At 76.0% G+C, this 57,671-nt stretch carries 34 protein-coding genes and 2 pseudogenes (2 of these 36 running past the window's edge); 14 read left to right on the top strand and 22 right to left on the bottom strand.

The window, feature by feature from the left end; translation table 11 throughout:
* Both ACYP53_RS33130 and ACYP53_RS33125 read left to right on the top strand, forming a co-directional pair.
* A protein-coding gene (locus ACYP53_RS33130; protein WP_459650155.1) for an amino acid adenylation domain-containing protein crosses the window boundary here: on the top strand, window positions 1–1,773 show its 3' end. 3,057 nt of this gene lie to the left of the window's left edge; the window shows 1,773 of its 4,830 coding nt (coding positions 3,058–4,830); the start codon falls outside the window, past its left edge; it ends in the stop codon at window positions 1,771–1,773.
* Between the two features lie 251 nt (window positions 1,774–2,024).
* Window positions 2,025–3,839, top strand: a complete 1,815-nt coding sequence (locus ACYP53_RS33125) for a hypothetical protein (RefSeq protein ID WP_459650154.1) — start codon at window positions 2,025–2,027, stop codon at window positions 3,837–3,839.
* Window positions 3,840–3,884: 45 nt separating this feature from the next.
* On the opposite strand, the gene ACYP53_RS33120 is transcribed toward ACYP53_RS33125, so the two are convergent.
* From ACYP53_RS33120 to ACYP53_RS33105, 4 genes are all read right to left on the bottom strand, one after another.
* Window positions 3,885–4,268 (bottom strand): VOC family protein, encoded by a 384-nt coding sequence (locus tag ACYP53_RS33120; protein WP_189919560.1) that lies wholly within the window; start codon window positions 4,266–4,268, stop codon window positions 3,885–3,887.
* 73 nt (window positions 4,269–4,341) lie between these two features.
* Entirely contained in the window at window positions 4,342–4,728 is a 387-nt protein-coding gene (locus ACYP53_RS33115; RefSeq protein ID WP_189919562.1) for a hypothetical protein, read from the bottom strand.
* Window positions 4,725–5,324: a hypothetical protein gene (locus ACYP53_RS33110; protein ID WP_459650153.1), complete on the bottom strand. Its 600-nt coding sequence runs from the start codon at window positions 5,322–5,324 to the stop codon at window positions 4,725–4,727. Before ACYP53_RS33110 ends, ACYP53_RS33115 begins: the two co-directional genes overlap by 4 nt.
* Before the next feature lie 135 nt (window positions 5,325–5,459).
* Entirely contained in the window at window positions 5,460–6,383 is a 924-nt protein-coding gene (locus ACYP53_RS33105) for an NADP-dependent oxidoreductase (protein WP_459650152.1), read from the bottom strand.
* A 157-nt stretch (window positions 6,384–6,540) separates the two neighbouring features.
* Here ACYP53_RS33105 and ACYP53_RS33100 point away from each other — a divergent pair, with 157 nt between their 5' ends.
* Window positions 6,541–7,611, top strand: coding sequence for a GlxA family transcriptional regulator (locus ACYP53_RS33100; RefSeq protein WP_459650151.1), 1,071 nt, complete (start codon window positions 6,541–6,543; stop codon window positions 7,609–7,611).
* A gap of 7 nt (window positions 7,612–7,618) precedes the next feature.
* Here the strand turns inward: ACYP53_RS33100 and ACYP53_RS33095 are convergent, their stop codons facing one another.
* Entirely contained in the window at window positions 7,619–8,140 is a 522-nt protein-coding gene (locus ACYP53_RS33095; RefSeq protein ID WP_189919566.1) for a MarR family winged helix-turn-helix transcriptional regulator, read from the bottom strand.
* 200 nt (window positions 8,141–8,340) lie between these two features.
* Between ACYP53_RS33095 and ACYP53_RS33090 the strand changes: the two genes are divergently transcribed.
* The 4 genes and pseudogenes from ACYP53_RS33090 (at window position 8,341) to ACYP53_RS33075 (ending at window position 11,071) form a co-directional block, all read left to right on the top strand.
* Complete coding sequence (locus ACYP53_RS33090) at window positions 8,341–9,540, top strand: cytochrome P450 (RefSeq protein WP_459650150.1); 1,200 nt, start codon at window positions 8,341–8,343, stop codon at window positions 9,538–9,540.
* 111 nt (window positions 9,541–9,651) lie between these two features.
* Window positions 9,652–9,849 carry a ferredoxin gene (locus tag ACYP53_RS33085; RefSeq protein ID WP_189919570.1) on the top strand — a complete coding sequence of 66 codons (198 nt, stop codon included), beginning with the start codon at window positions 9,652–9,654 and terminating at the stop codon, window positions 9,847–9,849.
* Window positions 9,846–9,965: pseudogene (locus ACYP53_RS33080) on the top strand (NAD(P)-binding protein); the annotation flags it as partial. The gene ACYP53_RS33085 and the pseudogene ACYP53_RS33080, both read left to right, overlap by 4 nt.
* Window positions 9,966–10,012: 47 nt before the next feature.
* Entirely contained in the window at window positions 10,013–11,071 is a 1,059-nt protein-coding gene (locus tag ACYP53_RS33075; RefSeq protein ID WP_459650149.1) for an NAD(P)/FAD-dependent oxidoreductase, read from the top strand.
* Window positions 11,072–11,146: 75 nt separating this feature from the next.
* Here the strand turns inward: ACYP53_RS33075 and ACYP53_RS33070 are convergent, their stop codons facing one another.
* Window positions 11,147–12,706, bottom strand: a complete 1,560-nt coding sequence (locus ACYP53_RS33070) for a purple acid phosphatase family protein (protein WP_459650148.1) — start codon at window positions 12,704–12,706, stop codon at window positions 11,147–11,149.
* A 248-nt stretch (window positions 12,707–12,954) separates the two neighbouring features.
* Between ACYP53_RS33070 and ACYP53_RS33065 the strand changes: the two genes are divergently transcribed.
* From ACYP53_RS33065 to ACYP53_RS33050, 4 genes are all read left to right on the top strand, one after another.
* Window positions 12,955–13,779 carry a DUF4389 domain-containing protein gene (locus ACYP53_RS33065; protein WP_189919574.1) on the top strand — a complete coding sequence of 275 codons (825 nt, stop codon included), beginning with the start codon at window positions 12,955–12,957 and terminating at the stop codon, window positions 13,777–13,779.
* A 132-nt stretch (window positions 13,780–13,911) separates the two neighbouring features.
* Window positions 13,912–14,784 carry a heavy metal-binding domain-containing protein gene (locus ACYP53_RS33060; protein ID WP_459650147.1) on the top strand — a complete coding sequence of 291 codons (873 nt, stop codon included), beginning with the start codon at window positions 13,912–13,914 and terminating at the stop codon, window positions 14,782–14,784.
* Between the two features lies 1 nt (window position 14,785).
* Window positions 14,786–15,649, top strand: coding sequence for a heavy metal-binding domain-containing protein (locus ACYP53_RS33055; RefSeq protein ID WP_459650146.1), 864 nt, complete (start codon window positions 14,786–14,788; stop codon window positions 15,647–15,649).
* The gene (locus ACYP53_RS33050; protein WP_459650145.1) at window positions 15,642–16,034 is read left to right on the top strand and encodes a hypothetical protein; all 393 of its coding nucleotides are present in this window, start codon (window positions 15,642–15,644) and stop codon (window positions 16,032–16,034) included. The genes ACYP53_RS33055 and ACYP53_RS33050 overlap by 8 nt, the downstream gene beginning before the upstream one ends.
* A 105-nt stretch (window positions 16,035–16,139) precedes the next feature.
* On the opposite strand, the gene ACYP53_RS33045 is transcribed toward ACYP53_RS33050, so the two are convergent.
* The 3 genes from ACYP53_RS33045 to ACYP53_RS33035 all read right to left on the bottom strand — a co-directional run bounded on the left by ACYP53_RS33045 (window position 16,140) and on the right by ACYP53_RS33035 (window position 18,855).
* Window positions 16,140–17,234: an alanine racemase gene (locus tag ACYP53_RS33045; protein ID WP_459650144.1), complete on the bottom strand. Its 1,095-nt coding sequence runs from the start codon at window positions 17,232–17,234 to the stop codon at window positions 16,140–16,142.
* Window positions 17,235–17,380: 146 nt separating this feature from the next.
* Window positions 17,381–17,638, bottom strand: coding sequence for a ferredoxin (locus ACYP53_RS33040; protein ID WP_229928839.1), 258 nt, complete (start codon window positions 17,636–17,638; stop codon window positions 17,381–17,383).
* Window positions 17,635–18,855, bottom strand: a complete 1,221-nt coding sequence (locus ACYP53_RS33035) for a cytochrome P450 (RefSeq protein ID WP_459650143.1) — start codon at window positions 18,853–18,855, stop codon at window positions 17,635–17,637. Before ACYP53_RS33035 ends, ACYP53_RS33040 begins: the two co-directional genes overlap by 4 nt.
* Before the next feature lie 720 nt (window positions 18,856–19,575).
* Between ACYP53_RS33035 and ACYP53_RS33030 the strand changes: the two genes are divergently transcribed.
* The 3 genes from ACYP53_RS33030 (at window position 19,576) to ACYP53_RS33020 (ending at window position 21,810) form a co-directional block, all read left to right on the top strand.
* The gene (locus ACYP53_RS33030) at window positions 19,576–20,661 is read left to right on the top strand and encodes an S-(hydroxymethyl)mycothiol dehydrogenase (RefSeq protein WP_459650142.1); all 1,086 of its coding nucleotides are present in this window, start codon (window positions 19,576–19,578) and stop codon (window positions 20,659–20,661) included.
* Window positions 20,658–21,296 carry an MBL fold metallo-hydrolase gene (locus tag ACYP53_RS33025; RefSeq protein WP_189919582.1) on the top strand — a complete coding sequence of 213 codons (639 nt, stop codon included), beginning with the start codon at window positions 20,658–20,660 and terminating at the stop codon, window positions 21,294–21,296. The genes ACYP53_RS33030 and ACYP53_RS33025 overlap by 4 nt, the downstream gene beginning before the upstream one ends.
* A 112-nt stretch (window positions 21,297–21,408) precedes the next feature.
* Window positions 21,409–21,810, top strand: coding sequence for a pyridoxamine 5'-phosphate oxidase family protein (locus ACYP53_RS33020; RefSeq protein ID WP_189919584.1), 402 nt, complete (start codon window positions 21,409–21,411; stop codon window positions 21,808–21,810).
* A 95-nt stretch (window positions 21,811–21,905) separates the two neighbouring features.
* On the opposite strand, the gene ACYP53_RS33015 is transcribed toward ACYP53_RS33020, so the two are convergent.
* The 13 genes and pseudogenes from ACYP53_RS33015 to ACYP53_RS32955 all read right to left on the bottom strand — a co-directional run.
* The gene (locus tag ACYP53_RS33015) at window positions 21,906–22,376 is read right to left on the bottom strand and encodes a hypothetical protein (protein ID WP_459650141.1); all 471 of its coding nucleotides are present in this window, start codon (window positions 22,374–22,376) and stop codon (window positions 21,906–21,908) included.
* A gap of 5 nt (window positions 22,377–22,381) precedes the next feature.
* On the bottom strand, window positions 22,382–24,919 hold the full coding sequence (locus ACYP53_RS33010) for a penicillin acylase family protein (protein WP_459650140.1): 2,538 nt from the start codon (window positions 24,917–24,919) through the stop codon (window positions 22,382–22,384).
* A 143-nt stretch (window positions 24,920–25,062) separates the two neighbouring features.
* Window positions 25,063–26,370, bottom strand: a complete 1,308-nt coding sequence (locus ACYP53_RS33005) for an ATP-grasp domain-containing protein (RefSeq protein ID WP_459650139.1) — start codon at window positions 26,368–26,370, stop codon at window positions 25,063–25,065.
* 2 nt (window positions 26,371–26,372) lie between these two features.
* Window positions 26,373–27,575, bottom strand: a complete 1,203-nt coding sequence (locus ACYP53_RS33000) for an argininosuccinate synthase-related protein (protein ID WP_459650138.1) — start codon at window positions 27,573–27,575, stop codon at window positions 26,373–26,375.
* Window positions 27,572–28,039, bottom strand: coding sequence for a phosphopantetheine-binding protein (locus tag ACYP53_RS32995; RefSeq protein ID WP_459650137.1), 468 nt, complete (start codon window positions 28,037–28,039; stop codon window positions 27,572–27,574). Before ACYP53_RS32995 ends, ACYP53_RS33000 begins: the two co-directional genes overlap by 4 nt.
* A gap of 59 nt (window positions 28,040–28,098) precedes the next feature.
* Window positions 28,099–29,409: pseudogene (locus ACYP53_RS32990) on the bottom strand (amino acid adenylation domain-containing protein); the annotation flags it as partial.
* Window positions 29,410–29,481: 72 nt separating this feature from the next.
* Window positions 29,482–32,598 carry a non-ribosomal peptide synthetase gene (locus tag ACYP53_RS32985; protein WP_459650136.1) on the bottom strand — a complete coding sequence of 1,039 codons (3,117 nt, stop codon included), beginning with the start codon at window positions 32,596–32,598 and terminating at the stop codon, window positions 29,482–29,484.
* On the bottom strand, window positions 32,595–38,150 hold the full coding sequence (locus tag ACYP53_RS32980) for a type I polyketide synthase (RefSeq protein WP_459650135.1): 5,556 nt from the start codon (window positions 38,148–38,150) through the stop codon (window positions 32,595–32,597). The genes ACYP53_RS32985 and ACYP53_RS32980 overlap by 4 nt, the downstream gene beginning before the upstream one ends.
* Before the next feature lie 96 nt (window positions 38,151–38,246).
* Window positions 38,247–46,586 carry an amino acid adenylation domain-containing protein gene (locus tag ACYP53_RS32975; protein WP_459650943.1) on the bottom strand — a complete coding sequence of 2,780 codons (8,340 nt, stop codon included), beginning with the start codon at window positions 46,584–46,586 and terminating at the stop codon, window positions 38,247–38,249.
* A gap of 23 nt (window positions 46,587–46,609) precedes the next feature.
* Entirely contained in the window at window positions 46,610–46,894 is a 285-nt protein-coding gene (locus ACYP53_RS32970; protein WP_459650134.1) for a hypothetical protein, read from the bottom strand.
* Window positions 46,891–51,375, bottom strand: a complete 4,485-nt coding sequence (locus ACYP53_RS32965) for a type I polyketide synthase (RefSeq protein WP_459650133.1) — start codon at window positions 51,373–51,375, stop codon at window positions 46,891–46,893. The genes ACYP53_RS32970 and ACYP53_RS32965 overlap by 4 nt, the downstream gene beginning before the upstream one ends.
* 86 nt (window positions 51,376–51,461) lie before the next feature.
* A complete protein-coding gene (locus ACYP53_RS32960) occupies window positions 51,462–52,202 on the bottom strand; it encodes an aspartyl/asparaginyl beta-hydroxylase domain-containing protein (protein WP_189919605.1) in 741 nt (246 codons plus the stop codon).
* Between the two features lie 4 nt (window positions 52,203–52,206).
* Window positions 52,207–57,671 carry the 3' portion of an amino acid adenylation domain-containing protein gene (locus ACYP53_RS32955; RefSeq protein ID WP_459650132.1) on the bottom strand. It continues 1,147 nt past the right edge of the window, so the window shows 5,465 of its 6,612 coding nt (coding positions 1,148–6,612); the start codon falls outside the window, past its right edge; the stop codon is at window positions 52,207–52,209.

Below are 57,671 nucleotides of genomic sequence, written 5' to 3'. Positions count from 1 at the left end.
TCGATCGCCCCCGGGACGGTACTGATCGTGGCGGGCGAGGCCTGCCCGCCGAACCTGATGGCGCGCTGGGCGCAGGACCGTCCGATGTTCAACTCCTACGGGCCGACCGAGACCACGGTCGACGCGACGCTCTGGCGCTGGCGGCCCGAGGCCACGGAGGTGGCGATTGGCGCGCCGGTGCTGAACACCCGGGTATACGTTCTGGACGAACGCCTGCGACCGGTGCCCGAAGGAGTAGTGGGTGAGCTGTACGTGTCCGGCGCCGGCTTGGCGCGCGGCTACGTCGGGCGGGCGGGGCTGACCGCCGAGCGGTTCGTGGCCTGCCCGTTCGATGGGCCGGGCGAGCGGATGTACCGCACCGGTGACCGGGCCCGCTGGACGACGGATGGACAGTTGGTGTTCGCGGGCCGTGCGGACGACCAGGTGAAGATCCGCGGGTTCCGGATCGAGCCGGGCGAAGTACGGACGGTGCTCGCGGCCCACCCGGCTGTGCGGGAGACGGCGGTGGTGGTTCGTGAGGACCAGCCGGGCGAGAAGCGTCTCGTGGCCTATGTGGTGCCGGCCGATCGTGAGGCGGAACCAGGTGAGCTGTCCGACTCCGTTCGGCTGTTCGTGGAGGAACGGCTGCCCCGGTACCTGATGCCATCGGCGCTGGTGGTGCTGCCCGAGGGACTGCCGATCACCGTCAACGGCAAGCTGGACCGCGCGGCCCTTCCGCTGCCCGGTCACACCACTGGGGCGAGCGAGGCAGTCGAGGGGGAGTCCGCCACCGCGCTCCAGAGCCTCATGTGCGAGACCTTCGCCGAGGTGCTCTCACTGGAGAGTGTGGGCGTCGACGACGACTTCTTCCGGCTGGGCGGGCACTCGCTGCTCGCGCTCTCGCTGGTGGAGCGCCTGAGGGCCCGAGGAGTGTCGGTGTCGGTGCGGAGCGTACTCGCGGCACCGACGGTCCGCGGGCTGATGGAGCGGATGAGTCTCTCCTCGGTCGACGACGCGCTCGGCGTCGTGCTGCCGATCCGGACGACAGGTGATAGGCCGCCGTTCTTCTGCGCACACCCGGGTGGTGGGCTGAGTTGGCCGTACATGCCGCTGGCGCGTCACGTGCCCAAGGACGTCCCGCTGTACGGTCTTCAGGCTCGCGGCATCGACGGGACGGGTGAACTCGCGGGCTCCGTCTCCGAGATGGCGGCGGACTACCTGCAGCAGATCCGCGCTGTCCAGCCGTCGGGCCCGTATCACCTGCTCGGCTGGTCGTTCGGTGGCGTTGTCGTTCAGGAGATCGCCGTGCAACTGCAGGAAGCCGGCGAAAAGGTCGGTGCCCTGGTCATACTGGACGCGTACCCTGCGGCCCACGCCGCCGACGATGGCGGGGAGGAAACCGAGGAGAGCCCCGAGGCTGTCTCGTTCCAGACGGCGGAGGGCGACGGACGGGATGAAGGCCTCACACGCCTGACCGAGCGCATTCGCCGGGAGTCCGGACGCGTCCTCGGTGCCATCTCGGAGGATGAGCTCGGCCTGCTCGTCCGCGTGTTCCGGAACAACGCCAGGTTGCAGGACGAGCACCGGCCCGGACGTTTCGACGGCGACGCACTGTTGGTGGCCGCAATGGAGGGGCGTCCGCCGGAGACAGAGACCGTCCAGCGATGGACGCCGTACGTCTCGGGTGAGATCACCGAGACCCGACTCGCGTGTACGCACCTGGAGATGCTTCACACCGGGAATCTGGGGCAGGTATGGGCGTCGGTCGAGACGTGGTTGGACCCCTCGGTGTGACCCGTGGCCGCCGCGATCGTCGTCGGGACAAAGGGTGGATTCTTGCCGAAGGATTCCGGATGGGCTCCGCCCGGTTCCGCGCGGAGGAGGGGAGCGGGACGGCTCCTCGCGGCGCAAGAACCTTCGGAGAAGCCGGAGTTGTCGGTTCGGTTTCCCGGTGGGCGCGGCCGTGCGGCGCGTAGCATCGGAGGTTCGCGTCGGGCGAGCGGCCCGGGGGCGGGGGAGCGGGCGGGGTCCGGAGAGGGGGGCGTGTGGCCGATCGTGCGGTCCGTCGGGGTGCGCTGCGGCGCGGGGCGGTGGCGCTGGCCGTCTGGTGGCTGTGGATGCCGCTGGTCGCGGTGCTGGTGTGGCTGGTCAAGCACCTGGTGTTCGGCGGGTTCGGGCAGCAGGACCAGAGCTATGTGCTGCTGCTCCAGCAGGAGTTGTTCCCGCACGGCTCCGTGCTCGACGCGACGCCGCTGTTCTGGGTCTGGGTCGCGGTCGGGCTGTGCGGCACGGTCGGCGCGTTCGGGTACGTGGCGCAGGAGTCCGGCGCGGGGTTCGGCGGGTGGCGGGTGCGCCTGACGCTGACGCTGACGGTGCTGGCCGTGGTCGGCTCGCTGGTGCGGGTCGGCACCGGGCTGTGGGACGACGACAAGGACGCGGGCCGCTACTACGCGGCGGCGACCGTGCTCGACATCCCCGCCGGCGGGGCGGGCACACCGCGTTCGGTGCTGCCCGTGACCGAGCACACCCGTGCCGGCGACGGCCGCCGCTGCGACCTGGTGGGCACCGCGGACGTACCGGCCTGCGTCAAGACCGAACCGATGCCGGACTTCGACTTCGAGGCCCGCACCGCCTCCTACGCGGCGGCCACCAAGGCGCTCACCGACAGCGCGGGCCTCACCTCCGGGGTCCACCTGATGGGGCACAGCCTGCACTACCTGCCCGACGCCTCGCAGGGCGGCGGGGTGTGGACGGCCGTCCTGGACGGCTCCGGCGAGCAGCCGATGGAGGGCGTCGCGGTCTGGGACGGCCGCTCGAACTCCGTGGCCACCTGCGCGTTCCGCGGCGACCACGCGTTCGGCCGGGCCTTCTCCGGATCCGGGGCCGTCAGCCTGCGCAACCTGCTCTCCGAACGGTTCCCCGACCTCGTCTACAGCGACCAGGACATCTGGGGCTACTGCGACGGCGCCGACCCCCGCACCGCCCGGCCGGTGGTGGTGATCTCGGTGGCCCAGCAGACCGGCTGGCGCCAGCGCACCGTCCTGGAGCCGGCCGGGGTCCTGGTCCTGCGCGGCTCGCCGGACGGACGCCCGGACACCACCTACCGGGCGGAGGTGGAACCGGGCGCACTGCCCGGCGCGGTGTACCCGGCCTCGGTGGTCCGGGCGCAGATCCACGAGGTCCAGTGGCTCGGCGGCCGCGGCGCCAAGGACGACCGCGGCTTCGGCTACTCCCACACCTCGGCGGCCACCAACGCGGGCAACCCGGGCGAGTTCCTGCTGCGCTCCAAGGAGGACGGCCACCTGTACTACGTGACGCCGCTGGTGCCGCGGGAGAGCTCCTCGCAACTGGTGGTGGCGTTCGCCGTCCTCCAGGCCGACCGGACCGGCGGCGGCCTCAACGACCTGCACGTGTACGTGCGCGGCGACGACAGCCCGTCGGTGAACCTGGACGTGCTGGCCAGCCGGATGGTGTCGTACATGGCGCAGCGGACCGCGATCACCATCAGCGCCGGGCCGGGCGGCGCGCTGCAGGAGATCGTCCCGTTCGGCCGGGACATGTGGCGCGGCTTCGTCGACTTCAACGGGCAGACCCAGGACTACATCGACCTGTCGGGCGACGCCACGGTGACGCCCAACCTGGTGTCGCTGAACGGGGACATCACGGCGCCGGGCGGCGGACAGCCCGCCCCCGCGACACCTGCGCCGGCCACACCTGCGCCCGCCACACCGACCGCGCCGGCGGGCGGGTGCGGCGGCGACCCGGGGCAGCTGACGACCGGGCAGCTCGCGGCCTGCGTCGCGGACCTGTCCAAGGCGCTCCAGGGACGCGTCCAGGACCCGCCGCCCGCCAAGCCCTGACCGGCCGGGTCACCTCGGCCACCCCGGCCGCCCGCCGTCCCCGCGTCAGGACGGCGTGGCGGCCCGCTCGGACTCGCTGCGCAGGACGCAGAACTCGTTGCCCTCGGGGTCGGCGAGGACCGCCCAGCCCGAACCGTCGGGATTCCGCAGGTCGTTGAGCAGGGTGGCGCCCAGGGCGAGCAGCCGGTCGACCTCCTGGTCGCGGGAGTCCTCGGGGCGCAGGCAGAGGTGGATCCGGTTCTTGACCGTCTTGCCCTCCGGCACCTGGTTGAAGTACAGAACCGGGCCCTCCGTCAGCTGCACCTCCGTCGCCCGGGAGCCGGGCCGGTCCTCCGGGTGCAGCGGACGACCGGTCACCTTGCTCCAGAACAGGGCCAGCTCATAGGCGTCCGTACAGTCGATCGCCACGTTCTGCAATACCGAGACCATGGGCGTGAGTCTTCCCGATCTTCGTGCCGAACGCCAACGGCCTGCGGACGGCCCGGTCGGCCGTGCGGCCAGGTCAGGGGCGGAGTTGGAGGGCCAGCGCCATCGTGTAGCCGACCAGCAGGCCGAAGAGGCAGACCGCCGTCACGTACCGGGGGGTGAACGGCAGTCCGGCCAGGGCCGGGTAGAGCAGGACGGCTCCGCCCGCCGCGAGGTCGGCGGCGTACAGGCCGCCCGGTGGGGTGATGCCGGTGCTGCGGGCGGCCCAGCCGGTGGCGATCAGGAAGCCGGTGAGCAGGGTGAAGCCGGAGAGGAGCCCGGAACCGATGCTGGCGAGGGTGGCGTGCGGTTCGGGTGGGGGCTCGTCCTCGGGGGAGTGCGGGCGCAGCCGGTGGGCGACGGCGAGGGCCCCGGTGGCCAGGAGGGCGGCGGCGACGGCGGCGATCAGCGGTCCGGGGTTCAACGGCGGCTCCTGAGGGGCGCGCGGTGGTGGCCGACGACCGCGGCGAGCGCGGCCGGCAGCAGGACGGTGAGGACGACGACGGTGGCCCAGACGGAGGGCGCGATGGCCGGCACGGTGGGCCCGCCGGGTCCGTCGGGCGGCGGCGCGGCGACGGCCGAGGTCGTCGTGGTGGCCGTGGTGGTCGCACTGGCCGTCGGTGTGGGAGCCGGTTCGGCGGGGCGGGCGGCCTCCGGGGCGGGGCTCGCCGTGGTGGGCGCTGCGGCCGGGCGGGAGACGGTCGGCCGCGCCCCCTCGTGGGCCGACGTCGGGCTCGGTGTCGGAGGTGGCGCGGGGGCCGTCGCGGTCGGCTCCCGATGCGGCGGTGCGGAGTGCGAGGGCGAGGGGTGGACGGGAGACGGGGACGGGGGAGCCGGAGAGGTGGAGGCGCAGTCGGTCGGCGGCGGTTGCGGCCGGGGCGGCGGCGCCGGCGGATGGACGTGCGGCGGCCGGGGCGGCAGCGGGACCGGGATCGGCAGTACCGGGATCGGCAGTACCGGGATCAACGGGAACGGGAGCGGCGGGAACGGCGGCGGGTGCGGACCCGCGACATGGTCCATCCCCAGATGATCCGGCCGCGGGCGCCACCGCCGCCGCGTGCTGCGCCGCAAACCCCCGTCCCCGGTGAACACCCGCCCCCGGGAAGGGAACGCACGTGCCCAGACGGCCCGTGCGTTCGATGGCGAGCGGAGCGGTCAGGCGACCGCGAGAACGATCTTGCCGGTGGTGCGGCCCCGCTCGCCGAGCTCATGGGCCCTGGCGGCCTGGGACAGGGGCAGGACCGTCTCCACGACGGGCCGCAGGGCGCCGCGGTCGGCCAGGGCGGCGATCTCGCGCAGGCCGAGGTGGTCCGGCTCGACCAGGACCCAGAGGGCGCGCACCCCGGCGGGGGCGGCGGGGACGTCGTCCGGTCCGGGCAGGGTGATCAGGTGGCCGCCGGGCCGGAGGACCCGCAGGGAGCGTTCGGCCGTCTCGCCGCCGAGGCCGTCCAGGACCACGTCGACGTCGGCGACGGCGTCCTCGAACCGGACGCTCCGGTAGTCGATCACCTCGTCGGCGCCGAGTTCGCGCAGCAGGTCGTGCTTGCCGGCGCTGGCGGTGCCGATGACGTACGCGCCGCGGGCCTTGGCGATCTGCACCGCGAGGTGGCCGACGCCGCCGGCGGCCGCGTGCACCAGGACGCGCTCGCCGGGGCGCAGGTCCGCCGTGTCGACCAGGGCCTGCCAGGCGGTGAGCGCGGCCAGGGGCAGTGCCGCGGCCTCGACGTGGGTCAGGCCGGCGGGCTTGCGGGCGAGGTGGCGGGCCGGTGCCACCACGTACTCGGCGTAGCCGCCCGCCTGGCGCGGGAACAGCGGCATCCCGAAGACCTCGTCGCCGGGGCGGAACAGGCCGACGCCGGGTCCGACGGCCTCGACCGTGCCGGAGACGTCCCAGCCGACCGCCGGTACGTCGCCCCACTCGATGAGGGCGCCGCCGGCCCGGGTCTTCCAGTCGACCGGGTTCACACCGGCCGCGTGCACCCGCACCAGGACCTCGTTGAGCCCCGGCTCGGGGCGCTCGACCTCGCGCTCGACCAGGTTCTCCGGCCCGCCCCACTGCTCCACGACCACTGCTCGCATGCTGTCCTGCCTCGTTCTTCGTCGTTCTTCGCGGTTCTTCGTCGCGTTCCGTGCGCCGCCCGGGGTGGCCCGGGCGGCTCGGCGACGTGGTCAACGATCCGGGACCCCGGCCCTTCGCGGTGTTGGCCGTCCGGCCACTATGTGACAGGATCTGGCCATGGGAGCGGCAGGGACGAAGCAGGCGAAGCGGACCGGGCGGTCGCCGTGGACGGGGCGGACGGACGGGGCGCACCCCCGGCGCCACCGGATCGCGGTGCTCGCACTGCCCGGTGTGCCGCCCTTCGAGCTCGGCATCCCCTCCCGGGTCTTCGGCAGTGCGCTGGACGCCGGGGGCCGCCCGCTCTACGAGGTGGTGGTCTGCACCGCCGACGGCGCCCCCGTCCTCAGCGACGCCGGCTTCACCGTGCAGCCGGCGGCCGGTCCCGAGGCGCTGGCCACGGCGGACACCGTGATCGTCCCGCCCACGCACGCCATGCCCGAGCTGGCCGAGGGCGGGCCGCTGCCCGCCGAGGTCGAGGCGGCCATCGCCGGCATCCGGCCCGGCACCCGGCTGGTGTCCATCTGCTCCGGCTCCTACGTGCTCGCCGCGGCCGGGCTGCTCGACGGCCGGCCGGCCACCACGCACTGGAACCTGGCCCCGGAGTTCCGCCGGGCCTACCCCGCGGTCAAGCTCGACGAGGAGGTCCTGTTCGTCGACGACGGCGACGTGCTGACCTCCGCCGGGGTGGCCGCCGGCGTCGACCTCTGCCTGCACGTGATCCGCCGGGACCACGGCGCGGCGGTCGCCAACCGGACCGCCCGGATGTGCGTCGTGCCGCCCTGGCGGGACGGCGGGCAGGCCCAGTACATCGACCGTCCGGTCCCCGAGCCGACGGTCGCCAGCACCACGGCCACCCGCGCCTGGGCCCTGGAGCACCTCGGCGAGGAGCTGCCGCTCACCCGGCTCGCCGAGCACGCCCGGATGAGCCTGCGCTCGTTCACCCGGCGCTTCCGGGACGAGGCGGGGATGACCCCGGTGCAGTGGCTCACCGCGCAACGCCTCGAACTGGCCAAGCAGTTGCTGGAGACCACGGACCTGTCGATCGACCTGGTCGCCCACCGGGCCGGTTTCGGCTCCGCGAACTCGCTGCGCGCGCACATGAGGACGGCCTTCGGGGTCTCCCCGGCGGCCTACCGGCGCACCTTCAGCCCGCACGAGCCCGCCGCGGTCCCGGCCGCAGCGGGATGACGGACCGTCAGCACCCCTCGTCCGCCCCGGAGAGGTCCTCGGACAGCATCCCGGTGCGTACCCGCTGCACGTAGCGGTCCACCAGGTGGCGCAGCACGCTGACGGTGGCGGCGACGTCCGCGGCCGGGACGCTGTCCAGCGCGTCGGCCAGTCCGATGAGGTTGGCCTGTTTCAGTCGGTCGAGCACCGCCCGTCCCTCGCCGGTGAGTTCGACCTGGCGGGCCCGCCGGTCGGTGGCGTCCTGGGCGCGCTCCACCAGTTTCTGGCCCTGGAGGCGGTCGATCTGCCGGGTGACGTGGGAGGGCTTGACCATCAGCCGGTCGGCCAGGTCGCCGACCCGGCTGGCGCCCTCGGCCTCGGCGAGCGCGCGCAGCAGGTAGACGTCCGAGCGGGCGGCGGTGATGCCGGCCCGGGCCATCTGGCGCTCGTGGTGCTGTGAACGTGTCAGGAGATAGGCCAGTGTCGCCAGGACGTCTTCCAGGTCCGAGGCGGTGGTCCGCTCGTCGAGGGGGTCTTCGGGCTCCGGCATGGGGGGAACTGTAGCGAGCCGGTACGGGTGTCGGCGGTGGCGGTGACATCTGACCGGATTTCGGACAGATTCGTTCGCCCTCGGACGGGCCCTTTCGTCGCGACGGAACGCGAGTTAGCGTGACGGTGAGTTAGTTGCTTAGGGCACGTAATGGCCCCGGTCCCCCACCGGCAACCCCGCTCCTAGAAGGGAGCCCCCTGATGGCCACAGCCGCACAGACCCCGCGCTTCACCCACCCCGCCGCCCGCGGTGCCTGCCCGTTCGCCCCGCCGCCCGTCTACCGGCAGGCGCAGCAGGACGAACCGATCAGCCGCGTCTCCCTGTGGGACGGCGCCCCCAGCTGGCTGGTCACCCGCCACGAGGACGTCAAGGCCGTCCTGTCCGACCCCCGCTTCAGCTCCGACTCCGCCCGCCCCGGCTTCCCCTTCATCAGCGCCGGCGCCCGGCAGCTGAGCGCCGGCCGGCCCACCTTCATCCGGATGGACGACCCCGAGCACGCCCGGCTGCGCCGGATGCTCACCGGCGAGTTCATGATCAAGAAGGTCGAGGCGCTGCGCCCCGAGATCCAGCGCATCGCCGACGACCTGCTCGACCGGATGACCACCGGACGCACCGGCGCCGACCTGGTCCGCGAGTTCGCCCTGCCGCTGCCCTCCCTGGTCATCTGCCTGCTGCTCGGCGTCCCCTACCGGGACCACGACTTCTTCCAGGAGTGCAGCCGCGTCCTGCTGCACCGCGACTCCACGGCCGAGGAGGTCGCCGCCGCGCAGCAGCGGCTCGGCGACTACCTGTACGCGCTCACCGACTCCAAGCGCGCCGAACCCGACGACGGCATCCTCAGCCGCCTGGTGGCCCGCGGCGAGCTGGACACCGCGGAGATCGGCGTGATGGCCCGGCTGCTGCTGGTGGCCGGGCACGAGACCACCGCGAACATGACCGCGATGTCCGTGCTGGCCCTGCTGCGCAACCCCGACCAGCTCGACCACCTGCGCCGCCACCCGGAGTCCGTCACCGGCGCGGTCGAGGAACTGCTGCGCTACCTCACCATCGTGCACTCCGGCCTGACCCGGGTCGCCACCGAGGACGTCGAGCTCGGCGGCGTGCGGATCCGGGCCGGTGAGGGCGTCATCTGCATGATCAACACCGCCAACCGCGACGCCGCGGAGTTCCCGGACGGCGACGAACTCGACGTGACCCGCGACGCCCGCCGCCACCTGGCCTTCGGCTTCGGCGTCCACCAGTGCCTCGGCCAGCCGCTCGCCCGGCTGGAGCTCCAGATCGCCCTCGACACCGTGCTGCGCCGACTGCCCGGGCTGCGGCTGGCCGTCCCGTTCGAGGAGGTCCGCTTCCGTAACGAGATGCTCGTCTACGGCGTCCACGAGCTGCCGATCGCCTGGTGAGCCGGGGTGGGCGCCGACGCCGTCGACGCCCACCACCGGTCAGCCCCACCACCGTTCACCCCCACCGCCGTTCACCCGGGGCCCGACCGGCCCCGACCCGAAGGGAAGACCATGCTCGTCCACATCGACCAGGACAAGTGCTGCGGAGCCGGACACTGCGTCGTCGCCGCCCCCGAGGTCTTCGACCAGCGCGACGAGGACGGCATCGTCCTGCTGCTCGACGCCCGGCCGCCCGCCGACCTCCACCAGGCCGTCCAGGACGCCGCCGCCGTCTGCCCGGCCGCCGCGATCCGCCTGGATCTCGCGTGACCGCTCCCCGGCGGATCGCCGTCGTCGGGGCCGGCGCGGCCGGACTGCACACCGCCGAAGCGCTGCGCCGGGCCGGCTACGACGGCCGGCTCACCCTCGTCGGGGACGAGGAGGAGCCGCCGTACGACCGGCCGCCGCTGTCCAAGCACCTGCTCTCCGGGCAGTGGCAGCCCGACCGCCTCACCCTCCGGGACCCCGGGCGCTGGACGAGCTGCGGCTCGACCTGCGCCTGGGGGTGCGGGCCCGGCGCCTGGACCGCCGGGCCCGCACCGTGCACCTCGCCGACGGCCGCGAGGTGCCCTGCGACGCCGTCGTCATCGCCACCGGGGTCCGCCCCCGCCGGCTGCCCGGCGCCGGCACCCCGGGCGACGGCACCCCGCCGGCCGGCGCCCACGTGCTGCGCACCCTCGCCGACGCCCTCGCCCTGCGCGCGGACCTGTGCGAGGGCCCGCGCGCCGGCGGCCGGCTGCTGGTGGTCGGCGGCGGACTGCTCGGCGCCGAGGCGGCCGCCACCGCCGTCGGACTCGGCGCCGAGGTCATCTGGCTGGTCTCCACCGACACCCCGCTGGCCGCCGTCCTCGGCACCGAGACCGCCGCCCTGCTCACCGGCCTGCACCGCGAGCACGGCGTCCGGATCCACCGGGGCACGGCCACCGGGCTCCTCAGCCGCGGCGGCCGCGCCACCGGCGTCCGGCTCGCCGACGGCACCGACCTCGCGGCCGACACCGTCCTGACGGCCATCGGCTCCGAACCCGCCACCGAGTGGCTCGCCGACAGCGGCCTCGGCCTGGACGGCGGCGTGGTCTGCGACGCCCGCTGCGCCGCCGGCCCCGGTGTCTGGGCGGCGGGCGACGCCGCCTGCTGGTTCGATCCGCGCACCGGCCGCCACCGGCGCCTCGAACAGCGCACCAATGCCACCGAACAGGCCCTGCACGTCGCCCGGAACCTGCTGGCCGGCCCGGACGGGACCACGGAGGCCTACACGCCGGTCCCGTACCTGTGGACCGACCAGTACGGGCTGCGGGTCCAGGCCTTCGGCTCCCCGGGCGCCGCCGACCGGTTCGAGCCGGTCGACGGCAGCCCGGAGGAGCACCGCTTCGCGGCCGCCTGCGTGCGCGACGGACGGGTCGTCGGAGCGGTGGGCATCGCCTCGGCCCGGGCCCTGCGCGGGCTGCGCGCCCAGGTCGCGGCGCACGCGCCCTGGCCGCCCGAGCCGGCCTGAGCCGCCGGGCCCGCCTTGCCGCCCGGCCCGGCCTGAGCCGCCCGACCCGCCTTGCCGCCCGGGTGGTGAGGCGGGTCAGCCGCGCTGCACGGTGAGCCGGTCCACCGCCGTGCCGTCCTCGGTGAGGGAGCGCACCTCCATCCGGGCCGGCTTGCCCGCGGCGGCGGGCGTCACGTCGACCGCCACCAGGCAGTACCCGGTGTAACGGACCCTGGACCAGGTGACCTTGACGGTCTGCTCGTGGCCGCTCCGGTCGGAGACCACCATGGGCACGGGCTTGTCGTTCCCGGTTTCGTGCCCGAGGTAGGTGTCGGAGGCCGGGAACTTGTAGAGCCCGCCGCCACCGCCGCCCGCGACGACGTACGTGGTGCCGTCCTTCGCGGGGTCGACGGTGTCGCCGGAGCCGGCCTTGCGGGTGGCCTTGCCGGCCCGGATCGGGTCGGTCCGCTCGTAGACGTGGTTGTGGCCGCTGAGCACCAGGTCCACCTGGTACTTGTCGAACAGCGGGGCCCAGTCCTGCTGGGCGCCGAGCTCGGCGCCGTTGTCGTGACAGGTGGAGTACGTGCACTGGTGCAGGTAGACGACGATGAAGTCGATGCCGGTGTCGGCCCGGAGCGCGGCGAGCCGGCTCTCCAGCCACTTCCGCTGCTTGCCCTTGGTGTGGTCGAGGTTGGCCGGGGTGTTGAAGCAGACGTCGTTGCCGTCCAGGCTGATCAGGCCGACGTTCTGGTAGCGCCAGGAGTAGATGCCGGTGGACTGGGCCCAGGCGTTGTCGGGCATCGTGAACCGGGCGCGGACGCCGCCGTAGCCGTCCGCGCCGTACCAGGGCTCCATCTCGTGGTTGCCGACCGCCACCATCCACGGGGTCCGGGCGGCGACGGGTTCGTTCTGCACGAAGAAGGAGTCCCACAGGCGGGCGTCGTACGCGTCGTCGGTCTTGCCGCTGCCGCCGGCGTTGGCGTACGACAGGTCGCCCATGTGGAGGTGGAAGGCCGGGTCGAGGCCGGCGATCAGGGTGCCGGTGGCGGCCGCGTTGTAGCCGATGCCCTGGTCGCCGAAGGCCGTGAAGGTGAAGCCGGCGCCGCGCCCGGGGGCGGGTGCGGTGCGGAAGCTCGCCACGTCGCCGAGCCGGGCGCCCTGGCCGGCGGGGTCGTGGCCCTGGTGGCCGACGACGTAGTAGTAGGTGGTGTCCGGGATCAGCTGGTCCACCTGCGCGTGCAGGTAGTACTGGGTGACGGTGGTCGGCCTGACCAGGGGCTGGTCCTCGACCGGGTGCTGCCAGGACAGCTTGCTGACCAGGGTGCGCACCTCGGCGGCGATCGGCTCGCCGAACTCGCCGGGCCGCGGGCCGATCCGGACGAAGGGGGCGGTCACCGCGTCCGGCACCTGCCAGGAGACGACGACCTGCCGGGACGGGTCGGCCCCGTAGGCGAGGTGCCGGCCGAAGGGGCGCAGCGCGGACCCGGCGGTCCGCTCGCTCCGGGGCGAGGGGACGGTCGGGGGGAGGGGTGAGGGGGTGGCCGGGGCGGCGAGGGCGGCGCCGGGCAGCAGGAGGCCGCCGGCGGCGAGGGCGGCGCCGCCCGTCGCGCCGGCTCGGAGGAGGTCGCGTCGGGAGTGCCGTGGTGTCTCGGACATGACAGTAAGTTAGGAAACTTCCCTAACTTTTGGCAAGGGGCGGGAGCCGTCGAATTCGGTTGCCGGGCGCGCCAGTTGGGAGGAGGCCGGATCCCGCGGGCGGTGAGCCCGGTGCGGGCGGCCGGAACCCCGGTCGCCCGTCCGGCGCAGCAGGGCGCGCGGGCCGGGCGGCGGGCTGCGATCTTCGGAGGACGCCCGGCCGCGCCGCCCGACCGCCGGGCCCCCGACCCGAGACCGTGGAGGCCAGCATGTGGCAGGCTCCCCCCGCCCCTGCCGACGGCCGCGAGTGGCTCCCGGTGCTGGACATGCCGGCGCCCGGCCCGCAGAACCGCTGGACGGTCCTGCTGCGCGCCCTGCTGCTGATCCCCCAGTTCGTGGTGGTGTGGGTGCTGTCGGTGGTGGCGTTCCTCGTCACCGTGATCGGCTGGTTCGGCGCGCTGGTCCTCGGCCGGCTGCCCGGCTTCGTGGCGGACTACCTCACCGCGTTCCTCCCCTACGACACCCGCGTCACCGCGTACCTGATGCTCACCGTCGACCGCTACCCGCCGTTCCGGTTCCGGGCGCCGGAACACCCCGTGCAGGTCGGGCTGCGGCCGGGCGAACTGAACCGGCTCGCCGTGCTGTTCCGCATCGTCCTGGTCATCCCGGCCTCGATCGTGCAGGGCGTGGTGTACGCGGGGTGGTGGACGGTGTCGTTCATCAGCTGGCTCGTGGTGCTGGTCCTCGGCCGGATGCCGCAGCCGCTGTACGAGACGACGACCGCGATCCTGCGCTACCGGATGCGCTACACCGCCTACCTGGTGATGCTCTCCTCCGCGTACCCCAAGCGGCTGTTCGGCGACGATCCGGGCAGCGAGCCGGACGGCCCGGCGTCGGCCACCCGCCCGCTCGTCCTCAGCGGCGGCGGGCGCCTGCTGCTCGTGGTGTTCATCCTCCTCGGGCTGATCTCCTCGGTGACGAGCTCGGTCACCACCACGGTGGACTCCGACGACGACAACGACGACGTCACCAACCCGACCCAGCACGTCCTCGCGCCCCTCGTCCCGGGCCCCGCCGACCACGGTCGCCGGTAGGGCGTCGCCACCGCCCGGGCCCGCGGCGGCCGTGATCACCGTTTCGTTTCGCCCGGCTGTGCGATCACCTAAGCTGCTTGAAAGGCGACGCGATGCGCGCGGTGCGCCGAGGGGTCGATGGCGCGGGGGCCGATGACACAGCGAGGGGAAGCCGCTCTCCCGGGGGCCGGCGCCGGCGGGACGGCGCGGTCCCGGGCCGATGGCAGCTGGGACTCGGCGCTGGCACCGAGGGAGTTCGCGGCGGTCAAGGGCGCCGGGTTCGATCCGGTCGGCCAGGTCCTCGGCACGGCCGTCTTCCAGCTCGGGTACACCGGCCTCTGGGGCTGCCCCGGCGCGTGGTCGGCCCCCGGCGGCGTGAAGGCGCCGGCCTCCAGGTGGGAGTCCTCCTACGCGCAGCTGGTGAACACGCTCTACACGGCGCGCAGGCTGGCGCTCGCCCGGGCGGTCGACGAATGCCGCGCGCTCGGCGGCGACGGGATCGTCGGGGTGACGCTGCGGGCCGAGGAGTTCCCCGCGGGGGGAGTGGAGTTCACCGCGCGGGGCACCGCCGTCCGGGCCCGCTCCCGGACCCGGCCGCGGGTGCCCTTCACCTCGCACCTGGGCGGTCAGGACTTCGCCAAGCTCCTCCACGGCGGCTGGGTGCCCACCGGGCTCGCCTTCGGCATCTCCATCGCCACCCGGCACGACGACTGGCGCACCGTCCGCCGGGTCCGCTGGACCGCCCCGAACCAGGAGGTCGACGGCTACACCCAGCTGATCGGCCACGCCCGCCACGACGCCCGGAACCGGCTGGCCCTCGACGCGGCGAAGAACGGCGGCGACGGGGTGGTCGTGGACGAGGCGGAGCTGACGGTGACCGAGACCGAGTGCCCCTCGTTCGGGTCCTCCCGCGACCTCGCCGCCGAAGCCGTCCTCGTCGGCACCTCCATCGCCCGGTACGCCCGCTCCGGGCGGCCCGCCGGGCCCGCACCACTGACCATCATGAGACTGGAGCGCGAGCACTGACATGACCGATCGAACCGGGCAGGGACCGGACGGGGGAGCCGCGCGGCCCGCGGCGGAGGGCGTGCCCGAGGACGCGATGCGACGGCTCGCGCAGCTGCGGCCGGGGGAGAAGGGCTCGCTCTTCACCTCGGACCTGACGGTGAACGAGTTCCTGCTGGTGCGCGAGGCCGGCTTCCGCCCGCTCGGCCTGGTCCTCGGCTCCTCCGTCTACCACGTCGGCATCCAGCTCGGCCGGTGGTCGAAGAACCAGGAGCTGACCAAACTGTCCCAGGCCATGTACCACGCCCGCGAGCTGGCGATGGGCCGGATGGAGGCGGAGGCGAGCGCCCTCGGCGCGGACGGCGTCGTCGGGGTGCGGCTGGACATCGAGTTCAAGGAATTCGGTTCGGACATCGCCGAGTTCATCGCCGTCGGCACCGCGGTGAAGGCCGACGGCGCGGACCCCGGGCCGACCGGGACCTGGCTCAACAACAAGGGCAAGCCGTTCACCTCGGACCTGTCCGGCCAGGACTTCTGGACCCTCATCCGGGCCGGGTACGCCCCGCTGGACCTGGTCATGGGCTCCTGCGTCTACCACGTGGCGCACCAGCGCATCGCCCAGGCACTGGGCAACACCGGCCGCAACGTCGAGATCGAGCAGTTCACCCAGGCGCTCTACGACGCCCGCGAGCTGGCGATGAGCCGCATGCAGGCGGAGGCGCAGGCCCTGGAGGCCGAGGGGATCGTGGCGGTCCAGCTGCGGCAGCACTCGCACACCTGGGGGTCGCACACCACCGAGTTCCTCGCGATCGGCACGGCGGTGCGCCCGCTCCGCGACGACCACGTCATCGACCGGCCGACCATGGTGCTGAGCCTCGATGCCTGAGCCGGACGTGAACCTGCTGGCCGCCGCGCTGCGCCGGGACAGCGCGGACCTGAACCTCTACGCGGAGGTGCTGTCGGCGGGCCTGGCGGACTCGCTGCCGGCCGGCGCCGTCAGCGTCAAGCGCAGGCGTACGGTCGCGTACCGGCTCGCCGGGCGCGGGGGCCCGGTCGCCGAACTGGACATCGTGCTCGGGGAGCAGCGGCTCTCGCTGCGGATGGACGGGGGCCGGGTGGCCGGGGAGGTCCGCCACGAGGTGCGGGGCATCGTGCTCTCCCGGCGCCCGGTGGGACTGGACGAGTGGATCGACACCCTGGCCCGCGCCCTGGCGGAGGCCGCGGCCTCGAATGCCCGGGCCCGCGAGGCGGTGGAGCGCTTCCTGGCCTGAGACGGCCTGGCGCGGTTTGACGCGGCCTGATGGAGGGCGGCGCCGACGGGCTCGCCGGCACCGAGGCCGACCACGGGCGTGACCCGGGGCCGGCCTCGGCGGGGATCAGGAGTTGGCGCCGCGGGCGGCGACCGGCCAGTGGTCGACGACCGTGCCGTTCCGCGTGACGACGAGCTCGTTCGCCAGGTTGACCGCGGTGCAGATGTGGTTGGGGACGACCGAGACGCGGGTCCCCGGGCGCGGGGCGAGTGCGCCCTCGGGGAGGACGACGGTGGCGTGGTGCTCGGACAATGCGGTGATGACCGCGTCCGGGTGCTCGAGGACCAGGCCGTGGCCCTGGACCCAGGGCGAGAGGTCGGACCCGAGCACCTTGCTGCCCGCGTCGAGGACGAAACGGTCCGGGGCGGGGGTGCTCACGACGGTGGCGACCGCGTGGAGGGCCAGGTCCTCGGCCGTGCAGCTGCCCATGGCGAGCTGGGCGGCGTCGTTGAACACGTAGACGCCCGGGCGCAGTTCGTTGACGGCGCCCGGCCGCCACCGCCCGGCGGTCGGGGTCGATCCACCGCTCAGCACCGGTACGGCGACGCCCGCCTCGCGCAGGGCGGCCGCGGCCGCGCCGAGGGCCTGCTCCTCGTCGCGGGCCGCTCGCTCGCGGGCCAGCGGGTCGTGGCCGTACCCGTGCCCGGGGAAGGTGAAGACGCCCGCCACCTCCAGGCCGGCGTCGACGGCCGCCCGGCCGACGTCCACCGCCTTCGCGGCGGCGACGCCCGTACGGTGGTGGCCGCTGTCGATCTCGACCATGACCCGCACCGGTCCGGCCGCACCGCGCACCGCTTCGGCCAGCCGCTGGACGCCCTCCACGGAGTCCGCGCCCACCCGCAGGGCGGCGGACTCCGTGAGGTGCCGGAGCCGTCGGGCCTTGGCGTCGTCGACCCACAGGGGGTAGGCGATGAACAGGTCGGTCACGCCGTCCCGGGCGAAGACCTCGGCCTCGCCGACGGTGGCCACGGTCAGCCCGGCCGCGCCGGCGGCCAGCTGGCGCCGGGCGATCTCCAGGCACTTGTGGGTCTTGGCGTGGGGGCGCACGGTGAAGCCCCCGGCGGCGGCCGCCGCGCCCATGCGCGTGATGTTGCGGTCCAGGACGTCGACGTCCACGACCAGGGCGGGGGTCGTCAGCTCTTCGGTAAGACGTGGGCTCATACCCCATGATCACACCGGGCGGCCCGGTTCGGTTCCCCCGGTGCCCTGGGTGTCCAGGTGCCCAGGGAGCCCTGGGCGCCCCGGTGGCGCCCGCGTGCGACGGGCGCCACCGGGCAGGGTCACCCGGCGGGGTCACCGGGCGGGCGTCAGTCCGCCGGGTCGATCCGGTAGCCCCCGCGGGCCGAGTGGAGGGTGAGCGCCTCGACCGGGCAGTAGTCCACGGCCTCGGTCAGCTCCGCCGTCAACTCCGCGCCGCCGTCGGCGTACTCGGCCAGCGGTGCGGCCAGGCCGTCGGCGCCGAGGGCGAGGGAGTCCGGGGCGGTGAGGGCGCACATCCCGGAGCCGATGCAGCGGTCCCGGTCGACCCGGACGATCACCGGCTCGGTGTCCGCCCGGCCCGTCACCAGGACACCCGCAGGGAGTTGGGGCTGCGGGTGAGCAGGCCGCGCCGCCAGTCGATCCGCTCCACCGCGTCGGCCATCCGCAGGGCGGGCAGCCGGCGGGCCAGCCGGTGCAGGGCCAGCTCCAGCTCCATCCGGGCCAGCCAGGCGCCCAGGCAGTGGTGCGGGCCGGCCCCGAAGGTCAGCATCGGCGCGGCCAGCGGGGAGAACAGCTCGGTGCGCAGGTCCCCGGTGAAGACCTCCGGGTCCTGGTTGGCGGCGGCGGTGTCGGCGGCGACCACGCTGCCGGCCGGGATGACCACCCCGCCGATCTCGACGTCCTCGACGGTGCGGCGCATCAGCCCGGGCATGTGCTCGTGGGCGTCGCCGAGCGGGACGGCGCGCAGCAGCTGCTCGGTCGCGGCGGCGGCGCTGGTCTCGTCGGAGGCGAGCTGCTGCCAGGCCTCGCGCCCGTCGTGGAGCAGGTAGACCAGGGCGTTGCCGAGGCTGGTCATGGTGGTCTCGTGCCCGGCCACGACCAGGCCGATGACCAGTGCGACCAGCTGCCCCTCGGTGATCGAGCCGTCCTCGTCGGCGGCCGCGAGCAGGCTGCTGACCAGGTCGTCGCCGGGCTCGGCGCGGCGCTCGGCGATCACCCCGGCGCCGAAGGCGGAGAACTCGGTCATCGCGGTGACGATCGCCTCGGCGGAGTAGGCGGTGGTGGACAGCGCGTGGTCGCTCCAGTGGGCGAGCCGCTTGCCGTCCAGGTTGTCCAGGCCCATCAGCCGGCTGATCACCGCGACCGGCAGCGGCCGGGTGTAGCCGGCGACGATGTCGGTGGGGGAGCCGTGGTCCATCAGTTCGTCGATGAGGCCTTCGACGACCGAGGCCACCCAGGGCTTCCAGCGGGCTATCGCGCGCGGGGTGAAGGCCCGCTGCACGGTGCGGCGCAGCCGCTGGTGCTCGGTGCCGTCGATGTTGAGCATGCTCTGCGGGTCGTCGAGGATGTTGGGCGTGACCGTGATCGGCGGCGCGTCCGGCGCGTAGAGCGGGGCGCGGCCCAGGCGCGGGTCCGTCAGCACCTGGCGGACGTCCGCGTGCCGGCTGACCAGCCAGACCGGCGTGCCGGTGGGCAGCGCGGCCAGCCGGGGCGGGCCGGGTTCCAGGTGGCGCAGGCAGTGCAGCGGGGGGAGCGGGGCGGTGCCGGTTCCGGCACCGGTCGCACTGTTCTCGGTGGACATCCGTACTCCAGACTCCAGGGCGATGGGCCGCGCGGGCGGCCCGACGGGGGTGGATCCGAGGATGGTGCGGGGGACGGGTGGTGCGGCCGGCTGGCGGCTCGACACGGGCCGGGACTGGGTCGGGCATCTGCTGCGGGGTGGCGCGAAACGTGCGGGGGCGTACGGTCGGTACGGGCCGGGCACGGGCGGCGCGCGGTGGCGCGCCGTCGGGTGGGGCGGGTGTGCTGAGCGTGGTCGCGTGGACCGTCTCTGCTACGACCGTACGTGGGCCGCGGGGCGCCCGTCTGCGGCACTTCCAGCCAACACCGGTGCTTTCCGGGCAGTTCGGGGCGCGCCGACGAGCGCCCGGCGCCACCCGTGCGCCCCTGCTCGCAGGGGTTGCGCCGGACCGTCGTCGGGCCGCCGTAGGGCCACCGGCGGGTGGCCGCCGGATAGTCGCCCGGCATGTGCCAGCTGACCTGCCGTGAGCCGCCGCGGCGTCAGGTCGGCCTCGGCGCGGCGTCGGCGTGGCGTCGGCGGGCGGGCGGCTTGGGCCGGCCGCCGGCGCCGGTGGTGAGCCGGATCGTCGAGGAACCTCCGACCCGCCCCGCCGGTGCCCGGCGGGGCGGACGCTACGCTTCGTGGGCAGTGCGTCCGCGGTTCCCCCGCGGTGCGTCCGCAGTCGTTTCGTCGCAGGTCACACCGGTGCAGAGCCGCACCGGCCGTCGGAGGTGTAATCGGATGCCCCAGCAGGTCAAGGCAGTGATCGCGCGCGCCAAGGGCGCGCCCGTGGAGGTGGCCACGATCGTGGTGCCGGATCCCGGCCCGGGCGAGGCGGTGGTCCGGATCCAGGCTTGCGGCGTCTGCCACACCGACCTCCACTACCGCGAGGGCGGGATCAACGACGAGTTCCCGTTCCTGCTCGGCCACGAGGCCGCGGGCATCGTGGAGTCCGTCGGCGAGGGCGTCACCGAGGTCGAGCCCGGCGACTTCGTGGTCCTCAACTGGCGTGCGGTGTGCGGTCAGTGCCGTGCCTGTCGGCGCGGGCGCCCGCAGTACTGCTTCGCCACCCACAATGCCAAGCAGAAGATGACGCTGCTGGACGGCACCGAGCTGTCCCCGGCGCTGGGCATCGGCGCGTTCGCCGAGAAGACCCTGGTCGCGGCCGGCCAGTGCACCAAGGTCGACCCGGCCGCCGAGCCGGCCGTCGCCGGGCTGCTGGGCTGCGGTGTGATGGCGGGTCTCGGCGCCGCGATCAACACCGGCAACGTCGGCCGCGGTGACACCGTCGCCGTGATCGGCTGCGGCGGCGTCGGCGGCGCGGCCGTGATGGGCTCCCGGCTGGCGGGCGCGGCGAAGATCATCGCCGTCGACATCGACGACCGCAAGCTGGAGACGGCCCGTACCCTCGGCGCCACCCACACCGTCAACTCCCGCACCACCGACCCGGTCGAGGCGATCCGCGAACTGACCGGCGGCAACGGCGCGGACGTGGTCGTCGAGGCGGTCGGCCGCCCCGAGACCTACCGGCAGGCCTTCTACGCCCGCGACCTGGCCGGCACCGTCGTCCTGGTCGGCGTGCCGACCCCGGAGATGAAGCTGGAACTCCCGCTGCTCGACGTCTTCGGCCGCGGCGGCGCCCTGAAGTCCTCCTGGTACGGCGACTGCCTGCCCTCGCGGGACTTCCCGATGCTCATCGACCTCTACCTCCAGGGGCGCCTGGACCTGCGCGCCTTCGTCACCGAGACGATCGAACTCGACGCGGTGGAGCAGGCCTTCGAGCGCATGCACCAGGGCGACGTCCTCCGCTCGGTCGTGGTCCTGTGACCGCGGGCGGGGCCCGGGTCGACCGGCTGGTGACCGCCGGGACCTTCGACCTCGACGGCGGCAGCTGGGAGGTGGAGAACAACGTCTGGATCGTCGGCGACGACCACGAGGCGCTGGTGATCGACGCCGCGCACGACGCCGAGGCCATCGAGGCGGCGCTCGGCGGCCGCCGGCTGCTGGCGATCGTCTCCACCCACGCGCACAACGACCACATCGACGCGGCCCCGGCCCTCGCGGCCCGGACCGGGGCGCCGGTCCTGCTGCACCCGGACGACCTGCCGCTCTGGAAGCAGACCCACCCGGACCGCCTCCCCGACGGCGAACTGGCCGACGGTCAGCGGATCGAGGTGGCCGGCATCGAGCTGACCGTCCTGCACACCCCTGGGCACGCCCCGGGCGCGGTCTGCCTGTACGCCCCCGCGCTGGGCACCGTCTTCACCGGCGACACCCTCTTCCACGGCGGCCCGGGCGCGACCGGCCGGTCGTTCTCGCACTTCCCGACCATCATCGACTCGATCCGCGAGCGCCTGCTGACGCTCCCGGCCGAGACGGTGGTGCGCACCGGCCACGGCGACCCGACCACCGTCGGCGCCGAGGCCCCGGCCCTGCCGGACTGGATCGCCCGCGGGCACTGACGCCCCACGGGCACTGACGCCCCACGGGCACCGGCGCCCGGCGGGCACCGGGCGCGGTGCCCGTACGGCCCCGGAGGACGGCGGGATCCTCCGGGGCCGTACGATCCCGCTCATGGCACAGGACCCGCGCGACCTCGACGACGCCATGCTCGCCTTCTGGCGCGAGCGGCACATCTCCACCCTCACCACCACCCGCCCGGACGGTTCGCCGCACGTGGTGCCGGTCGGTGTGACCTTCGAGCCGGGGACGGCGACCGCCCGGGTGATCACCAGCCGCACCAGCCGCAAGGCGCGCAACGTCGCCGAGGCCGGCCCGGAGGGCCTGCGGGTCGCGGTCTGCCAGGTCGACCGGGCGCGCTGGGCGACCCTGGAGGGCGTGGCCGTCGTCCGCGACGAGCCCGAGCGGGTCGCCGACGCGGAGCGCCGCTACACCGAGCGCTACCGCCAGCCGAGGGTGAACCCGGACCGGGTGGTCATCGAGATCACCGTGGACCGGGTCCTCGGCCGCGGCTGAGCGCCCCGCACCGAGTGCCCCGCACCGACGGAACGGCCGTTCTCGATATCGAGAACGGCCGTTCCGCTTGGCCGGCGCAGACCGGCCGGAGGGTGCTACCGGGTGGGGCGCAGGGCCGCGGTGGCGGTGCGGCCGAGCCAGACGCCGAGCAGCGCCTGGACAAGGCCGATCAGCAGGGTGATCGCGATCACCAGGGAGGCCCAGGCCGGGAGGCCGGCCAGGGCGGCGACGGTGCGGGCGGTGCCGGCCACCGCCTCGCCGGTGGCGGCGCGCCACAGCAGCGGGACGCCCCAGCCGGCGAGGGCGGCCGCGGTGCCGGTCAGCACGGCGGTGCGGGCGCGCAGGCCGCGCGCCGCGGTGACCGCGCCGATCAGCAGGCCGCACGGGAAGGGCAGGTACCAGAGGCCCAGCAGCGAGCCGGCCGCCACCAGGGCGACGGTGACGCCGCCCAGGGCGGCCAGCAGGGGGAGCGCGGCCGGTGCGGGGGCCGGGGCCGCCGACTCCTGCCGCTCCTGCGACTCCTGCGGCTCATGCTGCGAGGCGGGTTGGTTCCGAAGGTCCGTCACGGTGCTCACGCTCCCGGTCGCAGGGTCCACACCTTGGTGGAGGCGGGTTGGTCCGCGGCCATCAGCAGCGGCAGGTTGCGGCCCTCCCACCAGTACGGGATGAAGGTCCGGTACCAGGGGGAGGCCGGGTTCTCGCTCTGGCCGCCGGGGTAGACGGCCTGCGCGGTGGCGGTGCGCGGGGCCTTCCAGTCGACGACCATCCGCCAGCTCGGGCCGAAGGTGGAGTTCATGCCGCCGTCGGCGGCGTTGACGGTCCAGCGGGAGCCCTCGGCGGGCTTCGGGCCGTAGCCGAGCGCGTCGGCCTCGGTCAGGGACGGGATCTGCCGGGTGTGGACGCGGTCCCAGGTCCAGGTGGCGGGGTCGTTCCCGAGGTCCTGGGTGAGTTCGCCGACGGCCTGGGCGAAGGCGGTGCGCATGGCGTCGGTCGCCGTCCGGGGCGGGCCGCCGGGGGAGGTGAACGCCGGGTTGGCCGGGTCGCGCAGGGTCCAGGCCTCCAGGTTCTCGTCGAGGCTGGGCAGCGCGCTGGAGACCTTGAGGAAGCGGCGGTCGCGTTCGACCGGCACCTTGGCCTGGTCCCACCAGGGCTGGAAGGTGGTCTCCAGATAGTCGTTCCAGAAGGTCCACCAGATCGGCCCGCCGGCCACGCCGGGGCGCATGGTGTGGTCCCAGCGGTTGAGGACGTCGAGCGCGGCCTGCTGGCGGGCGTCGAGCTTCGTGCCGGCCAGGGCCTCCTTGAGGTGCGGCAGGATGACGGTGGCCAGGTAGTCGGTGGTGTCGTTCTGCAGCGTGGTGAAGTCGGCGGCGGTCATCGCCGGGTGGTTCTCCAGGAACTGGTAGATCCGGTTGGCCCGGTAGCCGTTGTCGAAGGCGTTGAGGCTGGTGCCGATGTAGTACGGGTAGTCGGGCGAGACCGGGCGCTGGTTGGCCGTCGCGACCACATGGTTCGGCGGGTTGTAGGACTGCGGGGTGGCGTCGAAGGGGATGGCGCCGACCACGTCGTACTCGCCGGTGCCGGGCAGCGGGAACCACGGGTCGCCGCCCTTGGTGAGCGGGAAGTACCCGGCCGCGACCACGCCGATGTTGCCGCCGCCGTCGGCGTAGGCGAAGTTGAGCGTGGGGGCGTGCCAGTCGGCCAGCGCGGTGCGGAACTCCCGGTAGTCGCGGGCCTTGTTGACGGAGAGCAGCACCGCCAGGTCGGGGGAGGGGATGTTGCCCATCCAGTTGACCGAGGTGGTCTGCCCGGCCCGGGTCAGCACCGGCCCGTGCACGGTGAGCTCGACCGCGAGGTGCTCGGTGTCCCCGCCGCGGACCGGGATGGCGTACTCCACCCGCTCCATCGGCCGCCAGGCGTCGTTCCAGTAGTACTGGCCGGGGTGGTCGGGGCTGGTCCGCTCGCTGTAGAAGACCGTCGACTGGTTCTGCGCGTCCGTCAGGGACCAGGAGATGTCGGCGTTGCGGCCGATCAGCACGCCGGGCAGGCCGGCCATGCTGGCGCCGGTGACCTCGGTCTCCGGCGAGGAGAGCGCGATCTGGTACCAGTACGAGGGCAGGGTCGTCGGCAGGTGCGGGTCGCCCGCGAGCATCGCGTTGCCGCCGGCGACGGCCGGGCCGTTCGCGGCCCAGGCGTTGCTGTCCGGGAAGGTGTGCATCTGGGTGGCCGGGAGCGCCCGGACGGTGTCCAGCACGGTCCGGGCCGCGACGGCCTCGCCGGCCGGGTCGGGCGTACCGGTGGGCGCGACGGGGGCGGGGCGCGGCTGCGACCGGTTGGCGGCGGCGTGGCCGTCCGGCCCGGCGGTGTTGACGTTGGCGGGCAGCGGCGCGATGCCGAGGTCGCGGTACGGGCCGGGGTCGTACGGCCGCTGCTCGTTGGGCGCGTGGACCGGGAACCAGTCCATGGTGCGCTGTTCGCCGAAGGAGTCCCGGAAGATCGCGTAGTCCAGCGGGGTGCTGGTGAAGTCCATGCTCTGGGTGAGCACCCCCTGGACGACCAGGCTGTCCACCGGGGTCCAGTCGGCCGGGTAGACGCCGGTCAGGGAGAAGATGGCCGGCCACTGCCCGGTGTGGCGCAGCTCGGAGATCCAGGCGTTGACGCCCCGGGAGTAGGCGGTGAGGGCGCGGCCCGCCGGGCTGTCGGGCGCGGTGGCGGCCCACTCGGCCTCGGCGGTGCGCAGCAGCCCCATCCGCAGCTCGAAGCGGTCGGATTCGAGGCTCGCCGGCCCGTTGAGCTCGGCCAGCCGGCCGCGGCCGGCGCGTCGTTCCAGGTCGAGCTGGGTGAGCCTGAACCGGGCGTGCAGATAGCCCTGGGCCTGGAACAGGTCGTCGTCGGACCCGGCCTTGACGGCGGGGACCCCGTTGTCGTCGAAGGCCACCGTCACCGGCGCGCTCAGGCCGGCCAGGGCGAGGGTCTCGGTGTGCGGGAGTTCGGCGCCGGCGGCGGAGTCCCACACCCCGGCCCCGGGGACGAGGGCGGTTCCGAGGGCGGGGACCGGCCCGATGCCCAGCGCGAGCAGCGCGAGGACCAGGCCGGAGACGATGGCTGCCACCGCCGCGTGGGTGGCTGTGCGTATTCGCCGCGGCACGTTGACTCCAGGGGTACGAGGGTTGGGCGGGGTGCGGGGTGCGAGGTGCGGGGTGCGGGGTGCGGGGTGCGAGGGAGGTGGGGGCGGGGGCCGGAGCGCCCGGGGTGTCAGGCCCAGAAGCCGGCCATCCGGCGGTGGATGTCCGTCATGGTGGTGCGGAGTTCGGCGTGCCCGGCCGTGGAGCCGTAGACGGTGCCGATCAGCCACTCGGTGCCGGCCCGCCAGTCGGCCCGCCAGGACGGGTCTATCCGGGCGTCCACCAGGTCCACCCCGGGGACGGCCAGGAGGCCGTCGAGCAGCTCGCCGTCGCCGGGGGCGAGCCCGTCGGCGGGCGGGGAGAGGAAGTACTGGAACGCCACGGCGGGGCAGTGCGCGCCGGGGCCGAGCACCGGCTCGGGCGGGTCGAACGCGCCGAGGACGGGCCGGAGGGCGGTCCGGAGGGCGAGGGCGAGCAGGTCCGTCCCGGCGGAGCGCTTGAGGACGTCCGAGACGTGCCCGCCGAGGCGGCCGTTGACCTCGATCAGCCGGGGGCCGTCGGGGGTGAACTTGATCTCGGTGTGGGTGACGCCCTCGCGGACGCCGAGGGCCCGCAGCGCGCTCTGCTCCAGGGCCACGACCTGCTCGGCCAGGCCGTCCGGGAGCAGGGCGGGGGTGAAGTAGCCGGTCTCCCGGAAGGGGTGGGTCAGCGGCAGCTTGCCGGTGACCGCGACGGTGTGGATCTCGCCGTCCCTGACCGCGGACTCGACCGAGACGTAGTCGCCCCAGAACTCCCCCACCACGGTGGGGTCGCCGACCAGGTACTCCTCCAGCACGAACACCGCGGGATCCGCCGCGCCCCGGGTGAACTCGGCGTAGCGGTCGGCCAGTTCACCGGCGCTGCGGACCAGGCAGGTGTCCACGCTGCCGGCCCCCGAGCGGGGCTTGAGGACGGCCGGCAGGCCGGTGGCGGCGAGCGCCGGGGCGAGGTCGGCGGCGGAGCGGACCGTCCGGCAGGCGGTGGACTGCACCCCGGCCGCCGCCAGTGCCTCGCGCTGGCGGAACTTGTCGACCAGTACCTCCACGGTGGCGCGGTCGTGGAACGGCACGCCGCACCGCTCGGCCACCGCCGCGGCCGTACGGAGCAGCTGGTCGCTGAAGGTGATCACCCCCGCGATGCCGAACTCGGCCGCGCGGTCGCACAGTTGCCGCTCGGTGAGGCCGGCCGTGTCCACCACGGTGGCCGACTTCGGCAGCCGGGCCAGGTCCTCGGCCGCCTTCGGGTCGCCGAGGTCGGCGAAGAACACCACCGTGCACAACCGCCGGGCGGCGGTGAGGATCCCGCGCGGGGTCGCCGAGCCCCGGCCGTAGACGACCAGGAGGACGGGCGGTGCCTCGGCGGCGGAGGTGGGGTGGTCCAGCGGATCGGAAGGGGCCATGGTCAGCGCTCCTGCGGCCGGATCGGGGTGAACGCCGCCCGCTCGGCGGCGACGGACCGGTGCTCCCAGGCCTCGCGGTCGCGCAGGTAGCGGGGCCGGTCGGCGACGATCGCCCGGGTCTGGGCGGAGCCGGCCGACAGCCGCCAGCGCACCGAACCGGTCACCCGCGCCGAGCAGACCTCGATGAACGCCTGGGCGGCCTCGCGCAGTTCACCGAACCAGCGGCCCTCCAGGGCCTCGCGCACCCACAGCTGCTCCTGGTGCATCTTCTCCCGCAGCAGTTCGGCCGAGAGGGTGGCCGTCTCCAGGTGGCGGCAGGAGCGCAGCAGCAGCCAGGCGGCGGGCATCTCGCGGATCTCCAGCACCTTCGGCCCGTGGCCGAGGTGTTCGAGCCCGCTGTAGCGGCCCAGTCCGTGGGCGCCGACCAGGTGGTTCAGGGTGCCGATCAGCTCGGTGAGCGGCAGCGCCCGGCCGTCCACCGCGACCGGGCGGCCGGCCTCGAAGGTGACCTCGACGGCCTCCGGGGCCTCGGCGGGGCGCAGCGAGCTCCACCGGTAGAGCTCCTCGGGCACGGCGTGGTCCTCGGGGTCGTCGAGGATCCCCGACTCGAACTCCCGGCACCACAGGTTGGAGTCGCCGCTGACCAGCCGTTCGCTCAGCTGCTCCAGCCCGGCCTCCTTGAGCTCGCGCATCTTCTGGTCCCGGTCCACCGGGTCCAGGTCGTACGGGCTGCCGTAGCGCCCGGCGAAGCCGAGCAGCTCCAGCGCGCCGTTGAGCCGGCGCAGGGTGTTCTGGGAGCGGTTGGCGGTGTGCAGGACCGTGGTGGCGCCGAGCTCGCGGGCGGTGCGGACGGCGACCTCGGCGATCAGCGGGCGGCTGAGCGTGGAGCTGACGGGGTGGGTGTCGAGGTAGACGGCGTGCGCGGCGATGGCCGGGCGGACGAAGTCCTCGGCGAACTCCCGTCTGGCGTCGACCAGGTGGAGCCGGATGCCGAGCCGGTCGGCGATCCGCTGCTTGTGCTCGCTGCTCTCGTCCTCGCCGAGGTCGACGCTGACCGCGTGGACCTCGCGGGCGCCGGAGCGGACCAGCCGGTGCAGCAGGTAGCTGCTGTCCAGCCCGCCGCTGAACAGGGTGACGATCGGGGCGGACGGGTCGCGGGCGATGGCGTCGAGCTCGCCGAAGGAACGCAGGACCTGGGCGGTCATCGCGCCGCCACCTCCACCCCGTGCCCGGCCAGGGCGGCGGTGAAGCCCGCCACCGTGGGCTCGTCGAAGGCGAGGTCCATCGGGACCTCGGCGCCGAGCAGCGCCTCCAGCTTCCGGACGGCGCGCACCACCTTGAAGGAGTCGCCGCCGATGTCGAAGAAGTCGTCGTCGGGGTCGATCGCGGGCAGTCCGAGGACCTCGCACCACACCCCGGTGACCACCTCGGCCAGGCTGTCGCCGCTGGTGCTCGCGGTGTCGCTGCTCGCGGCGGAGGTGCCGGCGGTGGGCAGCACCTCCCCGGCCCGCTCGGTCAGCAGGGCGCGGTCCAGCTTGCCGTTGGCGGTCAGCGGCATGGCCGCCAGGGTGGTGAAGGCCGCCGGGACCATGTACGAGGGCAGCGCGGCGCGCAGCGTCTCGCGCACGGCGGCGGTGACGGCGGCCGGCTCGGCGCCCTCGTCGAGCACCAGGAAGCCGACCAGCCGGGCGTCGCTGCCCGGCCGTGGGCGACCGCGGCCGCCTGCCGGACCCCGGGGACGCGCAGGGCGGCCGACTCGATCTCGCCGAGTTCGATCCGGTAGCCGCGGATCTTCACCTGGAGGTCGACCCGGCCGAGGAACTCCAGGCCGCCGACCGGGTGGGTGCGCACCAGGTCGCCCGAGCGGTAGAGCGGGCCGGAGCCGTCGCCGAGGTGGTCCGGGACGAAGCGTTCGGCGGTGAGCTCGGGGCGGTTGAGGTAGCCGAGGGCCAGGCCCGCGCCGCCGATGTAGAGCTCGCCGGGCTCGCCGTCCGGGACGGGCCTGCCGTCCTCGTCCAGGATCCACAGCGTGGTGTCCTCGATCGCCGGGCCGATGTAGACGGTGTCGAGGTCCGGGTCGCGCGGGGGCACCCAGGCGGTGCAGTAGATGGTGCACTCGCTCGGCCCGTACAGGTTGGTGAGCGGCGCGGTGGACTGCGCGTGGAAGCGGCGGACCAGCTCGGGGGCGAGCGGCTCGCCGCCGGTGAGGACGCGCCGCAGGCCGTCGAAGCGCTCCTCGGGGCCGCGGGCCAGCAGGAACAGCTCCAGCAGCGAGACCACGCAGTAGAAGACGCTGATCCGCTCCGAGCGGATGGTCTCGGCGAGGTAGTCGGCGTCGCGCTGGCGGCCCGGGGTGGCGACGACCACGGTGGTGCCGGTGATCAGCGGCCAGTACACCTCGATCAGGAACATGTCGAAGCTGCAGGCGGTGTGGTGCAGCATCCGGTCGTCCGGGCCGAGCCCGTGGCCGCGCTGCAGGGCCCGCAGCCGGGTGGTCACCGCGCGGTGCGGGATCAGCGAGGCCTTGGGGCGGCCGGTGGAGCCGGAGGTGTAGATGACCACGGCGGGCTGCTCGGCGAGGTCGGCCGCGGGCTCGAAGGGGACGGCCGGTTCGGCGGCCGCGCACTCGGCGACGGTGACCACCTCGGTGGCGAGGTCCTCGGGGAAGCGGGCGCGCAGTTCGGGGGTGGTGATCAGCAGCCGGGGCTCGCAGTCGGCCAGCATGTCGAGGGTGCGGGCCACCGGGTCGTTGACGTCGAAGGCGACCTGGGCGGCGCCGGCCAGGACGACGCCGGTCACGCCGATCACGAAGTCGGCCGAGCGCTCCAGGTAGACCGCGACCCGCTCGCCCGGGCGCACGCCCCGCTCCCGCAGCAGCGAGGCGACCCGTACGGTCCGGTCCCTGAGCTCGCCCGCGAGCAGCACCCGGTCGCCGTCGACCAGGGCGGGGTGCGCCGGGTCGGCGTCCCACCGGGACAGCAGCAGGGTGTCGAGGCGGCGTGCGCCGTCGTCGAGGAGGGTGGCCGTTGTGCTAGCCATGGCGGTTCATGTCCAATCGGTGTGGTTGGTGCGGGGGCGTCCCGGCCGGGGCCGGCCGGGACGCCGGTCGGGTCACTGGCCGGTGGCGCCGAGGGCCTCGCCGAGGGCCGCGGTCAGCTCGCGGACGGTGGCGGCGTCGAAGAGCAGCTCGATGTCGAGCTCGCACGCGAGTTCCGCCTCCAGCCGGGAGACCAGCCGCAGGGCGCGCAGCGAGTCGCCGCCCAGCTCGAAGAAGTCGTCGTCCGGACCGACCTCCGGCAGGGCCAGGACCTCGCGGAACAGCCGGGTCACCAGCGCCTCGTGGTCCGCGGCGCCGGCGGGTCGGGCGGCCGGCGCGGCCTCGGCGGCGAACTGCGCCGGGGTGGGCAGGGCGAGCAGGTCGGTCTTGCCGGCCGGGGTGAGCGGCAGCTCGGCGAGGACGGCGACCGCCTCCGGGACCATGTACGAGGGCAGCGTGCGGCGCAGCTCGGCCTGGAGCCCGGGGGCGTCCGGCGCGGCGTCCCGGTCGGCGGGCACCACCCAGGCGACCAGCCGGCCCTCCCGGACGGCGACCGCGGCGCCGGCCACCGCGGGCAGGGCGAGCAGCACCTGCTCGATCTCGCCGGGCTCGATCCGGTAGCCGCGCAGCTTGAGCTGACGGTCCATCCGGCCGAGCAGTTCGATCCTGCCGTCGGGCAGGCGGCGGGCGTGGTCGCCGGTGCGGTACATCCGGCCGCCGGTGAACGGGTCGGTGACGAACCGCTCCGCCGTCAGTCCGGGGCGGCGCCAGTAGCCCTGGGCCACGCCGTCGCCGCCGATGCACAGCTCGCCGACGCAGCCGACCGGCAGCAGGGCGCCGTCGACGGTGTCCAGCACGTGCAGCACGGTGTTGGAGATCGGCCGGCCGACGGTGACCCGGGTGGTGCCGGCGGTGATCGGCTCGACGCTGGAGTACACCGTGGTCTCGGTCGGGCCGTACATGTTCCACACCGAGGAGCCGCGCTCGGCCAGCGGAGCGGCCAGGTCCGCCGGGAAGGCCTCGCCGCAGCTGTAGAGCCGGGGCCGGCCGGCGCCCTGCCAGCCGGAGTCCAGCAGCGCCCGGTAGCGGGAGGGGGTGGCCTGGAGCGCGGTGATGCCGTGTTCGACGGTGTAGCGGTCCAGCTCGCGGCCGCTCAGCCCGAGGGCCTGGCCGCCGACGTGGACGGTGCCGCCGACCGCGAGCGGCACCAGCAGCTCGGCCAGCGAGGTGTCGAAGCCGAGCGTGGTGAGGGCGAGGAAGCGGGTGCCGGCGTCCAGGCCCGGGTGGCGGCGGGCCAGGCTGTCCACCAGGTTCGCCAGCGCCCGGTGGCCGACGGCGACGCCCTTGGGGCGGCCGGTGGAGCCGGAGGTGAACATCAGGTAGGCGAGGCCGTCCGGCTGGGCGCCGGGGAGTTCGGTGCCGGTGTCGACGGTGCTGAGGTCGAGGACGGTGAGGTCGAGGACGGTGCCCGCCCAGCCGGCCGTCGCGGGCGCGCCGGTGGCGTCGACCAGTACCACGGCCGGTTCGGCGTCCGCCAGGACCAGGGCGATCCGCTCCGCCGGGTGGGCCGGGTCGAGTGGGACGAACGCGGCCCCGGCCCGGGCGACCGCCAGCATCGCGGTGACCAGGTCGGCGCCCCGGCCCAGGCAGATGCCCACCCGGTCGCCCGGGCGCACCCCGTGCCCGGCCAGCCGCCGGGCCAGCGCGTCGGCGCGCAGGTCCAACTCCCGGTAGCCGTACCGGTTCTGCTGGTCGACCACGGCCGGGTGATCGGGCCGGGTACGGACCGCCCCGTCGATCAGAGCGGCCAGCAGCGCGGCCGGCTCGGTGCGGTCGATCTCGCTGCCGTTCCAGGTGTCGAGCTGTCGGGCGCGGACCGCCTCGGGCACGGCCAGCAGCTCCCCGACCGGGCGGCCCGGCTCGGCGGCGAAGCGGGTGAGCACCGCGACGACGTGGTCGAGCAGCGCCCGGGCCTCCTCCGGGGTGATCCGGCCGGTGTCCACCACGGCCTGCAGCTGCATCTCGGCGGCGGCCCGGACGACCAGGGTGACCGGGTAGTTGGTCCGGGTCTCGTAGCGGACGTCGTCCACCGTGACCGCGCCGTGGGAGAGCACCGCCTCGGTCCGGTCCGGGTAGTTCTCGACCACCACGACGGTGTCGAAGAGCGGTACGCCGGGGGCCGTCTCGGCCCAGCGCTGGATGTCGGTCAGCGCGGTGTGCTGGTGGTCCAGCACCGGGTGGCGGGTGGCGGCGTGCCGGGCCAGCCAGGCGTCGCCGGGCAGCTCCCGGTCGATCCGCACCCGCACCGGGACCGTGTTGATGAACATCCCGAGCATCTGCTCGACCCGGTCCAGGCCGACCGGACGCCCGGAGACGGTCACCCCGACCACCACGTCGTCGCGGCCGGAGTGGCGGGCGACCGTGCCCGCCCAGGCGGCCTCGACCAGGCCGCTGAGCGTGGTGGCGCCGGCGGCCGCCAGCCGCCGGAGCGCGCCGAGGGCCGCGGCGGGCAGCTCGGCCCGTACGGTGTGGAACCCGCCGGACGGCTTGGCACCCGGACGCGTCCCGGGCAGGCTCAGCGCCGCCGGCTCGCGGTAGCCGGCCAGGTAGCCCGTCCAGAACGCCCGGTCGCGCTCCGGCTCCTGACGGCCCAGCCAGGCGATGTAGTCGCGGAAGGCGGGCGGCGCGGGCAGCTCGGCGGTGCCGGCCGAGAGCCCGGCGGTCACCTCGGCCAGCAGCAGCGCGGCGGACCAGCCGTCCAGCAGCAGGTGGTGGTACGTCCACACCACCAGGTGCTCCCCGGGCAGGCGCAGCACCAGCAGCCGCATCAGCGGCGGCCGGGTCAGGTCGAAGCGCTCGCGGGCGCGCCGCTCCAGCTCCTCGGCGACGGCCGCCTCGCGGGCCGCCTCGTCCAGGCCGGTCAGGTCGCGGAACTCGATCGGCAGCTCGGCCTTCGGCAGCACCACCTGGTGCGGGGTGCGGATCCGCTCCCGGACGAAGGCCGTGCGCAGCACCGGGTGCCGGGCGATCGCCCGCTGCCAGGCCGCGCCCAGCAGGGCCCGGTCCAGCTCGCCGCGCACCCGGAAGGTGGTCAGCTCGACGTACAGGCCGTGCTCGGGGGAGGTGGTGCTGTGGTAGAGCATCCCCTCCTGGGTGGGCGAGAGGGGGTAGATGTCCTCGATGTCGTTCAATTGCTGTCCTCTCCTGACCGGAACAGGGCGAGTACCCGGGCCAGGTCGTCTGCGCCGAGGTCGGCGTCCGCGAAGGCCTCGCGCGGCTCCTGCGGCGGGGCCGGGTCGGGGCCGGCGGGTGCGGTGGGCGGGGCGGTGGTGTCGGGCGCGGGCCCGGCGGCCGGTTCGCGGTCCGCGCGGAGCCGGGCGGCGAGCTGCCCGACGGTGGGGTGGGCGAAGAGGTCGCCGGGAGAGACGGCCAGGCCGAGCCGCTGGAGCTCGCCGGTGATCTGGACGATCAGCAGCGAGTCGCCGCCGAGCTCGAAGAGGCTGTCCTCGGGGCCGATGTCCGGGACGCCCAGCAGGCGGGACCAGACCGCGGCGATCCGCTCCTCCAGCTCCTCGGGGCCGGCCGGTCCGGCCTCCGGCGGCGCGGCCACGGTGGCGGAGGTTGGCGGGGTGTGCCCGGCCGCGCGGGGGCTGACCAGGACGTGCGGGAGGTGACGGTTGGCCAGGATCCGGTCGAACGCCAGCAGGCCCTCGCGGGTCGGGATCCCGCCCTGCTCGGCCCCGCCGGCCGGTGCCCCCGCGCTGTCCGGGCCGTGCGCCGGGGCCGGGCGCAGGACGAAGCCTTCGACGAGCACGCTCGGCGTGCCGTCCGGACCGGCGACGACCACGTCGACGACCAGCGTGCCGCCGGCCGCACCGGGGCGGCGCCGGACCCGGACGGTGGCGTCGGGCCCGAGCGGGCCGAGCACCACCAGGCGGCGGTAGGCCACCGGCAGGTGGCTGCCGGTACGGGCGGTGACGGCGCCGGTGGCGGTGTCCAGCAGCGCGGGGTGCAGCGGGTGCGCGGCCAGGTCGCCGTGGAACGGCTCGGGCAGGCGCAGCCGCAGCATCGCCTCGCCGTCGGCCTCGTTCTCGCGGACCTCGGTGACGCTCTCCCAGCGCGGCCCGGTGCGCAGCCCGCTGGCTCCGCCGGGCTGGTCCCCGGTGGCCGGGGCGACCGGCGCGCAGCGGGCCGCCAGCCCGTCCGCGTCGAGGAGCTCGGGGGCGTCGCCGCGGTGGGGCGCGATCCGGCCCTGGGCGTGCGGCCGGGCGGGCGCGGCGCTGGAGCGGACCTCCCACAGGTGCCCGCCGTCGGGCGCCGGACGCAGCCGCAGGGTGACCAGCGGCGGCCGGTCGGCGGGCATCCGCAGCGGGTGGGTGAAGACCGCGTCCAGCTCGACCGGACCGTCCCCGACGGCCAACCGGTGCCCGGCGACGGCGAGGTCGAGCAGCGCGGTGCCGGGCAGGACCGGGACGTCGCCGATCCGGTGCTCCTCGGCCGGCCAGCGGGTCTGCTCCGTGCCGCGCAGCCGCAGCTCCACCGTGCCGTCCGGCTCGGTGCGGCGGGCGTCGAACAGCGGGTGGTCGAGCACCTCGCCGCCGTCGAGCCAGTCGTGCAGGCCGGAGCGGACGGCCATGCCGGTCTGCGACCAGCGGTCCCAGCCGATCGACACCGCCGCCCGGGTGCCGGTGGCGAAGCTGTCCAGGAAGGCGTTGGCCCCGGTGTAGTCGGCCTGGCCGACCGCGCCGGTGACCGCCAGCGCCGAGGAGCAGAGCACCAGCACCGGCCGGTCGACGGCGGTCAGCCGCTCCAGCAGGACGGTGCCCAGCACCTTGGGGTCGAGCACCCGGGCCATCTCGGCGGCGTCCCGCAGGGCGGTGACCCCGCCACCGGGCACCCCGGCGGCGTGCACCACCCCGGCGACCGGACCGTACGCGGCCCGGACCTCCCCGAGCGCGGCGGCCAGCGCCGCCTCGTCGGTGACGTCGGCCTGGACGAGGCAGAGCCGGGCGCCGTGCGCGGTCAGCCCGGCGAGGGCCTCGGCCAGCTCCGGCGGGCAGCTCGCGGCGGGCGCGGCGCCGGAGGGGCGCAGGCTCCGCCAGCCGTCCCCGTCCGGGACCGGGCGCCGGGTGAGCAGGACCAGGGTCCGCTCCGGGTCCTCGGCGAGCCGGCCGGCCACGGCCAGGCCGATCCCGCCGAGGCCGCCGGTGACCAGCCACACGCCGGACGGCGGGGCGGACGGCGGCGCGGACGGGTCGGTGAGCACCGGCCGGTCCGGGGCGGGCACCAGGTGCGCCCGGCCGCGGACCGCCGTCAGCGGCGCCGGGGCGTACTCGGAGCACAGCTGCGCCACCACGGCCTCGGCGGCGAGCGCCAGTTCGGCGGGCTCCCGGGACGGGCAGTCGAGGTCGAGCGCCTGCGCGGTGAGACCGGGCACCTCCTGCGGCAGCACCCGGACCGCGCCGAGCCCGACAGCGGCCTGCGGGGTACGGGCGGGCTGCCCGTGCACCCCGTGCGCGGCGTCGGTGACCAGCAGCATCCGCGGCGGTCGGCCGGGGAACGCCTCGCCCAGGGCCCGGGCCAGCCGGACCGGGACGGTCAGCGAGCGCAGGGCGCCGTCGGCCGCCTCGGCCGGGGTGGCCCGCTCCAGCGGCGGGTCGTCCAGGGCCCAGCAGGAGACCACGGCGTCCGGCGGGGTGCCGCGACCGGCCAGGGCGGCGGCCAGCGCGGGGAAGGCGTCGGGGTGGTCGGGGTCGTCGGGGTCGAGGGTGAACCCGGTGCCGTCCGGACGGCCCGCATGGACCAGCGTGACCTCGGCACCGGCGGCGGTGAGCCGCTCGGCGACCGGCGCGGCGAGCCCGGCGCGGTCGGCGAGCAGCAGCACCGAGCGGGGGACGGGCCCGGTGCCGGCCGGCGGGAGGGCGGCGGTCCAGTTCAGCACGTGCAGCCAGGGGTCCACGTCGTCGGCCCCGGCCGGGGCCGGGACGGCGGAGGCGACCGGCGCGACGGGCGGGGTGGAGACGGCGGGCTCGGCGGGCTCGGTGGGCTCGAACCAGTGCCGGACCGGCTCGAACGGGTAGCCCGGCAGCGAGACGTGCCGGCGCCCGGCCCGCTCGCCGAGGGCGGACCAGTCGACCTCGGTGCCCCGCTCCCACAGCCGGGCCAGCGCGGTGAGCCGGGCCGGCGGCTGGCCGGCCTCGGCGCCGTCCGCCGAGAGCAGGCCGGGCGAGGGCAGGCCGGGCGACGGCAGGGCCAACGACGGCAGGGCCAACGATGGCAGGGCCAACGACGGCAGGGCCGCCCGGCCGGTGCCCAGGGTCCGGACCGCGAACCCGGTCAGGCCCCGGCCGGGGCCGAGCTCCAGCAGCGGGCCGTCCCCCGGCAGCGCGGCCAGCGCGTCGGCGAACCGGACGGTGTGCCGCAGCTGGCGCGCCCAGTACTCCGGCGACCTTGCCTCCTCGGCGGTCAGTTCACGCCCGGTCAGGCCGGAGACGACCGGCAGCGCGGGCGCCTGGACCGGCACGGTGGCCATCAGTCGGGCGAACTCCGCCAGCAGCGGCTCGGCGTCCCGGGAGTGGAAGGCGTGCCGGACCGCCAGCGGCCGGGCCGCGACGCCGCGCGCGGTCAGCCGCTCGGCCAGCCGCGCCACCGCCTCGGGGGCGCCGGCCACGACGCAGCGGTCGGGCGCGTTCACGGCCGCCAGCTCCGGGCCGTCCGGGTCGTCCAGCAGTGCGCGCAGCTCCTGCTCGGGCAGCGGGACGGCGAGCATCGCGCCGGGCGCCATGGTGCCCATCAGCCGGCCGCGTTCGGCCACCAGCCGGGCGGCGCCGTCCAGTTCGAAGACCCCGGCGGCGCAGGCGGCCGCGAACTCGCCGACGCTGTGCCCGGCCAGCGCGAGCGGCCGGACGCCGAGCGCCGTCCACCACGCGGTGAGCGCGTGCTCCACGGCGAACAGGGCGGGCTGGGCGACCTCGGTCCGGTCGAACAGGTCCGGGTGGGCCGGGTCGAGCAGCAGCGCGCGCAGCGGCGCGGCCGTCCACCGGGACAGGGCGTCCAGGCAGCGGTCCAGCGCGGCCCGGAAGACCGGCTCGGCGCGGTACGGCTCGGCGGCCATGCCCGGGCGGCCGGCGCCCTGCCCGGGGTAGAGGAAGGCGACCCCGTGGCCGGTGGCGGCGGCCCGGACGGGCCGGGAGCGCACGTCCTGCCGCCCGGGCCCGGCCAGGACGGTGCGCCGCCAGGGGTGGGGCCGGCGGCCGGTCTGCAGGGTGAACGCGGCGTCGGCCGCCGCGGGCGCCCCGGGTGCGGCCAGCGCCGCGCCGAGCCGTTCGGTGGCCCGGTCGAGGGCCGGCTCGGTGCGGGCGGACACCGGCAGCAGCTCCCAGCCGTCCGCCGGTCCGGCGGGCGCGGCCGGCAGCGGCGGGGCGTCCTGGAGGACCAGGTGGGCGTTGGTGCCGCCGATGCCGAAGGAGCTGACCCCGGCGATCCGGGCGCCGTCGTGGCCGGGCCACGGCTCGGCCGCGGTCAGCACCCGGAACAGGCCCGGGTCCAGCTCGGGGCTGGGGGTCTCGAAGTGGACGGTCGGCAGCAGCGTGCGGTGCTGCAGTGCGAGGACCGTCTTGATCAGTCCGGCCATCCCGGCGCAGGTGTCCAGGTGGCCGACGTTCGACTTGACCGCGCCGAGCACCCGGCGGGAGTCCGGCGCCTCGCCGAACACCCGGGCCAGCGCGGCGAGTTCGATCCGGTCGCCGAGCGCGGTGCCGGTGCCGTGCGCCTCCAGGCAGGACACCTCGCCGGGGGTGACCCCGGCCACCGACTGGGCCGCCGCGATGACCCGGACCTGGCCGTCCAGGCTCGGCGCGGTGAAGCCGACCTTGCGGTTCCCGTCGTTGTTGACCGCCGAACCGAGCAGCACGGCCCGGACGGTGTCGCCGTCGGCGACCGCGTCGGCCAGCCGCTTCAGCACCACCACGCCGACACCGCTGCCGAAGACCGTGCCGGTCGCCGAGGCGTCGAACGGACGGCAGTGCCCGTCGGCGGAGAGGATCCCGCCCTCGGCGTGCAGGTAGCCCAGCCCCTGGCCGACCCCGGCGGAGACGGCGCCGGCCAGCGCCACGTCGCACTCGCCGCTCAGCAGCGCCTCGGCGGCCAGGTGGACCGCGACCAGGGCGGAGGAGCAGGCGCTCTGCACGCTCAGGCTCGGGCCGGTCAGGCCGAGCCGGTACGAGGTCTGGGTGGCGAGGTAGTCCTTGTCGCCCGCGGCCAGCCACTGGACCTCGGCCCGGTCGGCCAGGTGCGCCGCGCGGGGCAGCAGGTGGTGCGACAGGTAGGAGTTGAAGCCGGCCGAGGCGTAGACGCCCACCCCGCCCTCGACCCGGTCGGTGGCCTGCCCGGCGTCCTCGAGCGCGGTCACCGCGCACTGCAGGAACAGCCGGTGCTGGGGGTCCATCAGTTCGGCGTCCCGGGGCGGGATGCCGAAGTACTCGGCGTCGAACTCGGCCAGGCCCTCCAGCACGCCGCCCGCCCCGACGAACCGGGGGTCGGCCAGCCGCTCGGCCGGCACGCCCAGGGCGGCCAGCTCCTCGGGACCGCGGAAGGTGATGCTCTCCCGGCCCGCGACCAGGTTGGCCCAGAACGTCCCGGCGTCGGGGGCGCCGGGGAACCGGCAGGCGAGGCCGGTGACGGCGATCGCGTCCGGCAGGTCCGGCGGCGCGGCGGCCGGGGCCCCGGGGGCGTGGGTGGACATCGGGCTTTCTCCTTACGGGGTGGTGAGACGACGCGGCGCGGGGGCCGGTGGCCGGGCCGGGCACGGGGTGCCGGGCCCGGCCACCGGCCGTCCGGGTCAGCCGGTCGGGCCGGTGCCGGTGCCACCGCGGCGGGCGGCGCGGCGCCGCTCGTGGTGCCGGCCGCGGTCGCCGCCGACGGGCGGTGCGACGGGCGCTGCGGCCGCCGGGGCTTCCGTGGCTTCCGGAACGGGCGCGGGGGCCGGCCGGTCCAGCAGCTCGGCGAGGTGACGGATGGTCGGCCGGTCGAACATCTCGACCACCGACAGCTCCCGTCCGAACTCCTCGGTGATCCGCCGCTGGACCCGGACCAGGTGGATGGAGTTGGCGCCGGCCTCGAAGAAGTTGGTGTCGAGGTCGACCTCCGCGCCGTCCATCACCTCCCGCCACAGCGCGGTGAGCCGCTCCACCGTGCCGAGCCCGGCGGGCAGCGCCACCGGTCGCGGTGCGGCCGGCGCGGGTGCCGGAGTCGGAGCCGGGACGACCCGCGGAGCCGACGGAGCCGAAGCGGCCCGTGCCCCGGCGGAGCCGCCCAGCCGGGCCAGCGCCCCCCGGTCGACCTTGCCGTTGGCGGACAGCGGCAGCGCGTCGACCACCCCCACCCGCTGCGGCACCATGTAGCCGGGCAGCCGCGCGGCGAGCGCCTCGCGCAGCCCGAGCGTCCAGTCGGCACCGGCCTCCGGCTCCTCGGCCGCCGCGCCCGCCGGCCGGCCGCCGACCAGGGTGTGCAGCACGCTCTGGCCGTCCTCCAGCAGCAGCGCCCCGCGCAGCGGCTCGGCGAACACGTCGCCGATCGGGCAGAGCGCGACCGCGCAGTCGGCGGCCCGGTGGCGCAGCAGCTGCGCCATCGCCCCGGCCTCCAGAAGGCAGAAGCGGTCGGCGAGTTCGCCGTAGACCGGGGTGATCGCGGTGTTCCGGGCGACCAGGTGGATCGCGAAGCCGGCCCGGTCGATCAGCGGCCGGTTGGCCTCGCTGTAGAGCGCCGGGTCGAGTGCCAGCGCCGCGCCCGGCGCACCGTCCAGGGCGACCAGCGCCGGTCCGGCCGGGTCGACGTAGTAGGTGCCGGCGGCCAGGCCCTCGACCCCGCCCGGGGCGACGGCCAGGTAGGTCTGCACCGGGTACAGGCCGCCGGCCGAGCCGTAGGCGTACCGGGGCACGCCGTCCTCGTCCTGGCGGGCGAGCACGGTCAGCAGGGCGTGCAGGTCGGTCAGCCGGACCGGGCCGTCGGCGAAGCCGCTAGCGGCGCCGCGCAGGGCGGCGGCCCGGCGCAGGTCGAGGGTGTCGGCCGGCAGGGCGAAGGGCAGCACCTCACGGCCAGCCAGGTCGGCGCGGCGGCCGGGCTGGCGCAGTCGCGCCTCCAGCCGGCGGACCCGCTCGGCGTCCAGGCCCGGGGCCGCCGGGGCTGTCCCCGGCGCCGGGGAGGCCGGCTGCGGACGGGCGGCCTCGCGGACCACGTAGGCCGCGAGCCGGGCGCCGAGCCCGTCGCCCTCGACCAGCGCGGCCGCCTCCCGCACGCCGTCCATCCGGACCAGCGCCGACTCGATCTCGCCCAGCTCGATCCGCATGCCGCGCACCTTGACCTGGGAGTCCTCGCGGCCGAGGAACTCCAGGTCGCCGTCGGGCAGCAGCCGGGCCAGGTCGCCGGTGCGGTAGAGCCGTTCGCCGGTGACCGGGTGGCGGGGGAAGGCCCGGGCGGTGGTCTCCGGGGCGTTGCGGTAGCCGACGGCCAGGCCCGCGCCGGTGATGAACAGGGCGCCGGCCACCCCGACCGGACGCGGCCGGAAGGCCTCGTCCAGGACGACCATGCCCTGGTTCCGCATCGGACGGCCGTACGGGATGCTCGGGCGGCCCGGCTCGACCGCGCCGACCGGGTGCAGCACCGACCAGATCGACGCCTCGGTGGCGCCGCCCAGGCTGATCACCTCGGCCTTGGGGGCGAGCGCGCGGACGTTGTCGGGCATGCCGACCGGGATCCAGTCCCCGCTGAGCATGACCAGGCGCAGCGACTCCAGGTCGGCGGCCGGGTTGCCGTCGGCGTACGCCAGCAGCATCTCCATCAGCGCGGGGACGGAGTTCCAGACGGTGACCCGCTGCTCGGCGACCAGCCGGGACCAGCGCGCGGGGTCGCGCTCCTCGCCGGAGCCGACCAGCACCAGGGCGGCCCCGGCGGCGAGGGTGCCGAAGAGGTCGTACACCGAGAGGTCGAAGCCGAGCGAGGAGATCCCGAGCACCCGGTCGGACGGGCCGACCCGGAAGCGGTCGTTGACGTCCACCACGGTGTTCAGCGCACCCCGGTGGTCGATCATCACGCCCTTGGGGTCGCCGGTGGAGCCCGAGGTGTAGATGACGTACGCGAGGTCCGCCGGGGTGGTCGGCACCGCGGGCGGCGGGGTGTCGGCCGGGGTGGCCAGGGCCTGTTCGAAGGTCAGCAGGGTGACCCCGGCGGGTACGGCGTCCTCCGGGGTCCAGGACTCCCGGGCGAGCAGCGCGGTGGCCCCGGCGTGCTCCAGCGAGCGGGCGACCCGGGCGGCCGGGAGGCCAGCGTCCAGCGGCAGGTAGGCGCCGCCGGCCCGGATCACGCCGATCGCGGCGGCGACCTGCTCCCAGCCCCGGTCGGCGCGCACGCCGACCAGCTCGCCGGGGGCGACGCCGGCCGCGCGGAGCGCGTGGGCGACGGCCGCGGAGGCCCGCTCCAGCTCGCCGTAGGTCACCGTGCCGGTGGCCGAGACCACGGCGGTGCGCTCGGGCGCGGTCCGGGCCCGGTCGAGGAACGGCTCGTGCAGCAGCCCCTCGGGCAGCGGGCCGGTGGTGGCGTTGAGCGCGCGGTAGGCCTCGGCGTGGTCGGCGGGCAGCACGGGCAGGTGCGGGTCCGTCCAGGCCTCGGGCCGCTCGGCGAGCGTGGTGAGCAGCCCGGTGTAGGCCGCGAACATGGCGTCGAGCATGCCCTCGGGGAAGAGGTCCTCGACGGCGTCCCAGGTCAGCCGCAGCCGGCCCTCGTCCTCGGAGATCTGGTGGTCCAGCCAGACCTGCGGGGTCTGGGTGATGGTGTGGGCGACCTCGGCGCCCAGCTCCCGCAGCACCTCGCTGCCGCCGACGCCGTCGGCGCCGAGCTCGCTGGTGAAGACGACCGGCATGGCGGCCTCGGCCACCCCGCGCCGGCGGGCGAGTTCGCCGCCGACCCGGACGCCGCTGACCAGCTGGTGGTCCAGGTCCTCCCAGAGCCGGTCCTGCAGCCGGCGGGCCCGGTCGGCGAAGGGGCCGGCGGTCGCGCCGTCCACCTCGAACAGGCTGAGCGCGGTGAAGTCGCCGACCATGGCGGCCAGGTCGGGGTGGTCGCCGACCCGGTTGAACAGGGTGAGGTTGAGGGTGAAGCGGTCGGCCGCCGCCCAGGTGCCGATCACGGTGGCGTAGGCGGCCAGGGCGAGCGCCGAGGGGGTGACCCGGCCGGTCGCGGACCGGCTCTTCAGCCGCTCCCACAGCTCGGCGGGCAGGTGCGCCTCGCGGCGGCGGAACCGGGTCCGCGTCAGCTCCTCGGCGCGCCGCGCCAGCGGCAGCGCGGGGGCGGGCGCCAGGGTCTCCAGGCGGCCGTGCCAGTAGTCCAGGTCGCGCTGCAGGGCGGGGCCCTCGCGGCGGGCCTGTTCGGCCAGCACGTAGTCGCGGAAGGAGAGTTCGAGCGGGCGGGGGTCGAGCGAGCCCTGGTAGACGGCGAGCAGTTCGCGCAGCAGGATCTGCACGCTGCCGCCGTCGGCGATCAGGGTGTCGATGCTCAGGTGCAGCCGGACGTCCGAGCCCTCGGTCCGGCTGGCGCGCAGCTCGAACAGCGGCCAGGTGTCGGCGGGCAGCACCTGGTGCGACATCCGGGCGCGGGTGCCGGTGAGCCGCTCGGCCCGCTCCGGCTCCGGCAGTTCGCGCAGGTCGTCGACGGCCAGCGGGTACGCCGGCACCTCGGGCAGGACGCGCTGGGTGCCGTCCTCGGCGAAGACCAGGCGCAGCGCGTCGTGCCGGCGGACCATGGCCCGCCAGGCGTCCTGCAGCCGCAGCGGGTCGACGTCGGCGACGTCCACCTCCAGGTAGAGGTGGCAGGCGACGTCGCCGCCGACGGCGCCGCTGCGGCCGATCCAGTAGGCGCGCTGCACGTCGGTGAGCGGGAAGGGCTCGTGGCGGCGGGCCGGGTCGGGGAGCAGTTCGGTGCGTTCGGCGGGGGCCTCGGCGGCCCCGCCGGTGCCCAGCGCGTCCACGGCCCGGGCCAGGGCGGCCACGGTCGGCGAGTCGAACAGGGTGCGCAGCGGCAGCCGCACGTTCAGTTCGTCGCGGATGCCGGCGACCATCCGGGCGGCCAGCAGGGAGTGGCCGCCGAGCTCGAAGAAGTCCTCCCCGGTGCCGACCTCCTCGACGCCCAGGGCCTCGCGCCAGATCGCGGCGATCCGCTCCTCGGTGGGCGTGGCGGGCGGGGTGCGGTCGCGGCCGGCGGCGGGGACGGACTCCGGCGCGGGCAGCGCCGAGCGGTCGACCTTGCCGTTGGAGGTGAGCGGCAGCGCGTCGAGCGGGACGAACCGGGACGGGATCAGGAAGCCCGGCAGCTGCCCGGCCAGCGCGGCCCGCAGCTCGGCCGGGGCCGGCGGCGCGGCCGGGTCGGCCGGCACCAGGTAGGCGGCGAGCGCGGCCCGGGCGGTGCCCAGGCCGTAGGCGGTGACCACGCACTGGCGGACCGTGGGCAGCGCGGTGAGCGCGGCCTCGACCTCGCCGGTCTCGATCCGGAAGCCGCGGATCTTGACCTGGTGGTCGTTGCGGGAGAGGTACTGGATCCGGCCGTCGGCCAGGGTGCGGACCAGGTCGCCGGTCCGGTACAGCCGGGCGGCCGGGGCGGCGGACTCCGGGTCGGTGGACCCGCGGACGGCGGACTCGGGGTCGGTGACGAAGCGTTCGTCGGTCAGCTCGGGCCGGCCGAGGTAGCCGGCCGTCACCCCGGCGCCGCCGATGAGGAGTTCACCGGGCACGCCGACCGGCACCCGCCGCCCGTACGGGTCGAGCACGCGGACGGTGGTGCCGGCGATCGGGCGGCCGATGGTGACCAGGCCCTCGGCCGGGTCGACCTCGGCGGTGGTGGACCAGACGGTGGTCTCGGTCGGTCCGTACATGTTGCGGATCCGGCCGTCGAGGTGCCCGGCCAGGCGGCGCACCAGTTCGGCGTCGAGGGCCTCGCCGCCGAGCAGCAGCTGCCGCAGGCCGCGCAGGGCCGCCGGGTCGGCCTCGTCCAGCAGGGTGCGGGCCCGCGAGGGGGTGCACTGCAGGTGGGTGACGCCGTGGGCGCGGATCAGCGCGGTCAGTTCCTCGGCGGGAGCCGCGGCGGCCGGGGCGGCCGGGGTGGTGGCCGCGGTGCGGCGCAGCTCGGCCAGCCGGGGCAGGCCGGCCAGCGCGACGTCGGTGTCGACGCCGAAGTCGACCAGGCAGCCGATCTCGTCGACCCCGATCTCCGTGAGCCGTCGCAGCAGCGGCAGGCACTCCTCGGCGGTGCCGATCAGCGAACCGTGGCCCAGGTAGCGGGCGCAGGCGTGGTCGAGCAGCGCCTCCTGGTCCTCGGCGGTGAAGTCGCTGCTGCGGACGTCCATGCCGAGGCCGCGGGCCAGGTTCTCGATCAGCCCGACCGAGCTGCGCAGGTAGTCGCGGAACGGCTTCCAGGCGTGCGCCCGGACGTCGGCCGCGTCCGTGCCGACGTAGCTGTGCAGCATCAGGGTGACGTGCGGGTCGCCCGGGTGGCCGGCCTCGCGCCAGGCCTCGCGGTAGAGGGCGATCTTCTGGCCGAGCTCCTCGACGCTCTGGCCCAGCAGGTGGGTCAGCAGCCGGGCGCCGACCCGGCCGGCGGTACGGCAGGTCTCCGGGTTGCCCGAGGAGGTGAGCCAGTACGGCAGTTCGGCCTGGACCGGGCGGGGCAGCACCGCCACGTCGACGGTACGGCCGCCGGGCCCCTCGAAGGGGAGCCGCTCGCCGCGCCACAGCCGCCGGACCTGCTCGATCCCGCTCACGGTGAGCGCCTGGCGGTCCTGGTAGGAGTCCTTGGCGAGGACGAAGTCGTCGGCGTGCCAGCCCGAGGCGAAGGAGAGCCCGACCCGCCCGCCGGACAGGTTGTCGACGACCGACCACTCCTCGGCCACCCGGACGGGGTGGTGCAGCGGCAGCACCACGCTGCCGGCCCGGATGCCGATCCGCTCGGTGGCCTGGGCGATCGCGGCGGCCAGCACCGAGGGGGCCGGGAACGCCCCGCCGAAGGCGTGGAAGTGGCGCTCCGGCAGCCAGACGGCGGCGAAGCCGTTCGCGTCGGCGAAGCGGGCGCCCTCCAGCAGCAGCCGGTACTGGTCCGGGCCGGGCTCGGCGCCGGCGCTGTCGCTGGCGAAGGAGAAGAGGCTGAACTCGGGGACGGCCGGGACGGCCGGGGTGGCCGCCGTCGTGGTGACGGCGGGCAGCGCGGTGCCGGGGTCGGGGTTGACCACGACGCGGTGGCCCCGGCTGAGCGTCCAGAGCAGTTCCAGGACGGAGATGTCGAAGGAGACGCTGGTGACGGCCAGCCAGGTCGCGGGCTCCGCGCTGTCCGCGCTGTCGGCGCCGTCCGCGAGCACCCGGTCCATCGCCGCCAGGAAGGCGGTGAGGTTGCGGCGCAGCACCACGACGCCCTTGGGGCGGCCGGTCGAGCCGGAGGTGTGGATGACGTACGCGGGGGCGTCCGGGTCCACCGGCGCCGCCTCGACGTTCGCTTCCAGGGCCTCGGCCGCCGGGGCGTCGAGGTCCAGCAGCGGGGCGCCGTCGGGTGCGGCGTCCAGGGTCGCGCCGTGCACCAGGACCACGGCGGGCCGGGCGTCCTCGACCACGTGGGCGAGCCGGGCCGCCGGGTAGTCGGGGTCGAGCGGCAGGTAGGCGGCGCCGGCCCGGAGCACGGCGAGCATGGCGGCGGGCAGGTCGGTGCCGCGGCGCAGGCAGAGGCCGACCCGGTCGCCGGGGCGGACCCCGGCGGCGCGCAGCCGGGCGAGCAGTTCGTCGACGCGGGCGTCCAGCCGGGCGAAGGTGAGGGCCTGGTCGGGGCGGCCGCCGGGCAGCACGGCCTCGGCGTCGGGGCGGGTGCGGACGGCCTCGGCGAAGGCGGTCACGACGTCCGGCGCGTCCTCGGGCAGCGGGCCGCCGTCCCCGGCGGAGGCCAGCAGGGCCTGCTCGACGGGGGTGAGCGCGAGCAGGTCGGACAGGTGCAGGCCGGGGTCGGCGGCGCCGCGGGCGAGCACCCGGCGCAGGGCCTCGGTCAGGTCGAGCACGGTGCCGTCGTCGAACAGGTCCCGGCTGAACTCGCAGACGCCGGTGGTGAGTCCGCCGTCGCGGGCGAGCTCCAGGCTCAGGTCGGTGCGACAGAGGCCGTTGTCCAGCTCGACGAGCTCGACCGTCACGCCGGGCAGGGCGATGTCGGGGGCGGGCACGTTCCGGTAGCCGAACTGCACCTGGTAGAGCGGGGCGTGGCTGAGGTCGCGGTCCGGGCGCAGCTCGCGGACGAGGCGTTCGAAGGGCACCTGGGCGTGGGCGAGCGCGCCGAGCGCGGTCTCCCGCACCCGGTCGAGCAGCTCGCCGAAGGTCGGGTCGCCGGAGAGGTCCGAGCGCAGCACCAGGCTGTTGACGAACATGCCCACGAGACCGGCGAGTTCGGGCCGGTCGCGGCCCGCGGTGGGCACTCCGACCACGACGTCCTGCTGACCGGAGTGGCGCATCAGGACGGCCTGCCAGGCCGCCAGGGTGACCATGAACGGGGTGGCCCGGGCGGCGCGGGCCGCCTGCTCCACGGCCTCGGTGGTGGCCGCGTCCAGGGTGAAGTGCACCCGGCCGCCCCGGTGGCTGGGCACGGCCGGCCGGGGCCGGTCGGTGGCGAGCTCCAGGACGTGCGGGGCGCCGTCCAGCCGCTCGCGCCAGTAGCCGAGCGGCTCGGCCAGCGCGGCGTCGGTGAGTTCGTCGCGCTGCCACTGCGCCCAGTCGGCGTACTGCACGGTGAGCGGCTCGGGCGCCGGGCCGCCGTCGCGGAACGCGCGGTAGCGGGAGCAGAGCTCCTCCACCAGCACCGCGCGGGACCAGGCGTCGCCGACCAGGTGGTGGTTGACCACGACCAGCAGGGCGCGCTCGGGTGCGGAGCGGATCAGCAGGGCGCGCAGCAGCGGGCCGTGCTCCGGGTCGAAGGGCAGGGCCGCCTCCCGTTCGGCCAGCTCGCGCTCCCGCTCCTCGCTCCAGCCGGCCTCGCCCTGCCCGGGCTCGACCACCCGGAGCACCGGGCCGGTGTGCTCCAGCACCCGCTGCACCGGGCCGTCCTGGCCGGCGGCGACGACGGTGCGCAGCGCCTCGTGCCGTTCCACCAGGCCGGTCAGCGCGGCCTCCAGGGCGGCGACGTCCAGCGGTCCGGTCAGCCGCAGCCCGACGTACTCGTTGAAGACGCCGAGGCCGGGGAGAGCTGCTCCACGAACCAGAGCCGCTCCTGGCCGAAGGACAGCGGCGCGGGCAGGGCCCGGTCGCGCGGCGGCAGCGCGGGCGCGGCGGTGGCGGAACCGGTGGCGGAGCCGGTGGCGGTGGCCGGGGCCGCGCCGGCGCGGCCCCGGGCGCGGGCCTCGAAGGCGGCGCGCTGCTCGGGGGTGAGCCGGGCGAGGCGGTCCTCGCGGCCCCGGGGGTTCCGGTCTGCGGGGTTGGTCACTGCTGCTCCAGTTCGGCGATGATGCGGTCTTCGATCTCGACGGCGAGGTCGGCGATGCGGCCGCCCTCGAAGAACACCCGGGCGGGGACGTCGACCTCGAACTCGGCCCGGAGCCGGGCCGCGACCTGGGCGGCCAGCAGCGAGTGGCCGCCGAGCTCCAGGAAGTCGTCCTCCACCCCGACCCGGTCGAGGCCGAGCAGTTCGGCGTAGATCTCGGCCAGCCGCTCCTCGGTCGGGGTGGCCGGGGCGGTGTACGGCGTGGCGAGTTCGGGGCGGGGCAGGGCCGCGGTCCGGGGCTGGTCGGCGCCCGGGGCGGTGGAGGTGCGCAGCGCGCCGTCCACGACGGCGGCGCCGACCCGGGCCACCACGGCCCGTCCGGGCGGGCCGTCCAGCAGGGCGGCGAAGGCGCGGGCGCCCTGCTCGGGGGTGAGCGCGCCGGCCAGCATGTCGGCCTGGAAGGCGCGCAGGGCCTCGGGCACCTCGGCCTGGCTGGCCATGCCGACCTGGGCCCACATGTCCCAGTCGACCGCCACCGCGTGGCGCTCGCCGCGGGCCGCCTCGGCCTCCGCGACGGCGCCGAGGTAGGCGTTGGCGGCCGCGTAGTCGGCCTGCCCGTAGGTCGGGATCAGGGTGGCGAGCGAGGAGCAGAGCACCAGCACCTCGGCCTCGCCGGGCTGCAGCGCGTCGAGCAGGTGGCGCAGGCCGGCGGTCTTCGGGGCGAGCACGGCGCGCATGCTGTCGTCGGAGCGCAGTTCGACCGAGCCGCCGCCGGGCACGCCGGCCGCGTGGATCACGCCGTCGATCCGGCCGAAGGCCGAACGGGCCTGGTCCAGCGCCCGGTTCAGCGATTCGGCGTCGGTGACGTCGGCCCGGACGGCCAGTACCTCGGCGCCGGCCTCGCGCAGGGCGTCCAGGGCGGTGGCGGCGCTCTGGTCGCCGGCGCCGCGGCCGATCAGGACGAGCCGGGCGGCGCCGGCCCGGGCCAGCGAGCGGGCGAGGGTCAGGCCGATGCCGCCGAGGCCGCCGGTGATCAGCCAGGTGCTGCCGGCCCGCACCCGGGCGGGGGAGGCCGGGACGGGCCGCTCGGCGCGCTCCACGGTGCGGGTGAGCAGGATGGAGCCGCGCAGGGCGAGCAGCCGGGCCGGGCCGGTGAGCGCGGCGCGCACCACGGCGGTGGCGGCGGCCTCGTCGAGCGCCGTCCCGGGGGCGAGGTCGACCTGGGTGCAGCGCAGGTTGCGGTACTCCTCGCCGAGCACCTGGACCGGGCCGCTGAGCAGGGCCGCGGCGGGCCGGGGCCGTTCGCCGGGGGCGGCCGGGAAGGCCCCGGCGGTCAGCACGCCGAGCCGCACCTCGTGCACGACGCTCTCGGCGGACATCGCCCGGGCGAGGTTGACCAGGCCGAAGTAGCCGTCGGTCTCGTCCGCGGTCTCGTCCAGCCCCCAGCCGTACAGGACGGCGGTGGGCGTACGGACCAGGGCGCGCAGGTCGGCGAGCAGCTTGGCGTACTGGGCCGGGTCGGCGGGGTCGAGCTCGTAGACGCCGCGGCGCACCCGCCGGTAGCCGGGCCCGGGCTGGACGGTGGTGACGATCTGTCCGCGCGCGGTCAGCAGGTCCACCAGGGGCTGGGCGGTGGCGGCCCGGTCCAGCAGGACCAGCCAGGTCTGGCGGCGGCCGGCCAGCGGGTCCTCCCCGGCCGGTTCGGCGAGCGGGCGCCAGGCGATGGTGGCGTGCACCGCGTCGAGCTCCGCGACGGGCAGCGCGGTGGCGGGGGCGTGGCCGGGCGGGGTCGGCTCGATCCAGTGCGGCAGCCGCTCGAAGGGGTAGCCGGGCAGGGTGGCGGGGCGGGCGGTGGCCGCCGGCGGCTCCCAGTCGACCGGGACGCCGTGCGTCCACAGGCTGCCGAGGGCCAGGACGGCACTGGCCGGCTCGTCCTCGGGGCCGCGGCGGCCGCGGGTCGGCAGCGGCGGCTGGGCGAGCCGGAGTCCGTCGCCGCCCTCGGCGGCCGAGCGGACCAGGTCGGTGAGCACGCTGCCGGGGCCGGTCTCCACCAGCACCAGCCGCTCGTCGAGCGCGGCGAGCCGGGTGAGCCCGTCGTGGAAGCGCACCGGGGAGAGCATCTGGCGCGTCCAGTAGCCGGGGTCGGTGGCCTGCTCCGGGGTGATCCAGTCGCCGGTGAGGTTGGAGAGGAACGGCACGGTGGGCTCGCGCAGCGTCACCCCGGCCAGCTCGGCGGCGAACCGCTCGGCGGCAGGGGCGCACAGGGCGCTGTGGAAGGCGCGGTCCACCGGCAGCGGCAGGCCGCGCAGGCCGCGCTCGCCGAGTTCGGCGGCGGCGCGTCCGGCGGCCTCGGCGGTGCCGGAGAGCACGGCGGCGGCCGGTCCGTTGACGGCGGCCAGGTCCAGGCCGTGCCGGGCGGCGAGTTCGGCGGCCGCGGGCTCGTCCAGCGGGACGGCGAGCATCGCGCCGGGCGCGGTCTCCTCCATCAGCCGGCCGCGGGCGGCGACCAGGGCGAGCGCCTCGGGCAGGTCGAGGACGCCGGAGAGCAGCGCGGCGGTGTACTCGCCGAGGCTGTGGCCGAGCAGCGCGACCGGGCGGACGCCCCAGTGCCGCCAGAGGGCGGCCGTGGCGTGGCCGACGGCCAGCACGGCGGGCTGGGTGATCGAGCTGCGGCGCAGCAGGTCGGTGTCGCCGTCGCGGAGCAGGTCGACCAGGTCCAGGCCCAGGTGCGGGCGCAGCAGCTCGGCGGCCTCGTCCAGGGCGGTCCGGAACACCGGGTGCGACCGGTGCAGGCCGAGGGCCATGCCGGGGTACTGGGCGCCCTGACCGGGCAGCAGGAAGGCGACGGGGGCGGCGCCCTGTCCGGCGCGGGCGCGGACGGACTCCCGGCGGCCGCCGCCGCGCAGCGCGGCCACGGCCTCGGCGGTGGACTTCGCGACCACGACCCGGCGCTGGACCAGCTGGCGGCGGCCGGTGCGCAGCGTCCGGGCGACGTCGGCCAGCGGGCGGTCGGGGTGGGCGGCGAGGTCGTCGGCGAGCCGCTCGGCGGCGGTGTCCAGCGCGCTGCCGGTCCGGGCGGAGAGGGGGAGCGCGACGGGCAGGGCGGCGGGCGCGTCGGCGCTCGCGCGGGCGGCCGGGTCGGGGGCCTGCTCCAGGACGACGTGCGCGTTGGTCCCGCCGATGCCGAAGGCGCTGACGGCGGCCCGGCGCGGGCCCCCGGCGACCGGCCAGTCGGTGAGGGCGGAGGGGACGAAGAACGGGCTGTCGGCCAGGCCGAGTTCGGGGTTGACGGACTCGGCGTGCAGGCTGGCCGGGATCCGGCCCTCGCGGACGGTGAGGATGGTCTTGATCAGGCCGGTGACGCCGGCGGCGGTGTCCAGGTGGCCGAGGTTGGACTTGACCGAGCCGAGGCCGCACCAGCCGGCAGTGGTGGGCGGTTCGGCGTCCTGCTCGGCGCGGAAGGCGGCGGTGAGCGCCTCGACCTCGATCGGGTCGCCGATCGGGGTGCCGGTGCCGTGCGCCTCGACGTAGCCGATGCTGTCCGGGGCGACACCCGCGACGGAGAGCGCCTCGCGGATCACGGCGGTCTGCCCGGCCACCCCGGGAGCGGTGTAACCGGCCTTGTTGGCACCGTCGTTGTTGACGGCCGAGCCGAGGACGACGGCGTGCACCCGGTCGCCGTCGGCGAGCGCGTCGGCGAGCCGCTTGAGCACCACGACGCCCGCGCCGTTGCCGAAGACCGTGCCGGCCGCCTCGGCGCCGAAGGGCCGGCAGTGCCCGTCCGGCGACTCGATGCCGCCGGGCACCGGCAGGTAGCCCGAGCGGTGCGGCACGGTGACGGTGACGCCGCCGGCCAGCGCCAGGTCGCACTCCTCGGACAGCAGGCTCTGCACCGCGAGGTGCACCGCCACCAGCGAGGTCGAGCAGGCGGTCTGCACGCTGACCGCCGGGCCGCGCAGGTTGAGCTTGTACGCGGCCCGGGCGGCCAGTTGGTCGGGCTGGTTGCCCTGGAAGAGCATCGGCACGCCGAGCGAGTCCCGCAGGTCGGTGCGCGGCAGCAGGTTGTGGATCAGATAGGTGCTCAGCAGCGAGCCGGCGTAGACCGCGATCGGCCCGGGCGCCCGGTCGGGGTCGCAGCCGGCGTCCTCCAGCGCCTCCCAGGCGCACTCCAGGAACAGCCGCTGCTGGGGGTCGATGACCGAGGCCTCCAGCGCGTTGTAGCCGAACAGCTGGGAGTCGAAGCCGGCGACGTCCGCCAGCACGCCCTTGGCGGCCACGTACCCGGGCTTGCCGGCCTCGGCCTGCGGCACGCCGGCGGCCCGCAGCTCCTCGGGGCCGAACCGGCTGATCGCCTCGGTGCCGGCTGCCAGCAGCTCCCACAGCGCGTCGACGGAATCGGCTCCGGGGAAGCGGCCCGCGAGGCCGACGACGGCGACCCGGCCGTCGGTCTCGGCCGCGTCGGGAAGGTCCGGCTGTGCGTTCAAGGTGTTCTCCGTGGTGTGGTGGGCTCCGCCGGCGGCGGGCGGGCGGGAGCGGGGTCGACCGGGTGCGGCCGGGGGAGGACCGGGGCTCAGACCGCCATCAGGTAGCGCTGGAAACGGGGCATCAGGAACTCCAGGGCGCGGACCTCGACGGGCGTCAGCTCCGGGTGCCAGACGTCCCAGAGCAGGACGGCGCGCTGCTGGGTGCCCTTGTTCCAGGCCTCGTGGATGAAGCTGTCGTCGAAGAGGATCACCTTGCCCTCCTCCCAGCCGCGCTCGTCGTCGGCGACCTTGATGCGGCAGCCGGGCGGGACGACCAGCGGCAGGTGCGCGGTGAGCAGCAGGTTCACGCCGCCGGTGTGCGGGGTGATGTGCACACCGGGGTTGAGGACGGTGAACATGCCGTCGCGCGGCCCGTGCGGGGTCGCGGACACGGCGGCGTGGGTCTCCGGGCAGCGCTCCGGGACCTCCTCGCGCCAGCTGCCGTTGCGGTAGAGCTGGTAGGTGTCCCAGCCCTGCCAGCCGAGCTCCTTGGTGTAGAGGTCCTCGTACGGGGCGAACCGGGCCTGCTCCTCGCGCAGCGCCAGGAACTCCGCCTTGATCGCCTCGTACGCCCCCTCCACCCGGGCCACCCAGGGCAGTTCGGCGGTGTCGTGCCAGGGCAGGGCGCTGATCCCGGGGAAGAACAGCCGGGTCGGCTCCTGGTCGTCGTGCAGGTACTCCGGGGCCTGCTCCCCGGTGAGGATGCGCAGGCACTCCTCGACCCGCTCCAGGCCCCCGGTGTCGCCGAGGTGGCCGTGCAGCTCCGTCATCACGCTCTGGACGTCCATGGATTCAGTCCCTCCCTGTCGGTGTGTGCGGGTCGCCGGCGGCCGTGCCCCCGGTCCGGTCGCGGGCCTCGCGGCGGGCCCTGGCCCGGGCCCGGACGGCGTTCTGGCGCCGTTCGCCGCGCGGTTCGGCGGCCCCGGCCGGGGCGGTGCCCGCCGGGGTGCCGGGGTCGGCGGTGAGGCCGGCCGCGAACTCGGCGATGGTCGGCCGGCCGAAGACGTCCACCAGCCGGACCGGCCGCTCCAGCCGGCGGGCCAGCTCCAGCTGGAGCCGGGCCGCGAGCAGCGAGTCGCCGCCGGCCTCGAAGAAGTTGGTGTGCCGGCCCACCGGACCGCCGCCCAGCAGCTGCCGCCAGGCGTCGGCGACGACCTGCTCGACACCCGCCAGCGGCGCGGCGTCGGCGGGCCGCGCGGCGGCCTCGGGCCGCGGCAGCCGGGCCCGGTCCCGCTTGTTGGTCCGGGTCCTGGGCAGCGCGTCCAGCAGCACCACGGTGTCCGGGACGACCGCCGCCGGCAGCCGCTCGGCCAGGTGCGTCCGCAGCTCGGCGCCGGTGACCCCGGGCGCGGCGACCGCGTAGCCCACCAGGCGGCGGGACGGGCCCTCGCCGTGCGCGGCCGCGGCGGCCTCGCGGACCCCCGGGTGCAGCTCCAGCAGGGCCTCGATCTCCTCCAGCTCGATCCGGTTGCCGCGGATCTTCAGCTGGCTGCCGATCCGGCCGGTGAACGCCAGTTCGCCGTCCGGCAGGCGGCGGCCGAGGTCCCCGGTGCGGTACAGCCGGCCGCCCTCCTCCCACGGGTCGGCGACGTACGCCCGGGCGCTCTCCTCGGGGCGGCGGTGGTACGAGCCGGCCAGCAGGTCGCTGCGCAGGTGGATCTCGCCGACCACGCCGACCGGGCAGAGCCGGCCGCGGTGGTCCAGGACGACGGCCTCCCGGCCCGGGATCGGGCTGCCGATCGGCACCCCGGCGGGGAACTCCTCGCCCGGCGCCAGCTCCCGGTGGGTGGCCAGCACGCACTCGGTGGGCCCGTACAGGTTGTGCAGCCGGGGCCGGCCGGGGCGGTGCGCCCAGGCGGCGGCCAGCGCCACCGGGAGCACCTCGCCGGCCATCAGCACGTGCTCCAGGTCGGGCAGTCCGGCGCCGGTGGCGTCCAGCGCCTCGGTGACCAGCTGGAAGAAGGCCGGGACGGTCTGGATCTGGGTGATCCGCTCGGCCCGCAGCCACTCGGCGACCGCCAGCGGGTCGCGGCGCAGCCCCTCCGGCGGCAGGCAGAGCACCGCGCCGGAGCAGAGCGCGGCGAACACCTCGGTGTACGCGGCGTCGTAGGTGAACGGCGCCCACTGGGCGATCCGGCTGTCCGGCCGGATGCCGAAGCGCTCGCGCTGCCAGTCGGCGAACTGGGCGAGCGCGGCCTGCGGCAGGGCGATGCCCTTGGGGGTGCCGGTGGAGCCGGAGGTGTACACCAGGCAGAGCGGGTCGCCGGGCGCCGGGACGGAAGCCGGGACGGGAGCCTGCGGGGCGGCATTCGGCACCCGCGGGTCGAGGAGTTCGACCGGGACGCCGGCGAAGCTCCCGTCGTCCCCGCGCAGCGCGCGGTGCCCGGCCAGGGTGCTCTCGGCGGCCAGCAGGCAGACCGGTTCGGCGTCGGCCAGCAGGGCGGTCAGCCGGGCGTCCGGGTCGGCCGGGTCGAGCACCGCGAAGGCGGCACCGGTCTTGGCGACGCCGAGGATCGCGGCCGTCCCCACCGGGCCGGCCGGCAGCAGTACCGAGACGAACCGGCCGGGTGCGGCGCCGCGCGCCAGCAGCCGGGCCGCGACGGCGTCGCTCCAGGCGTCGAGCTGCCGGTAGCCGACCGTCAGGCCGTACGCGCGGATCGCCGGGGCGTCCGGGCGGGCGGCCGCCTGGGCCCGGAACCGCTCGGCCACCGGGACGGCGTACCCGGCGCGCACCTCGCCCGCCGGGCGGGCCGGCCGCGGGGAGGGCAGCCCGGGGTCGGCGAGCTCGACCGCGTCCAGGGGCGCCCCGGGCGCGGCCAGCGCGGCCCGCAGCAGGGTGTGGAAGTGCCGGGCGAACCGGGCGGCGAAGTCCGGGCCGAACCGGTCCGCCGCGTACTCCAGGCCGCCGGCGATCCGGTCGGGGTGCTCGTCCAGGGCCAGCGTCAGGTCGTACTTGGCCGTGCCGGTGGGCAGTTGCCGCAGGACGCCGGTGGCCGCGCCCAGCCGGACGGCGGTCGGCGGCGCGTCCTGGAAGACCAGCGAGGCCTGCGCCAGGCTCGGCCGGCCCGGTTCGCGGGGCAGGCCGAGGCCGGCCACCAGCCGGTCGAAGGCGACCAGCGGACGGCCGAGGTCGGCCGCCAGTGCCCGGCCGGTGCGGGCGACCAGCCCGGCGAAGGACGGCGCGCCGGCCAGGTCCACCCGGACCGGCAGGGTGTTCACCAGGGAGCCGACCAGCGGCTCCAGTTCGGGCCGGTCCCGGTTGGCCGCCGGCACGCCCACGACCACGTCCTCGCTGCCCGCGTAGCGGCCCAGCAGGGCGGCGTACACGGCGAGCAGCAGGGTGAACGGGGTGGTGCGCAGCCGGGCGGCGCCCCGCCGCAGCTCGGCGGTCAGCTCCGCCGGCAGCGCCACCGGCAGGGTCTCGCCGGATCCGGCCGGGCGGGTCAGCGCCGGGACGTCGGTCGGCAGGTCGAGCACCCCGGGGTGCCCGTCGAGCCGCTTCAGCCAGTACTCCAGCTGCTCCTGGCGGTCCGCCACCCGCGCCTCGGCGGCGTGGTCGACCGCGTGGTCGGCGAAGCCCAGGGCGAGCGCGGGCGGCAGCTCGGCCAGGCCGAGGCGCGCGGCGTACAGGGCGGCCAGCTCGCGCACGGCCACGCCGATGGACCAGCCGTCCACCGCGAGGTGGTGCGCGGTGCACAGCAGCACCGAGCGCTCCGGGCCGGTCCGGACCAGGGTGAGCCGCAGCAGCGGCCCGGCGGCCAGGTCGAAGGGGTGGACGGCCTCCGCCCGGGCGAGCGCGTCCACCTCGCCGGGCGTCGCGTCGAGGACGGCGAGGTCCGGGGCGGCGGCCGGCGGGAGGACCAGGACCGGGCCCTCCTCGCGCAGTTCGCAGCGGGCGGCGAGCACCGGGTGGCGGGCCACCAGGTCGGCGAACGCCCCCCGCAGGGCGGCCGGGTCCACCGGGCCGGTCAGCTCCAGCGCGGCGGGCAGGTGATAGGCGGGCGAGTCCGGGGCGAGCCGGTGCAGCAGCCACAGCTGGCGCTGCTGGTCGGTCATCGGCACCGTGTCGGGGGTGGTGCCCGAGGCGCGGGGACCCGCGGGGGCGGGCGCGGCCGTCCGGGTCCGGGCCAGCGCGGCCGGGGTGGGGTCGGTGTAGAACTCGGCGAGCGAGGGCGCGGCGCCGAACCGGTCCCGGACCCGGCCGAGCAGCCGGGTGGCGGCGATGGAGTTGCCGCCGGCGGCGAAGAAGTCGTCCGTGGTGCCGACCCGTTCGGCCGGCAGTCCGAGCACCTCCGCCCAGAGTGCGACGGCGGACCGCTCGGCCGCGGTGGCCGGTTCGGTGCGGCGCGCGCCGGCGAACTCCCCGGTCCGGCGGGCCAGCGCGGGCCGGTCCACCTTGCCGCTGGTGTTCAGCGGCAGCTCGGGCAGGACGGCGATCACACCGGGTACGGCGGCCGCGGGCAGCCGCTCGCGCAGGTGACGGCGGAGCAGTTCGGGCAGCGCGTCCGCCTCGGGCAGCGCGTCCGCCTCGGCCGGGGCGTCGTCCTCGGTGCGGGTGCCGTCTCCGGTGCGGGCGGTGACGAAGGCGACCAGCCGGGGGCCGGCCGGCTGCTCCCGGTCGACCACCACGGCCGCCTGCCGGACGCCGGGGTGGGCGGCCAGCAGGGACTCCACCTCGCCGACCTCGATCCGGTGGCCGAGGATCTTCACCTGCTGGTCGGCGCGGCCCAGCACCACGATCCGGCCGTCCGGCAGGTGCCGGGCCAGGTCGCCGGTGCGGTAGACGGTGCCGCCGGCCGGGTCGACCGGGTCGGGCACGAAGGCGGCGGCGGTCAGCTCGGGGCGGTCGCGGTACCCGGCGCTCACCCCGGCCCCGCCGATCACCAGCTCGCCGACGGCGCCGCGCGGCACCGGCCGCAGGTGCCGGTCGAGGACGTAGCAGACCGTGCCGGCCACCGGGCGCCCGACCGTGACGGGCTCGCCGGGCAGGATCCGGGCGACGGTGGACCAGATGGTGGTCTCGGTGGGGCCGTACAGGTTCCACAGCTCGGCGCAGCGCGCCAGCAGCCGGTCGGCGAGGTCGGCGTCCAGGGCCTCGCCGCCGCAGAGCGCGCGCAGCCCCGGCCGGCCCGGCCAGCCGCCGTCCAGCAGTCCGCGCCAGAGCGAGGGGGTGGCCTGCATCGCGGTGGCGCCGCAGTCGTCCAGCAGCGCGCCCAGCGCCTCGGCGTCGCGGACGCTCGCGCGCGGGGCGACCACGACCCGGCCGCCGGCCAGCAGCGGGGCGAACAGCTCCAGCACGGAGATGTCGAAGGTGATCGAGGTGACCGCGAGCAGGGTGTCGTCGGGGCCGAGGCCCGGCTCGGCGCGGACGACGCTGTGCAGCAGGTTGGCCACGCAGCCGTGCGGCACCGCGACGCCCTTGGGCAGCCCGGTGGAGCCCGAGGTGTACATCAGGTACGCGAGGTCCCCGGGGGCGGGCGTGACGGTCCGTACGCCCTCCTCGGCCTCCGCGGCCTCGGCCAGCAGGGCGGCCGGGTCGGCAGTGGGTAGACCCGGGAGGCCGTCGCCGACCAGCAGCAGGGCGCCGCTGTCGGCGAGCACGTGCTCGGCCCGCGCGGCGGGCAGCGCCTCGTCCAGCGGGACCAGGACGGCGCCGGCCCGCCAGATGCCGACGATCAGCGGCACCAGCGCGGCGTCCCGCTCGACCCGCAGCGCCACCCGGTCGCCGGGGGCCACGCCGTACCGGGTGGCCAGCCGGTGGGCGACCCGGTCGGCGGCCGCGTCGGCGGCGGCCCGGGTGAAGGCGGTGCCGGGCGACTCGACGGCCGGCGCGGCGCCGTCCAGCCGGGCGAGGTCGCGCAGCGCCTCGGGGACGGTGGCCCAGGCGCGGTCGCCGTCCGGCGCCCGGTTGAAGTCCGTCAGGACCTGGCGGCGGCGGGGCCCGGAGAGCACCGGCAGTTCGGCCAGCGGCCGGTCCGGGCCGTCGACTGCGGCCTCCAGCAGGCACAGCAGCGAGTCGGCGAAGTCGGCCACCGTCTCGGGGGCGAGCAGCGCGGTGCGGTACTCCAGCGTGGCGTCCAGCGCGCCGGAGGGGCGCGGCCGGAGGAAGAGGGTCAGGTCGTACTTGGCGGTGCCGCTGTGCGAGGGCGCCGGGGTGGTCAGGACGCCGGGCAGCTCCAGGGTGGTGGTGGGGCCGCTGTGGAAGGAGTACATCAGCTGGAACAGCGGGGTGCGCCCGCCGGCGGCCCGGCCGAGGC

The sequence above is a fragment of the Kitasatospora sp. Ki12 genome (assembly GCF_054601375.1).
Note: the sequence above shows the minus strand (reverse complement) of the source record. Positions and strands in the feature narration are given on the sequence as shown.

Excerpts from the sequence above, each read along its gene's own strand:
- ACYP53_RS33120 (WP_189919560.1), bottom strand. The coding sequence starts at position 4,268 with ATGGTCTCGGTATTGCAGAACGTGGCGATCGACTGTACGGACGCCTAT.
- ACYP53_RS33110 (WP_459650153.1), bottom strand. The coding sequence starts at position 5,324 with ATGGACCATGTCGCGGGTCCGCACCCGCCGCCGTTCCCGCCGCTCCCG.
- ACYP53_RS33105 (WP_459650152.1), bottom strand. The coding sequence starts at position 6,383 with ATGCGAGCAGTGGTCGTGGAGCAGTGGGGCGGGCCGGAGAACCTGGTC.
- ACYP53_RS33100 (WP_459650151.1), top strand. The coding sequence starts at position 6,541 with ATGGGAGCGGCAGGGACGAAGCAGGCGAAGCGGACCGGGCGGTCGCCG.
- ACYP53_RS33095 (WP_189919566.1), bottom strand. The coding sequence starts at position 8,140 with ATGCCGGAGCCCGAAGACCCCCTCGACGAGCGGACCACCGCCTCGGAC.
- ACYP53_RS33090 (WP_459650150.1), top strand. The coding sequence starts at position 8,341 with ATGGCCACAGCCGCACAGACCCCGCGCTTCACCCACCCCGCCGCCCGC.
- ACYP53_RS33085 (WP_189919570.1), top strand. The coding sequence starts at position 9,652 with ATGCTCGTCCACATCGACCAGGACAAGTGCTGCGGAGCCGGACACTGC.
- ACYP53_RS33070 (WP_459650148.1), bottom strand. The coding sequence starts at position 12,706 with ATGTCCGAGACACCACGGCACTCCCGACGCGACCTCCTCCGAGCCGGC.
- ACYP53_RS33065 (WP_189919574.1), top strand. The coding sequence starts at position 12,955 with ATGTGGCAGGCTCCCCCCGCCCCTGCCGACGGCCGCGAGTGGCTCCCG.
- ACYP53_RS33060 (WP_459650147.1), top strand. The coding sequence starts at position 13,912 with ATGACACAGCGAGGGGAAGCCGCTCTCCCGGGGGCCGGCGCCGGCGGG.
- ACYP53_RS33055 (WP_459650146.1), top strand. The coding sequence starts at position 14,786 with ATGACCGATCGAACCGGGCAGGGACCGGACGGGGGAGCCGCGCGGCCC.
- ACYP53_RS33050 (WP_459650145.1), top strand. The coding sequence starts at position 15,642 with ATGCCTGAGCCGGACGTGAACCTGCTGGCCGCCGCGCTGCGCCGGGAC.
- ACYP53_RS33045 (WP_459650144.1), bottom strand. The coding sequence starts at position 17,234 with ATGAGCCCACGTCTTACCGAAGAGCTGACGACCCCCGCCCTGGTCGTG.
- ACYP53_RS33035 (WP_459650143.1), bottom strand. The coding sequence starts at position 18,855 with ATGTCCACCGAGAACAGTGCGACCGGTGCCGGAACCGGCACCGCCCCG.
- ACYP53_RS33030 (WP_459650142.1), top strand. The coding sequence starts at position 19,576 with ATGCCCCAGCAGGTCAAGGCAGTGATCGCGCGCGCCAAGGGCGCGCCC.
- ACYP53_RS33020 (WP_189919584.1), top strand. The coding sequence starts at position 21,409 with ATGGCACAGGACCCGCGCGACCTCGACGACGCCATGCTCGCCTTCTGG.
- ACYP53_RS33005 (WP_459650139.1), bottom strand. The coding sequence starts at position 26,370 with ATGGCCCCTTCCGATCCGCTGGACCACCCCACCTCCGCCGCCGAGGCA.
- ACYP53_RS33000 (WP_459650138.1), bottom strand. The coding sequence starts at position 27,575 with ATGACCGCCCAGGTCCTGCGTTCCTTCGGCGAGCTCGACGCCATCGCC.
- ACYP53_RS32980 (WP_459650135.1), bottom strand. The coding sequence starts at position 38,150 with ATGTCCACCCACGCCCCCGGGGCCCCGGCCGCCGCGCCGCCGGACCTG.
- ACYP53_RS32960 (WP_189919605.1), bottom strand. The coding sequence starts at position 52,202 with ATGGACGTCCAGAGCGTGATGACGGAGCTGCACGGCCACCTCGGCGAC.